57 protein-coding genes, 1 tRNA gene and 1 pseudogene (2 of these 59 cut by a window edge) are annotated in these 57671 nt (G+C 52.5%); 23 read left to right on the top strand and 36 right to left on the bottom strand.

The window, feature by feature from the left end; genetic code table 11:
* From cgtA to rplU, 3 genes are all read right to left on the bottom strand, one after another.
* Positions 1-1061: the 5' portion of an Obg family GTPase CgtA gene (gene cgtA / locus M0220_RS08425; RefSeq protein ID WP_264019131.1), read on the bottom strand. Its footprint begins 133 nt before the window's first position; the window shows 1061 of its 1194 coding nt (coding positions 1-1061); it begins with the start codon at positions 1059-1061; the stop codon falls past the left edge of the window.
* Between the two features lie 141 nt (positions 1062-1202).
* The gene (rpmA, locus tag M0220_RS08420; protein WP_030071394.1) at positions 1203-1460 is read right to left on the bottom strand and encodes a 50S ribosomal protein L27; all 258 of its coding nucleotides are present in this window, start codon (positions 1458-1460) and stop codon (positions 1203-1205) included.
* A 30-nt stretch (positions 1461-1490) separates the two neighbouring features.
* Positions 1491-1802 carry a 50S ribosomal protein L21 gene (gene rplU / locus M0220_RS08415; RefSeq protein WP_030071396.1) on the bottom strand — a complete coding sequence of 104 codons (312 nt, stop codon included), beginning with the start codon at positions 1800-1802 and terminating at the stop codon, positions 1491-1493.
* Between the two features lie 285 nt (positions 1803-2087).
* Between rplU and ispB the strand changes: the two genes are divergently transcribed.
* From ispB to M0220_RS08395, 4 genes are all read left to right on the top strand, one after another.
* Positions 2088-3092 (top strand): octaprenyl diphosphate synthase, encoded by a 1005-nt coding sequence (gene ispB, locus M0220_RS08410; protein ID WP_030071398.1) that lies wholly within the window; start codon positions 2088-2090, stop codon positions 3090-3092.
* Positions 3093-3218: 126 nt separating this feature from the next.
* A tRNA-Pro gene (locus M0220_RS08405) sits at positions 3219-3295 on the top strand.
* 395 nt (positions 3296-3690) lie between these two features.
* Positions 3691-4278 (top strand): hypothetical protein, encoded by a 588-nt coding sequence (locus M0220_RS08400; protein WP_264019130.1) that lies wholly within the window; start codon positions 3691-3693, stop codon positions 4276-4278.
* Positions 4279-4646: 368 nt separating this feature from the next.
* Entirely contained in the window at positions 4647-4895 is a 249-nt protein-coding gene (locus tag M0220_RS08395) for a type II toxin-antitoxin system Phd/YefM family antitoxin (RefSeq protein WP_264019129.1), read from the top strand.
* A gap of 138 nt (positions 4896-5033) precedes the next feature.
* On the opposite strand, the gene M0220_RS08390 is transcribed toward M0220_RS08395, so the two are convergent.
* A complete protein-coding gene (locus M0220_RS08390) occupies positions 5034-6365 on the bottom strand; it encodes a tyrosine-type recombinase/integrase (RefSeq protein ID WP_264019128.1) in 1332 nt (443 codons plus the stop codon).
* 511 nt (positions 6366-6876) lie between these two features.
* Here M0220_RS08390 and M0220_RS08385 point away from each other — a divergent pair.
* Both M0220_RS08385 and M0220_RS08380 read left to right on the top strand, forming a co-directional pair.
* Positions 6877-7767, top strand: coding sequence for an ABC transporter substrate-binding protein (locus M0220_RS08385; protein ID WP_035536387.1), 891 nt, complete (start codon positions 6877-6879; stop codon positions 7765-7767).
* 86 nt (positions 7768-7853) lie between these two features.
* Positions 7854-9362, top strand: a complete 1509-nt coding sequence (locus M0220_RS08380) for a YifB family Mg chelatase-like AAA ATPase (protein ID WP_264019127.1) — start codon at positions 7854-7856, stop codon at positions 9360-9362.
* Here the strand turns inward: M0220_RS08380 and M0220_RS08375 are convergent.
* On the bottom strand, positions 9359-10327 hold the full coding sequence (locus tag M0220_RS08375; protein WP_030071404.1) for an alpha/beta hydrolase: 969 nt from the start codon (positions 10325-10327) through the stop codon (positions 9359-9361). The genes M0220_RS08380 and M0220_RS08375 overlap by 4 nt on opposite strands.
* A gap of 206 nt (positions 10328-10533) precedes the next feature.
* On the opposite strand from M0220_RS08375, the pseudogene M0220_RS08370 reads away from it, so the two are divergent.
* Positions 10534-12706: pseudogene (locus M0220_RS08370) on the top strand (malate synthase G).
* A gap of 67 nt (positions 12707-12773) precedes the next feature.
* Complete coding sequence (locus M0220_RS08365) at positions 12774-13208, top strand: PaaI family thioesterase (protein WP_264019126.1); 435 nt, start codon at positions 12774-12776, stop codon at positions 13206-13208.
* Here M0220_RS08365 and M0220_RS08360 read toward each other — a convergent pair.
* Positions 13205-13582, bottom strand: coding sequence for a DUF423 domain-containing protein (locus M0220_RS08360; protein ID WP_030071411.1), 378 nt, complete (start codon positions 13580-13582; stop codon positions 13205-13207). The genes M0220_RS08365 and M0220_RS08360 overlap by 4 nt on opposite strands.
* Before the next feature lie 217 nt (positions 13583-13799).
* Between M0220_RS08360 and thiS the strand changes: the two genes are divergently transcribed.
* The 3 genes from thiS to trmB are packed head-to-tail and all read left to right on the top strand — an operon-like array spanning position 13800 to position 15629.
* Complete coding sequence (thiS, locus tag M0220_RS08355; protein WP_030071417.1) at positions 13800-14021, top strand: sulfur carrier protein ThiS; 222 nt, start codon at positions 13800-13802, stop codon at positions 14019-14021.
* Between the two features lie 40 nt (positions 14022-14061).
* A complete protein-coding gene (locus M0220_RS08350) occupies positions 14062-14856 on the top strand; it encodes a thiazole synthase (RefSeq protein WP_030071418.1) in 795 nt (264 codons plus the stop codon).
* A gap of 14 nt (positions 14857-14870) precedes the next feature.
* Positions 14871-15629, top strand: coding sequence for a tRNA (guanosine(46)-N7)-methyltransferase TrmB (gene trmB / locus M0220_RS08345; RefSeq protein WP_264019125.1), 759 nt, complete (start codon positions 14871-14873; stop codon positions 15627-15629).
* Between the two features lie 50 nt (positions 15630-15679).
* On the opposite strand, the gene M0220_RS08340 is transcribed toward trmB, so the two are convergent.
* Together M0220_RS08340 and M0220_RS08335 are read right to left on the bottom strand one after the other, a co-directional pair.
* Positions 15680-16675, bottom strand: coding sequence for a 2-hydroxyacid dehydrogenase (locus M0220_RS08340; protein ID WP_264019124.1), 996 nt, complete (start codon positions 16673-16675; stop codon positions 15680-15682).
* A gap of 397 nt (positions 16676-17072) precedes the next feature.
* The gene (locus M0220_RS08335) at positions 17073-17987 is read right to left on the bottom strand and encodes an AEC family transporter (RefSeq protein ID WP_030071425.1); all 915 of its coding nucleotides are present in this window, start codon (positions 17985-17987) and stop codon (positions 17073-17075) included.
* A gap of 106 nt (positions 17988-18093) precedes the next feature.
* Here M0220_RS08335 and M0220_RS08330 point away from each other — a divergent pair, with 106 nt between their 5' ends.
* Positions 18094-18597: a hypothetical protein gene (locus M0220_RS08330; RefSeq protein ID WP_030071427.1), complete on the top strand. Its 504-nt coding sequence runs from the start codon at positions 18094-18096 to the stop codon at positions 18595-18597.
* A gap of 5 nt (positions 18598-18602) precedes the next feature.
* Positions 18603-19211 (top strand): SCO family protein, encoded by a 609-nt coding sequence (locus tag M0220_RS08325; protein WP_030071429.1) that lies wholly within the window; start codon positions 18603-18605, stop codon positions 19209-19211.
* A gap of 41 nt (positions 19212-19252) precedes the next feature.
* On the opposite strand, the gene M0220_RS08320 is transcribed toward M0220_RS08325, so the two are convergent.
* The 7 genes from M0220_RS08320 to M0220_RS08290 all read right to left on the bottom strand — a co-directional run bounded on the left by M0220_RS08320 (position 19253) and on the right by M0220_RS08290 (position 25659).
* Positions 19253-20302: a PHB depolymerase family esterase gene (locus M0220_RS08320; protein WP_264019123.1), complete on the bottom strand. Its 1050-nt coding sequence runs from the start codon at positions 20300-20302 to the stop codon at positions 19253-19255.
* Entirely contained in the window at positions 20303-20983 is a 681-nt protein-coding gene (locus tag M0220_RS08315; protein ID WP_264019122.1) for an FKBP-type peptidyl-prolyl cis-trans isomerase, read from the bottom strand. It abuts the gene before it with no gap.
* Between the two features lie 136 nt (positions 20984-21119).
* The gene (locus tag M0220_RS08310) at positions 21120-21563 is read right to left on the bottom strand and encodes a universal stress protein (RefSeq protein WP_030071435.1); all 444 of its coding nucleotides are present in this window, start codon (positions 21561-21563) and stop codon (positions 21120-21122) included.
* 21 nt (positions 21564-21584) lie between these two features.
* Positions 21585-22868, bottom strand: coding sequence for a TRAP transporter large permease (locus tag M0220_RS08305; RefSeq protein ID WP_030071438.1), 1284 nt, complete (start codon positions 22866-22868; stop codon positions 21585-21587).
* Between the two features lie 28 nt (positions 22869-22896).
* Positions 22897-23475, bottom strand: coding sequence for a TRAP transporter small permease (locus M0220_RS08300; RefSeq protein ID WP_030071441.1), 579 nt, complete (start codon positions 23473-23475; stop codon positions 22897-22899).
* Between the two features lie 296 nt (positions 23476-23771).
* Positions 23772-24818 carry a TRAP transporter substrate-binding protein gene (locus tag M0220_RS08295; RefSeq protein ID WP_030071443.1) on the bottom strand — a complete coding sequence of 349 codons (1047 nt, stop codon included), beginning with the start codon at positions 24816-24818 and terminating at the stop codon, positions 23772-23774.
* 268 nt (positions 24819-25086) lie between these two features.
* Positions 25087-25659 (bottom strand): TIGR02444 family protein, encoded by a 573-nt coding sequence (locus M0220_RS08290; RefSeq protein ID WP_030071444.1) that lies wholly within the window; start codon positions 25657-25659, stop codon positions 25087-25089.
* 29 nt (positions 25660-25688) lie between these two features.
* On the opposite strand from M0220_RS08290, the gene M0220_RS08285 reads away from it, so the two are divergent.
* Positions 25689-27635: an ATP-binding cassette domain-containing protein gene (locus M0220_RS08285; RefSeq protein WP_264019121.1), complete on the top strand. Its 1947-nt coding sequence runs from the start codon at positions 25689-25691 to the stop codon at positions 27633-27635.
* 49 nt (positions 27636-27684) lie between these two features.
* Here M0220_RS08285 and dtd read toward each other — a convergent pair whose 3' ends face one another.
* From dtd to M0220_RS08235, 10 genes are all read right to left on the bottom strand, one after another.
* A complete protein-coding gene (gene dtd / locus M0220_RS08280) occupies positions 27685-28122 on the bottom strand; it encodes a D-aminoacyl-tRNA deacylase (RefSeq protein WP_264019120.1) in 438 nt (145 codons plus the stop codon).
* A gap of 79 nt (positions 28123-28201) precedes the next feature.
* Positions 28202-28783 (bottom strand): chalcone isomerase family protein, encoded by a 582-nt coding sequence (locus M0220_RS08275; protein WP_264019119.1) that lies wholly within the window; start codon positions 28781-28783, stop codon positions 28202-28204.
* Between the two features lie 71 nt (positions 28784-28854).
* Positions 28855-29700: a universal stress protein gene (locus tag M0220_RS08270; RefSeq protein ID WP_030071449.1), complete on the bottom strand. Its 846-nt coding sequence runs from the start codon at positions 29698-29700 to the stop codon at positions 28855-28857.
* Positions 29701-29857: 157 nt separating this feature from the next.
* Positions 29858-30688 (bottom strand): bifunctional hydroxymethylpyrimidine kinase/phosphomethylpyrimidine kinase, encoded by an 831-nt coding sequence (thiD, locus tag M0220_RS08265; protein ID WP_264019118.1) that lies wholly within the window; start codon positions 30686-30688, stop codon positions 29858-29860.
* A gap of 199 nt (positions 30689-30887) precedes the next feature.
* Positions 30888-31997: a TRAP transporter substrate-binding protein gene (locus M0220_RS08260; RefSeq protein ID WP_264019117.1), complete on the bottom strand. Its 1110-nt coding sequence runs from the start codon at positions 31995-31997 to the stop codon at positions 30888-30890.
* A 183-nt stretch (positions 31998-32180) separates the two neighbouring features.
* Positions 32181-33584, bottom strand: a complete 1404-nt coding sequence (locus M0220_RS08255; protein ID WP_030071455.1) for a TRAP transporter large permease — start codon at positions 33582-33584, stop codon at positions 32181-32183.
* Complete coding sequence (locus M0220_RS08250) at positions 33584-34144, bottom strand: TRAP transporter small permease subunit (RefSeq protein ID WP_264019116.1); 561 nt, start codon at positions 34142-34144, stop codon at positions 33584-33586. Before M0220_RS08250 ends, M0220_RS08255 begins: the two co-directional genes overlap by 1 nt.
* Positions 34145-34243: 99 nt before the next feature.
* The gene (locus M0220_RS08245; protein ID WP_232222354.1) at positions 34244-35038 is read right to left on the bottom strand and encodes an endonuclease/exonuclease/phosphatase family protein; all 795 of its coding nucleotides are present in this window, start codon (positions 35036-35038) and stop codon (positions 34244-34246) included.
* Between the two features lie 38 nt (positions 35039-35076).
* Positions 35077-35709 carry a thiol:disulfide interchange protein DsbA/DsbL gene (locus M0220_RS08240; RefSeq protein WP_030071461.1) on the bottom strand — a complete coding sequence of 211 codons (633 nt, stop codon included), beginning with the start codon at positions 35707-35709 and terminating at the stop codon, positions 35077-35079.
* Between the two features lie 105 nt (positions 35710-35814).
* Positions 35815-36444 (bottom strand): c-type cytochrome, encoded by a 630-nt coding sequence (locus M0220_RS08235; protein ID WP_264019115.1) that lies wholly within the window; start codon positions 36442-36444, stop codon positions 35815-35817.
* Positions 36445-36754: 310 nt separating this feature from the next.
* Between M0220_RS08235 and yihA the strand changes: the two genes are divergently transcribed.
* Positions 36755-37390 (top strand): ribosome biogenesis GTP-binding protein YihA/YsxC, encoded by a 636-nt coding sequence (gene yihA, locus M0220_RS08230; protein ID WP_030071466.1) that lies wholly within the window; start codon positions 36755-36757, stop codon positions 37388-37390.
* A 129-nt stretch (positions 37391-37519) separates the two neighbouring features.
* Here yihA and M0220_RS08225 read toward each other — a convergent pair whose 3' ends face one another.
* From M0220_RS08225 to M0220_RS08190, 8 genes are all read right to left on the bottom strand, one after another.
* Positions 37520-38257 carry an HAD family hydrolase gene (locus M0220_RS08225; protein ID WP_030071467.1) on the bottom strand — a complete coding sequence of 246 codons (738 nt, stop codon included), beginning with the start codon at positions 38255-38257 and terminating at the stop codon, positions 37520-37522.
* Positions 38258-38259: 2 nt separating this feature from the next.
* Complete coding sequence (locus tag M0220_RS08220; RefSeq protein WP_264019114.1) at positions 38260-39168, bottom strand: tyrosine recombinase XerC; 909 nt, start codon at positions 39166-39168, stop codon at positions 38260-38262.
* The gene (locus tag M0220_RS08215) at positions 39161-39871 is read right to left on the bottom strand and encodes a DUF484 family protein (protein ID WP_264019113.1); all 711 of its coding nucleotides are present in this window, start codon (positions 39869-39871) and stop codon (positions 39161-39163) included. The genes M0220_RS08220 and M0220_RS08215 overlap by 8 nt, the downstream gene beginning before the upstream one ends.
* Before the next feature lie 16 nt (positions 39872-39887).
* Entirely contained in the window at positions 39888-40721 is an 834-nt protein-coding gene (dapF, locus tag M0220_RS08210; RefSeq protein ID WP_030071474.1) for a diaminopimelate epimerase, read from the bottom strand.
* The gene (gene lysA / locus M0220_RS08205) at positions 40721-41992 is read right to left on the bottom strand and encodes a diaminopimelate decarboxylase (RefSeq protein ID WP_030071475.1); all 1272 of its coding nucleotides are present in this window, start codon (positions 41990-41992) and stop codon (positions 40721-40723) included. The genes dapF and lysA overlap by 1 nt, the downstream gene beginning before the upstream one ends.
* Complete coding sequence (lptM, locus tag M0220_RS08200) at positions 41992-42123, bottom strand: LPS translocon maturation chaperone LptM (RefSeq protein WP_084180399.1); 132 nt, start codon at positions 42121-42123, stop codon at positions 41992-41994. The genes lysA and lptM overlap by 1 nt, the downstream gene beginning before the upstream one ends.
* Positions 42120-43523 (bottom strand): argininosuccinate lyase, encoded by a 1404-nt coding sequence (gene argH / locus M0220_RS08195; RefSeq protein WP_030071476.1) that lies wholly within the window; start codon positions 43521-43523, stop codon positions 42120-42122. Before argH ends, lptM begins: the two co-directional genes overlap by 4 nt.
* A 95-nt stretch (positions 43524-43618) precedes the next feature.
* Entirely contained in the window at positions 43619-46069 is a 2451-nt protein-coding gene (locus tag M0220_RS08190) for a sensor domain-containing protein (protein ID WP_264019112.1), read from the bottom strand.
* 135 nt (positions 46070-46204) lie between these two features.
* Between M0220_RS08190 and hemC the strand changes: the two genes are divergently transcribed.
* Genes hemC through M0220_RS08170 form a run of 4 tightly spaced genes read left to right on the top strand, consistent with a single transcriptional unit; the run spans position 46205 to position 50664 of the window.
* Positions 46205-47149 (top strand): hydroxymethylbilane synthase, encoded by a 945-nt coding sequence (gene hemC / locus M0220_RS08185; RefSeq protein ID WP_030071478.1) that lies wholly within the window; start codon positions 46205-46207, stop codon positions 47147-47149.
* On the top strand, positions 47146-47925 hold the full coding sequence (locus M0220_RS08180) for a uroporphyrinogen-III synthase (protein ID WP_030071479.1): 780 nt from the start codon (positions 47146-47148) through the stop codon (positions 47923-47925). The genes hemC and M0220_RS08180 overlap by 4 nt, the downstream gene beginning before the upstream one ends.
* Positions 47926-47941: 16 nt before the next feature.
* Entirely contained in the window at positions 47942-49402 is a 1461-nt protein-coding gene (locus M0220_RS08175) for a uroporphyrinogen-III C-methyltransferase (RefSeq protein ID WP_264019111.1), read from the top strand.
* Positions 49399-50664, top strand: coding sequence for a heme biosynthesis HemY N-terminal domain-containing protein (locus M0220_RS08170; RefSeq protein ID WP_030071483.1), 1266 nt, complete (start codon positions 49399-49401; stop codon positions 50662-50664). The genes M0220_RS08175 and M0220_RS08170 overlap by 4 nt, the downstream gene beginning before the upstream one ends.
* A gap of 110 nt (positions 50665-50774) precedes the next feature.
* Here M0220_RS08170 and aroQ read toward each other — a convergent pair whose 3' ends face one another.
* Together aroQ and hglS are read right to left on the bottom strand one after the other, a co-directional pair.
* Positions 50775-51221, bottom strand: a complete 447-nt coding sequence (aroQ, locus tag M0220_RS08165) for a type II 3-dehydroquinate dehydratase (RefSeq protein WP_264019110.1) — start codon at positions 51219-51221, stop codon at positions 50775-50777.
* A gap of 68 nt (positions 51222-51289) precedes the next feature.
* Positions 51290-52657 carry a 2-oxoadipate dioxygenase/decarboxylase HglS gene (gene hglS / locus M0220_RS08160; protein ID WP_030071488.1) on the bottom strand — a complete coding sequence of 456 codons (1368 nt, stop codon included), beginning with the start codon at positions 52655-52657 and terminating at the stop codon, positions 51290-51292.
* Between the two features lie 242 nt (positions 52658-52899).
* Between hglS and M0220_RS08155 the strand changes: the two genes are divergently transcribed.
* Positions 52900-53754, top strand: coding sequence for a DUF72 domain-containing protein (locus M0220_RS08155; protein WP_264019206.1), 855 nt, complete (start codon positions 52900-52902; stop codon positions 53752-53754).
* A 153-nt stretch (positions 53755-53907) separates the two neighbouring features.
* Complete coding sequence (locus M0220_RS08150) at positions 53908-55251, top strand: sodium-dependent transporter (RefSeq protein WP_030071493.1); 1344 nt, start codon at positions 53908-53910, stop codon at positions 55249-55251.
* Positions 55252-55345: 94 nt separating this feature from the next.
* Here M0220_RS08150 and M0220_RS08145 read toward each other — a convergent pair whose 3' ends face one another.
* Positions 55346-55564: a PA3496 family putative envelope integrity protein gene (locus M0220_RS08145; protein ID WP_030071494.1), complete on the bottom strand. Its 219-nt coding sequence runs from the start codon at positions 55562-55564 to the stop codon at positions 55346-55348.
* Between the two features lie 279 nt (positions 55565-55843).
* Here M0220_RS08145 and hexR point away from each other — a divergent pair, with 279 nt between their 5' ends.
* Complete coding sequence (gene hexR / locus M0220_RS08140; RefSeq protein WP_009723260.1) at positions 55844-56698, top strand: transcriptional regulator HexR; 855 nt, start codon at positions 55844-55846, stop codon at positions 56696-56698.
* 79 nt (positions 56699-56777) lie between these two features.
* Positions 56778-57671, top strand: the 5' end (the start) of a protein-coding gene (gene uvrD / locus M0220_RS08135) for a DNA helicase II (RefSeq protein ID WP_264019109.1). 1305 nt of this gene lie beyond the right edge of the window; only the first 894 of its 2199 coding nucleotides appear in the window; the start codon lies at positions 56778-56780; its stop codon lies beyond the right edge, outside the window.

The following is a 57671-nucleotide window of genomic DNA, read 5'->3' as shown; positions in this document are numbered from 1 at the left end:
CGGCGCATTTCCTGCTCGCGGGCGTGGGCTTCTTCATCTTCATTTTCCAAGCGCTGCTGCTCGGTTAGCCAGCGGTACGCCGCCTGTACCAACTTGTCAGTGCCGTCGCTGCTGATGGCCGAAATACGGAACACCGGGCCATCCCAGTTCAGCGCGTCAATGATTGCCTGGGCGCGAGCTTCGCGATCCTCTTCCGGCAGCAAATCGAACTTGTTCAGTACCAGCCAGCGCGGCCGTTCAGAAAGCGCCGGAGAGAACTGACCTAGCTCGTGAATAATCGCCTGGGCCGCCTCCACCGGATCCGACTCGTCAAACGGCGCCACGTCCACCACATGGAACAGTAGCCGCGTACGGGTCAGGTGCTTCAAGAAACGTAGCCCCAGGCCAGCGCCATCAGAAGCACCTTTAATCAGCCCTGGCACATCGGCCATCACAAAGTGCTCATGCATACCCAGCTTCACAACACCCAGGTTAGGCACTAGGGTAGTGAACGGATAGTTCGCTACTTTGGGTTTGGCCGCAGATACCGAACGGATCAGCGTAGACTTACCTGCATTCGGCATGCCCAGCAGGCCGACATCAGCCATGACCTTCATTTCCAGGCGCAGGTTGCGGCGGTCGCCTTCGGTGCCCGGCGTGGTGCGCCGTGGTGCACGGTTGGTCGAAGATTTAAAGTGAATATTACCCAAACCACGACGACCACCTTCGGCCACTAATACCACCTGACCGATATCGGTGACATCGGCGATCACCTCAAGGGTATCTTCATCGATCACCGTGGTGCCCACCGGCACTTTCACATGCAGGTCTTCACCGGCTTTACCGCTCATCTGGCGGCCCATACCGCCCTGGCCATTTTCAGCTTTGTAAAAGCGTTGAAACTTGAAGTCAATCAAGGTGTTTAGGGAATCGTCACCAATCAGGTAGACGCTGCCACCATGGCCACCATCGCCACCATCGGGGCCACCTTTGGGCACATATTTTTCGCGGCGAAAGCTCAGACAGCCATTGCCGCCTTTACCTGCCTCAACAATAATTGAGGCTTCATCGACGAACTGCATTGGATTCTCCCGGCCGCTTCCGCCGCCCTAACTGCAATATCTCACCCGTTAGTAACGGGCAAAAGGGATCGAAAAGACAAAAAAGCCCCGCCATGGCGGGGCTTTTATTTCGTCATCTTCGTCCTGCGCAACAAGTGTTGCTTAGGCAGAAACGATGCTAACGAATTTACGGTTGTTCGGACCTTTGGTCTCGAACTTCACGAAGCCGTCGTTCAAAGCGAACAGCGTGTGATCACGGCCTAAGCCAACGCCAGTGCCAGCATGAAAACGTGTGCCACGCTGACGAACGATGATGTTACCCGCAGTTGCCGCTTGGCCACCAAAGAGTTTCACACCTAAGCGTTTGGACTCGGAATCGCGACCGTTACGCGTGGAGCCGGCTGCCTTTTTATGTGCCATTGCAAAATCCTCCTAAAGGAAATCAGCTGCTTACGCAGAAATTCCAGTAATTTTGACTTCAGTGAACCACTGACGGTGGCCCTGACGCTTCATATGGTGCTTCCGGCGACGGAACTTGATGATCGTTACTTTATCGCCACGGCCGTGGGAAACGATTTCAGCAGACACTTTAGCGCCGCTTACTAAAGGCGCGCCAACGTTGACGTCATCGCCGTCTGCAACCAGCAGCACTTCATCAAACTCAATCGTTTCGCCGGTAGCGACTTCGATTTTTTCGAGCTTGAGGGTTTGACCTTCTTGAACGCGGTACTGTTTGCCACCGCTTTTAATAACTGCGTACATGTCGCCTCTCCGGACTTGTCGTTAATGCCGGTTACGCCCCGCGTAACCAACGCTCATCGCCTTCCGCTCTTATCGACCTGCTGCGAGTGGCGCCCCTTTTGGCAGCCATCTGACAGGGAGCATGATGAGTGGGTCGCGAATTATAGCGACTATCACTGCTTACCACAAGACCATAGGGCATTGTCAATCATACACCGCGCCACGAACGCCTATCGCTACCTTGACGCCTCACAGGCAGCCCCATAGCATGGCCCCAACTACCCCACCCCGCGATGAACGGAACCCATGACAGCCAACGTCTCTCAAACCCCGCCTGCCAGCCCAACGCCTTCACCGCTGCACGCCGTGGTGGCCGATGACTTTGACGCCGTAAACCGCACCATTGTTGCGCAGTTGAATTCCAAGGTGCCGCTGGTAGAAACCATCGGCCAATATATTATTGAAAGCGGCGGCAAGCGCCTGCGTCCTTTGCTCGTGCTGCTAGCGGCCCGATCACTGGGCTATCAGGGCGACAAACACATCACCCTCGCCACGCTGATCGAATTTATGCACACCTCGACGTTGCTGCACGACGACGTGGTCGATGAGTCGCACATGCGGCGTGGCAAAAAAACCGCCAACGATGCCTGGGGTAACGCACCATCCGTACTGGTGGGTGACTTCCTCTATTCGCGCTCATTCCAAATGATGGTGGACGTAGGATCAATGCGCATTATGGCAATTCTGTCCGGCGCAACCTGCGTGATTGCCGAAGGCGAAGTACTGCAGCTCACCAATATCGGTAACCCGAGCATTTCTGAAGCGGATTACTTTGAAACCATTCAAGGTAAAACAGCGATGCTGTTTGAAGCCGCCTCCCACAGCGGTGCCGTGCTGGCCGATGCCACCCCTGAGCAAGAGCGCGCCCTGCAGTATTACGGCCGCTATTTAGGCCTCGCCTTCCAGCTCATCGATGACCTGCTGGACTACCAAGGCGATGCCGAGGCCATGGGCAAAAATGTCGGCGACGACCTGGCAGAAGGCAAACCGACATTACCACTGATACATGCCATGGAACGCGGCACGCCTGAACAAGCCAAGTTAATCCGCCAAGTGATTCGCAAAGGCGGGCTGGAACAGCTCGACGACGTGCTTGAGATCATCAACGCCACCGGCGCGCTGGAGTACACCCGCGCACGAGCCGTTGAGATGGCCGATAAAGCCCTGGCCGAACTAGATGCCCTACCGCCCAGCCCCTACCGCGATAGCATGGCGAATATCGCCCGGTTAGCGGTTGATCGCAAAGCATAAAGTCAGCACTACAAAGCAATGCAGCGCGTAAAAAGAGACTTGAAAAAAACCCTTCGCCTGCGTATGATTCGCTCCGTTGTTAAGCACTGCTCGGCACGTTTTTAACGGCACTGTTTCAACAACTTTCGGAATATAGCTCAGCTTGGTAGAGCGCTGCCTTCGGGAGGCAGAGGTCGTAGGTTCGAATCCTGCTATTCCGACCAAGAATTCAAAGACTTAGATGATAAGCAATTGTTTATTTTATAGTCCGAAATACAGACTACCAGTCCACAATCTGTCCAGATTGTCTAAGTCTTCTATAAAGAACCGACCTTATCAGGTCGGTTTTTTTGTTTCTTCGTCACTTTCCTCACGACAGCAGCAAAACAGAGCTTCAGAAAGCCAAAAATCCGGTCAAGACTTTGAACCCAAGTTGGCACCCCAGCTATCTGGCACAGCCAAATATAAATTTAGAACCTCCCACACCTCATCGCAAGTAAGCAGGGTTGCTGTCGAAAGCATCCACAGGATAATCTTTAAGAACTATTAGTCTTATTCGAGATTCTATTCCCTGATCACATGCAAATTGAAGTGGCTGTAGCCAACTTTAGGAACAAAAATGCCATTAATTTTCAAAGGATTTATAAGTCTATCTGCCTTGAGCCTAGCCGTTCTGACAATGACACTTCCGGCTCTATCTCAGGCATCAGAGATTGGCACGCTCCCCCACACTGATTTTGAAATAGATATTGATGAGCTTGCTATGCGAGATAAAGAACTCTCCGATAACATTGCAGAGATGTGCCACATCATGGGGGATAGTGACTGCAACATAATATTAACAAGCTGTTCAGAAACTCCTATTCCCAATTCCTGCTTCCTACGGACACTTCTTTTTCACGCTATGGACGAGGCAACATGTAGTGAAGGCAGCTTGCAAGAATGCAGTGCTGAAAGAAGCCGGTATGAATCAAGGGTATCTGATTTTTCTAGCGACTACGCTAATCAGCCAGGGATCGGACGCGCAGCCCTAAATAGCTGCTTTTCATTTTACAAAGTAGATATTGATTCCCCCACCTTAATCAACGTAAAAGAAGAGCTCGACAACGTCATGCCTGGATTAGGTGAATATATTGACTATAAAGGGCTCTACCATTGCATAAGAGATCAATATATGGAGATGACAAGAGGAATTATTTCTCAGTAAAAATGTTGAGCAAACTTAGGACTCATCAGCTAGTGGTTAGCAGATAATCTCCTATTCCCTACGTATGGCCTAGCCCTCGCTGCTTTTCCTGTAGATGTCTTGGCCATAAATGCGTAAGTATCCACGTAGTAGATATAGCTTAGGGTAGTTGAAGGCTCATTGCCGAAACCGAGCGCTTAGGCTACCTATTTTCACTTCATGCCAACGCTGCTTAATTCTATGAAGGTGGTAGGTCTAGAGTTAGACACACTACTTTTCACTGTATGCCATACTCTCAATCATGCGCAACGCTTCTAAAAACCGGCTCATTGCTACGTGACCCCCCAAGAAACAGATGCAGTTGCCTTGATTACACAGGGGCAGTCACTATGCACATTAATATCAACGAGGCTCAAAAGAAGCTCTCCCTACTCGCTCAAAAAGCAGTGGAGGGTGAAGAGATTATAATAACGGAGCATGGTAAGCCTGTTGCTCGGCTCGTTCCGTGCGAGAAGCCTCCGGCGCGCCTAAAGCAGCTACTAGGTGCTATGAAGGACGAGATTCAAGTCACTGAAGGTTGGGACGAACCTCTTGTGGGCCAAGAGCTGCTGGAATTTTATAAAGACAATCTCGGTTGAGTTGTTTCAACCTACGACTATAGGTTAGGAAGTGGCATTAGCTAAATCTCCGGCGATTGCCTATGCCTGAGTTTAGAGGATAGCGCAGGCGGCCCATTAAGGACCGCCGCTTATATCAGTTTGTGGAAAGACTAACCGTTAGCTTCTCTCAGATTCCAATGTCCGCAGCGCTTCTTGTAGATGATCCTGTCTCAAATGAGCATAGTGCTTAACTGTCGTCTCGATACTGGCGTGTCCCATCAGACTCTTCACTGTCGGCAAATCAACTCCGGCCATGACCAACTGAGATGCGAAATTATGGCGGAGCGAATAGATGTCTAGCTCTGTAGGTAACCCACCAAATTTCTTAATCTTCAACCACGGCTTTCGCATCGCACTGCTCGCAAGCATACGCTCCCCCTGGGCAAACCTCGGCGATGAAAATACATAACCTTTCCGTGGTAGCCCTTGATCCTCCCACCACAGTTTCAGCACTCTGGTTAAAGATTCCGAGAGGGGAAAATACTGAACCTTGTTGCCGTGGTGAGCCGTTTTATCAAGCACCTTGGTGATAAGTGTAAAGTCGTTTTCAACATGCTCCCAACGCAAACTAAACATATCTCCAGGTCGAAAGCCTCCGTAATAAATGCAAAGCATGAAGGGAACTACATGATCGGCATATGTCTTTTTATCAAGATCAGGTAAATATTGCTTACTGGCCTTAGTGCGTGAATGGCGTCTTTGTTGCTTTCGCTCTTCGGTGTAAAGCTGAAGGCCTCGGAACAGACCATCCACTTCCTTCTGGTGAAGCACTCTTCGACGAACCGGAACAGGGCTCCCATCACTCTCAACGGCTCCTGGTCGTTGCAATCTTGCCCCTTGAAGCGGGTTGCGATCAATCACTTCCATTTCCACCGCATAGTTAAGCATTGCTCGCAGCACATTCCATGAGCGCTTGATTGATGAATGCGCCAAACCTCTTTTCTCACAAGCTATCTGCCAAGTAACCAGATCAAGTTTCTTCAGCTCTCTCAGAGAGCGATCACGCCAAATACTGAAGTCTCGCTTCAGCCGATCCAAATCACCGCTTCCGCTTTTGTTACGAAGCAAGTGCTCTCGATAGTGGCCATCCCAAAACTCCGCTAACGTCATGCAAGATACTTGATGTTTTTGACGCTCTTTTATCTCTTGGCGTTGCTTCTCACGCTCAATATGTGGCTCTTTCCCTTTAGCAATATCAGCCACCCAGCCAGTTACAACTTCTCTAGCAATATCGGCTGAAACACTGGGCCACCTACCCACCTTCACTACAGGACGCTTTTGTTCGAGCTTAGAACGATAGCGATAGAAGAAGGAAATCACCGCCTGATCACGACTGAGCATGCAAGAGAACCCCATGATCAGTGTGTCTCTAATTTCTGACACTTCTTTCTTTCGCGCATCCTGTATAGCAGATTCAGTAATACGTCGAGAAATGACTTTCCGAGTCATTGATAAGCCCTCAGCAGGCGGGACGTCTAAACGACACGATGCACTTGCTTCGGGTCGATTTAGCCGTCCACTAACTGTCCCAGCAGGCTCAATATGCATACTGAGACGTTGGACGGATGGTATGTCCAATAGCCTATGCCAAAGATAATTAGGCGTTCAATTTTTTGTTCAATCCTCGATTTTAGGCGCTTCTTTGTGAAAAATATGCCTATTTTCGGGAACAAACTCGCTTGCAGTTGCGCTTTTTCGGGAGGCAGAGGTCGTAGGTTCGAATCCTGCTATTCCGACCAAAGAACACTATCAAAAACGGCCACTTAGCTAATACAGCGAGTGGCCGTTTTTGGTTGTGCTTTTTCTAGTTGACACGCCTAAGTGACAAATAGGCTCCAAACGGCCAAACACGCGTGATTTTCTTGACCGCCACCAGCTTAGCCTCGTTTTTAAGTATTGCTATTTGCAATTGATAAAGAGACTCGTTTAAATAGCGCACTTACTGCCAGGTTTGGATCCTATGTGCCGTTTTCCCCTACGACATACCCTACACAGCGCTGTACTTGTTGTGGGCTTACTGTTATCGGCTGTTAGCCATGCTCAGTGGGCAACCGTTGACTGGACCATTGCAGAAACATTACTGGCAATAGATGCCCCTGTCAGCAGCGTTGCCCAGCACAGCGATTACCACACCTGGGTCAGCGAGCCTCGGATACCCAGTAGCGCCACTGACATGGGGTTACGTTCCCAGCCTAACCTGGAACTACTAGCACAAGCGCCTCCGAAACAGATACTGATATCTCCTATGTTTGCCGGATTAAGACCCCGACTAGAGCGAATTGCGCCTGTCAGCACCTTTTCGCTCTATTCGCCGGAGACCGATACGTGGCAGGAGATGCAAACACTGACGCGCCAGCTGGGTGAACTAACCGACCGTGACGCCCAGGCAGAAAGGCTGATCAACAACACTCGGGCTCTAATGACTGAATTGCGAGGCCAGCTTCCCGAGAGCGCACCATTACTCCTAGTGCAGTTTATGGATGCCCGCCATGTCCGAGTGTTTGGGGAAAGCAGCCTCTACAACGCCGTCCTAGAGCAACTAGCACTGCCTAACGCCTGGGATCAGCCGACCAACGCCTGGGGCTTTTCGTTAGTCGGGATTGAAGCCCTAGCCCGCTACCCAGAGGCAACGCTTGCCATCATCGAACCGCTTCCTGAAGGCGTTGCGTCACAGCTCGAAAGCAGCGGTTTATGGCAGCATTTACCCAGTGTAAAGAACGCCCAGCTATTGCACCTACCGCCGGTCTGGAGCTTTGGAGCACTCCCTTCTGCCCAGCGCTTTGCTCGGGAACTGTCCGCTGCCCTTGTGACACGTGACACAACTCAAATAACTGATTTAATTGTTAACTAAGGTTGTCTTTCAGGGTGCACGCTATTTTTAAACGTTCCAGTTAACGTAGGGTTACGTCAGGAATTTAAAACTAGCGAGGGAGCGCCATGACACTAGCCATTGTGGCCACACGCGCCGGCGTGGGGCTGGAAGCACCCGCCGTGCATGTTGAGGTCCATTTAGCTAATGGGTTGCCTGGGCTAACACTGGTGGGTCTGCCAGAAACCGCCGTCAAAGAGAGCCGCGAGCGGGTGCGCAGCGCGCTCATCAATGCTGGGTTTGATTTCCCCAACACCAAACGTATTACCCTCAACCTTGCACCCGCCGATCTGCCCAAAGAGGGCGGTCGTTTTGATTTACCGATAGCGCTCGGCATTCTGGCCGCCTCCGGCCAAATCCCAGTGGATGCGCTAGAAGGCATGGAGTGCGCTGGTGAACTGGCGCTGGATGGCAAACTACGCGCCGTGCCTGGCGTACTGCCTTTTGCACTTGCCACACGGCGCGCCAATAAAGTACTGATTATTCCCCGCGCTTGCGCTGATGAAGCTGCTCTAGCGGGTGATTTGCCCGTTCTACCAGCCGACACCCTTTGGCAGGTCGTTGCTCATTTGCTAGGGCAAGAGAAAATCCCGCCCCACCAACTGTCTGCCTCGGTGAGATCCACGGCTCCCATGGCCGACTTAGCCGACGTGCGCGGCCAGCACCAAGCGCGCCGCGCGTTGGAAGTAGCGGCCGCTGGTGGCCATAATTTGCTGTTAGCAGGGCCACCGGGCACCGGTAAGACCATGCTCGCTAGTCGCTTACCGGGCATTCTGCCACCGCTTTCCGAAGACGATGCGCTGCAGGTGGCTGCCGTGCGTTCGGTATGTGGTCTGCCCCTGGAAGCAGACTGGGGCCAGCGGCCATTTCGCCAACCCCACCACAGCGCCAGCGCCGCCGCGTTAGTGGGAGGAGGCTCAAAGCCCAAACCTGGGGAAATCTCCCTTGCTCACCACGGCGTGCTGTTTTTAGACGAGCTGCCGGAATTTTCCCGCAACGTATTAGAAGTTTTACGGCAGCCACTGGAAACGGGGGAAATACATTTATCTCGCGCCAGTCACGAGCGCCGTTACCCAGCACGGTTTCAGCTTGTAGCCGCCATGAACCCCTGCCCCTGCGGCCATTTGGGTGACCCACGCCAGCGCTGTCAGTGCAGCGCCAGCCAGATTCAACGCTACCAGGCACGGCTTTCTGGCCCGCTATTAGACCGCATTGACCTGCAAGTAGAAGTGCCCGCTCTACCACCCGAACAGCTTACTGCCCAAACTCAGGGTGAACCTTCCAGTGCGGTGCGCGATCGGGTGATGGCCGCCCGTGAGCGGCAGATGGCGCGAGGCGCACTCAACAGCCAACTAAGTGGCAAAGCCCTAGAAGCCGCCTGCGCGCTAAGCGATGAAGAGCGCATGTGGTTAGCGGAGGTACTGGAAAAACTTAAGCTCTCTGCCCGAGCTTACCATCGCGTGCTGCGGGTCGCGCTCACCCTGGCTGACCTACAAGGCGAACCCAAGCCCAGCCAGCCGCACTTTATCGAAGCCATCGGCTATCGGCAGCTAGACAGGCTGTTAAGGGGAGCCTAGTGAACATTCTCGACAAAGTTATCCAAAGCATCGAACAAGACTTGTCGAATTGGCTCGGCTTCATTGACTAAGTGGTGTCGGGCTTCTGGGTGGCGGTGGATTTCGGCATTAGGAAATTTCTCTTCCAATACCGCTAGGTTCCACTCCCAGTCTACGGTTAGGTCTTGCTCACCCTGCAAAATCAGTGTGGGCAACGGATTAGGTTCCAACGCTAGCAAACGCGGCATCCAGCGTCGCATTGCGGTGATCCACATAACACTCAACCGCTCGGGTTGCAGTGGGTCTTGATCACGCAGAAACGCGGTGAACTGTTCATCCGTTGAATTAGGCCGATACTTACGCGGCAGCTCTTTTAGAAAGGGGCTGGCAATTAGATGAAGCCAGCTTGCCTGGCTCCAACGCCAAGGGCGCACTAAGGGTGCTAGCAGCACAATACCTGCCCAGCCTGCTGCCTCTCGGCGAGTAAGCGCGTCAGTCGCTAATATCGCCGCCCCGGTACTCTGCCCCACTCCTAACCACGGCATAGGTGCCATTCCCAGGGTTCGCAAGGTCGACTGTAAATGCACAAGACAGTGCTGATAGTCGTCAAAATCTTCAATTTCAGCCCGTGGGCCGCTGGAAAGACCATGACCGGGAAGATCCCACAATACTACCCGCCAACCTTTGGCTAGCAGACAACCTAGCAAATGGCGATAAAGGCCTAAGTGATCAAAGTAGCCGTGAATGACAAACGCGGTGCCAGTGGGAACAGGTGGGCTCCAGACTTGGCACCAAAGAGCAAATCGTCCAGTATCAATAAAACCTGCGTGCACTTCGCTGGTGTCGTTTAAGAGCGTTTCTAAGCCGTAGTGGCGAAAATAGTCGTGCACAGCGTCTGTTAGCGCGTCACCCGGTCTAAGCCGAGAGAGCGATGATTCGCCTGCCGCTTGCCGAAACAAGCCTTCCAGGTGTTGGAAATTATGCATCAACGTCTCTCCATGAACGCCACCTATCCATTGGCTAAATGACAGCGGAGACCATTGCCGCTCTCATCATTTGGTCGAGCATTTTGCTGCTTTAGGGTATAGGCTGTTTACATGCCCACGCAGTTGTGGAAGTATTTTCCACAAATATACCTTTACCCTGACCGTGGCACGATAATATCCCACGGGCACCTTCACAGGAGAACCCCATGAGCGAGCGTATCACGCGTCACCGTTTACAGGTGTCAGCAGACCTGGACCGTTTCATCAATGAACAGGCATTACCGGGCACTGGCGTCGACGAAAACGCTTTCTGGGCCGGCGTTGACGCGCTGTTCCATGAGCTGACACCGAAAAACCGCCAACTGCTTGAAGAGCGCGACGCACTTCAAGAGAAGCTGGATGTTTGGCACCGTGAAAACCCTGGCCCGGTGAGCGATATGCAGGCTTACCGCAGCTTCTTAAAAGAAGCCGGTTACCTAGTGGATGCGCCGAACAGCGTTAAAACCACTACTGCCAACGTAGACCGCGAAGTGGCTGTCCAAGCAGGCCCACAGCTGGTGGTACCTGTCAGCAATGCCCGTTATGCACTGAACGCCGCTAACGCTCGCTGGGGCAGCTTGTACGATGCCCTGTACGGCACTGATGCGATTTCAGAAGAAGATGGCGCTGAAAAAGGCACCAGCTTCAACCCAAAACGTGGTCAAAAAGTTATCGCCTATGCCCGTGGCGTACTTGATCGTGCTGCCCCACTGGCTACAGGCTCTCACCGTGATGCGGTGAAATACACTATTCGTGACGGCCACTTGGTGGTTAGCCTGGAAGGCGGTCGTGAAACCGGCCTAAAAGACTCCGGCAAGCTGATCGGCTTTAACGGCGACGCTTCCGCGCCGGAAGCAATCCTACTGGCCAACAACGGCCTGCACCTTGAAATCCAGATCGACGACAGCCACCCAATCGGTAAAACCGATCCCGCTCACGTGAAAGACGTGGTAGTGGAAGCAGCACTGACTGCCATTATGGATTGCGAAGACTCCGTTGCTGCCGTCGACTCTGAAGATAAAGTCGGTGTTTATAGCAACTGGCTTGGCCTGATGAAGGGCGACCTGGAAGAGAACATCGACAAAGGTGGCAAAACCTTCAAGCGGACGCTACACGCTGATCGTACTTGGCAAACCACTGATGGCAGCACCGTTAAACTGCCGGGTCGTTCGCTGATGTTCGTGCGCAACGTGGGTCACCTAATGACCACACCCCATTCTAGACGAAAACGGCAACGAACTGCCGGAAGGCATTTTAGACGCGGTAGTGACCTCGCTGCTGGCGCTACACGACCTGAAGAAAGACGCCGATCAGCCGCGTAACTCCCGCGCAGGCTCAGTGTATATCGTTAAACCGAAAATGCACGGGCCAAAAGAAGTAGCGTTCGCCAACGAGTTGTTTGGTCGCGTTGAAGACATTCTGGGCATGAGCCGCGACACCCTGAAAATGGGCATTATGGATGAAGAGCGTCGCACTACCGTCAACTTGAAGGCGTGTATTGCTGAAGCGGCTTCTCGGGTTGTGTTCATCAACACCGGCTTCCTTGACCGCACCGGTGATGAAATGCATACCGCCATGGAAGCTGGTCCGATGGTTCGCAAAGGCGATATGAAGAGCGCTGCGTGGATCACCGCCTATGAGAAGAACAACGTGCAGGTAGGCTTAGCCTGTGGCCTGCGTGGCCGTGCTCAAATTGGTAAAGGCATGTGGGCGATGCCGGATCTGATGCACAATATGCTAGAGCAGAAGATTGGCCATCCCAAGGCGGGTGCCAACACGGCATGGGTACCTTCACCAACGGCGGCGACGCTGCATGCGCTTCACTACCACCAAGTCAACGTCACGGACGTTCAGCGCGAGCTGGAAGCCCAGGGCGAGCCTGACTTCTTAGATGACCTGCTCACCGTGCCAGTCGCCGAAAATGCCAACTGGTCGGATGAAGAGATTCAGCAAGAGCTGGATAACAACTGCCAGGGCATCCTTGGTTACGTAGTTCGCTGGGTAGAACACGGCGTAGGCTGCTCGAAAGTACCGGACATTCATAACGTCGGCCTAATGGAAGACCGCGCTACTCTGCGCATTTCCAGCCAGCATATCGCCAACTGGCTGCACCACGGCATTGTCGATGCACCACGAGTAGAAGAAACGCTTAAGCGGATGGCTAAAGTGGTTGATAAGCAGAACGCTGACGACCCCACCTACACAGCCATGAGCGCCGACTTCGAAGGCTCGACTGCCTTTAAAGCAGCCTCTGACCTGATCTTCAAGGGCCGCGTACAACCTTCTGGCTACACCGAACCGCTACTCCACGCATGGCGCCAGGTGCATAAAGCGAAGTAAACCCGTTTTACGGTATCATCAGCCTCGAGGCGCACGCCTCGGGGCTTTTTTATAAAGGACAATAATAATGACCGTAATGACTGCCGAGCAGATTGAACACTTTTTAGATGAGGTGTTTCCCCAACGGATGGGTAAAATTGAAAGCGTTGGAGAAATGTGTGCCACGATGCGTTTAACCGTCGGTTATGAGCATTTGCGCCCTGGCCCACGCGTGTCTGGCCCGACCATGATGGGCTTTGCTGATGTAGCGCTGTATGTGGCCATTTTGGCGCAAATTGGCCCGGAAGCCATGGCAGTCACCAGCGACTTAAACTGCCACTTCTTGCGTGCCGCCTCAGGCGAGCACGATATTATCGCCCATGCTCGCTTGATCAAACTAGGCCGCCGCTTAGCGGTAGGCGAAGTGCAGATCTTCTCTGCCAGCGATGACACTAAGCCGGTTGCGCATATTACCGCGAGCTATGCGCTGCCAGACAGTCCAACGGGCCAACCACCGCGCTAACGACTGAGCAATGCGGTGACGGCTAAGCCTAACCAGCCTGCCATCAGCAGCAAACCACCGATGGGCGTTACAATACCAACGCTAAGCCCTACGAGGGCCATTAGGTAAAGCGAGCCTGAAAATGCTGTGATACCCACTGCCCATAGCCCCAGCACTATTTGTTGCCCTGGCTGAGGACCCTGGCTGCGCCAAACCAGCACCGCAAGCATGGCCAACGTATGCCACGCTTGGTAACGCACGCCGGTTTCAACGATGTCGACCATAGCAGCACTGGTACGCGATGCTAAGCCGTGAGCCGCATAAGCCCCTAATATCACCATTAATGCGCCTGAGAGTGCCACTAAACACCACCAGGGCTTGTCTGCTCGCTGCATGCATTACTCCTGTTTATAACTACTGTTTATAACTACCTTTTATAACTATTGGCTATAAGTACTTACTATAAGTATTTGCTATGAATACGCATCACAAGTACCCAAAATACGCGATCGATACGCCACTAAGCTGATTAACACGGTCACGTACCTTGAGCGGTACGAAACCGCTACAATAGACAATAATTTGCTTCACCGACTGGGAATACTTACCGTTATGTCCACTCCTCATGAGTCGATACAACTGACACTCAATGGCGAACCACATACGCTGGCAGCCGGCCTTAGCGCCGCCGATCTGATCGAGCAATTAGGCCTGACTGGGCGCCGCATTGCGGTGGAAATTAACGAACAAATCGTACCCAAAAGCCAGCTTGCCCAAACGCATTTAGCCAATGGCGACCAGATTGAAGTCGTTCACGCCATCGGCGGCGGCTAGCGCAGCCCGTCACCCGTTTTTGCTTTCACAAGGAACCGCTATGACGCCACTAACTGATACACCATTTACCGTTGCTGGACGCGAGTTCAGCTCCCGCCTGCTGGTGGGTACTGGCAAGTACAAAGACTTTACCGAGACCGGCGCAGCCATTGCCCAAAGTGGCGCGGAAATTGTCACCTTTGCCGTGCGGCGCACCAACTTAGGCCAGGATGCTGACGCGCCTAATCTACTCGATGTCGTTTCCCCTCAGCGCTACACGCTGCTGCCAAACACCGCAGGCTGCTACAACGCCAAAGACGCTGTACGCACCTGCCGCTTAGCGCGTGAACTACTCGACGGTCATAACCTGGTCAAACTGGAAGTACTCGGCGACGATCACACGCTCTACCCTAATGTGGTCGAGACATTAAAAGCCGCTGAGACACTACTGGCTGACGGCTTTGATGTCATGGTGTACACCAGCGACGACCCCATTGTGGCACGTGAATTAGAAGCCATGGGCTGCTGCGCCATCATGCCGCTGGGCTCGCTGATTGGCTCAGGGCACGGCATTCAAAACCCGCATAATGTACGCCTGATTGTTGAGCAAAGCAGTGTGCCTGTGCTGGTCGATGCGGGCATTGGCACCGCATCTGACGCCGCCATGGCAATGGAGCTAGGTTGTGACGGTGTGCTGCTCAACACGGCGATTGCTCACGCCCGTGACCCGCTGCGTATGGCCCGCGCGATGAAACTGGCTGTAGAAGCTGGCCGCGATGCCTTCTTAGCGGGCCGCATGCAACGCCGCCAGAGCGCCGACCCCTCTTCGCCTTTTGCAGGCCGGATTAACGGCTGATACACAGAGATACCATGACCGATACCAACGACACCGTGCCCAACAGCGCTAACACCGCCACCACCGGCCCTGAAAACGCTGATGCCCCATTACACCGGCGGGGAATTAAGAGCTACGTGATTCGCGCGGGACGCATGACGCCAGCGCAAAGCCGTGGCTTGGAAGACGTTTGGCCACGCTTAGGACTGACGATTGCCGATGGGCGCCAGGACTTGGACGCCCTGTTTGGCCGCCAAACACCACGGGTGGTCGAAATCGGCTTTGGTATGGGCAACTCACTTATTGAGCAAGCCGAGCGCCACCCGGATACTGACTTTATTGGCATTGAGGTTCACGCACCAGGGGTGGGCAAGCTGCTAGATGAGGTAGATAAACGCGGCCTAACCAACCTGCGCGTTTATCGCGAAGATGCCCTAGCAGTACTTGAGCAGTGCTTACCGGAAGGTTCATTGACCACCCTGCAGCTGTTTTTCCCTGACCCGTGGCCAAAAAAGAAGCACCACAAGCGGCGTATTGTGCAGCCTGCGTTTGTTGAGCTGATTCGCACGCGCTTAAAGCCCGGCGGTACTTTCCATATGGCAACCGACTGGGAAGCCTACGCCGAGTGGATGGCCGAGGTGATGGACGCTGCACCCGGCTATGCCAATACTGCTAGCTCAGAAACAGCGCCCTACGTGCCACGGCCTGAGTTCCGCCCACTCACCAAATTTGAAGCTCGCGGCGAAAAGCTTGGCCACGGCGTATGGGACTTAATCTACCGCCGTGAGGTTTAAAAGTAGCCATTAAAGGCAGCGATTAACGGCAAGCTAAGCGTCGTTTATGTTCACTTATCGTAAACGACGCGATGCAGCGTACCGCTACCGCGTTCAAAGGCATCAATATTTGCCAGTGTGATCTCGGCAATGTTGGTCAACGCTTCACCGGTAAAAAATGCCTGATGCCCTGTAATCAGCACGTTATGGAAGGTTGTTAGGCGCATAAACTGATCGTCATCAATCATCTTGTCCGAGAGATCTTCGAAAAACAGTTGCTCTTCTTCTTCGTAGACATCCAACCCCAGACGACCAATATGGCCGCTTTTTAAGCCAGCAATGACCGCTTGTGTGTCCACCACTCGCCCACGCCCGGTATTAATCAGCATCACGCCTTGCTTCATCTGAGCGATGGCATCAGCATTAATCAGGTGATCAGTTTCAGGCGTCAACGGGCAGTGCAGCGAGATAATATCCGCCTGGGCATAGAGCGACGCCAACGGCATATACTCTACAAACGACTTGGCATTTGGGTTTGGAAAGGGATCGTTGGCAACCACTCGGCAGCCAAAGCCATGCATGATATCAGCGAAGATCAACCCAATCTGTCCGGTACCAATGATGCCCACGGTTTTACCGTGCAAATCGAACCCCAGCAGACCATCCAGAGCGAAATTACCCTCGCGCACACGGTTGTAGGCACGGAACGTCATGCGATTAAGACTCATCACCAGCGCTACCGCGTGCTCAGCCACCGCGTGAGGAGAATAAGCGGGCACCCGCACCACGGTAATACCCAACCGTTCGGCTGCGGCTAAGTCAACATGGTTAAACCCTGCTGAACGCAGGGCCACTAAGCGTGTACCGCCGTTGTGTAATTGCTCTAACACATCGGCATGTAAGTGGTCATTTACAAAGGCGCAGACGCCCTCAAACCCTTTCGCAAGCGGCGCCGTATCGACGACCAAGCGCGCATCAAAAAAGCTGAGTTCATGACAATTCGCAGCATTGGCACGGGTAAGGAAGGTTTGGTCATAAGGTTTAGCACTAAAAACAGCAACGCGCATAGCAGTAGTCCTGGCTCTTGAAGGAAGTTCAGCATAGGCAATTTGGCTATTATCTACTGAAACAGAGCAGGAGATAGACATCGAGGTCAAAGAAGATAGACATCGGGGTCAAAGAAAGCAGCCACTAAAAACAAGAAAGGTACTGCTAGAAAAAGGTACTGCTAGGAAAAAGTATTGCTAGAAAAAAGAAAGCCGCTCCAAAGGGAGCGGCAAAAGACCGTGACTAGCAATGAGAGGGAGAAACCATGACAGAAAACTGGCGCTAATTTTTGCCAAGTAGCTGTCTTGGTTGCCAGCGTCTCATCAAACGCTGACCATCACAATATAATCATTCTCATTTACCCCGTCAACCCAAATGCGAATACTTTTTATTTATTTTTAAACTCGTGTTTTTACACTACCCCACCAGCTGCAACCATAACGGTAGTGTTAGCATTGCAAGCAGTGTTTGACCGGTAATAATGGCCGCCATCAGCTCTGCATCACCACCTAGTTGGCGAGCAAGAATATAAGCTGATGTGGCGGTAGGCAGCGCTGCAAAAAGTAGCGCCACGTCACGGCTGATAGGCTCCAGGCCCACCAAGTTAGCCAATAGCAGTACTAACGCAGGCATCAGCAGCAGCTTGATGCTATTCGTCGCTATCACGCCACGGTCAAGGCGCAACAATGCCGCAGGGCGCAGCGCCACACCCACGGCAATTAGCCCTAGCGGCAGCGCTGCAGCACCCAGCAGCCCTACCGTATCCTGGCTCCAACCAGGCAAGCCAACCCCTGAAAGATTAAGCCCTACTCCCGCCAGGCAGGCTAAAATCAGCGGGTTTTTAGCCAACGCAAGAGCACTTTGTCCAAGGCTTGCACTACCCAGCGTACCTGCTGCCACAAAGCTTGCGACACACATCACGTTCACTACCGGTACCATAAGCGCTACCGCTACAGCCGCGACAGTAGCTCCTGTACTGCCATGCAGTGCCGCGGCCCCTGCGACGCCTACATAGGTATTAAAACGCACAGCACCTTGAAACACCGAGGTGAAAGCCGCAGGCGTTAGTCCCAAATAGCCACGGAAGCGCCATAGTACTAGGCCAAAAATCCCCATTGTGCCGAGCAGTACCAGTGCTAAGCGAGCAACCGGCACTTGGCTGACATCGGCAGTCGCCAGCGTACTTATCAGCATCGCAGGAAACAGCACAAAGTAGATCAGACGTTCCATCTGCGGCCAAAAACCAGCACTTGGCCAACGGCAGTAGCCAATAGCGGCACCGAGTAAAATCAATAAAAACAGTGGCCCAAGTGCGCCAGTAATGCTCTCCATTATGATTCCTTATTAACTGCGACATCCCAGCACAGCGACATCCGTCCGATTACTGTTACCATGAAACCAACTTCCACCTTACGGCCTGCGTAGTGACCATTTTGCCATGAAGAATTTGCCTAAACCTGCCTACTTTACGGGGTTTCCTGCGCTTAAAGTGCTTATCCTCATTACTGGCATCGCACTGGCTGCCTGTACGTGGTACGTGTTCGCCAATTGGCTACGCGATGATGGTGATATCACCTGGTTTACACCAAACGCCAACTGCAATCTACACACCAGCACCTGCTCAGCGATTCTAGGAGATAAAGGCCGCTTAACCCTGACCGTTGATGCCGATGGCCGAATCGACGCACTGGATATCCTGCCCCTGGATGTCGAAGTTGAGGGCCTCAACCCCAGCCATGTAACAGTCGACTTTATTGGTCGCGATATGGATATGGGCTTACACCGCTTTGCGTTAACCGCCACAGCGCCAGGACACTTTCATGGCCAAGGGCAGGTCGGTATTTGTACGCAAGACGTGATGCCGTGGCGGGCGCGGGTTATCCTGGAGACGCCAGAAGGCAAGCTGGGCAGTTGGTTCGACTTCGACGTGATTAGGAGCTAATGCGCATGGCAGCTAAACCCATTAACCGTAAATCACTATGGCTAGGGCTACTACTTATATTTGCCCTGCTAACCGTTTCCGCTATCGGCCTTTACCAGTTTGCCTTCCAGCCTGACGAGGGAGATGTGTCGGGAGGGCCCATAGAAATGCCGTCTACTCAGGGGGATTTTTCACTGTCTCAGCTAGAGGAAGGTGATATTGCGATTGTTTCCTTTGGCTACACTTACTGCCCTGACGTTTGCCCGATGAATCAGGCTGTTAAGCGCCAAGCGCTAGCCCAACTAAGCGATACTCAGCGTGAGCGCGTCGTGCCAATCATGGTAACGGTAGATCCTGAACGCGATACGCTGCCACGCATGGAAGAGTATATGCAGTTCTTTGGCGAGCAATTTATCGGCTTAGTAGGTAGTCAAGAGCAGCTTAACGACGTCGCGGCGCGCTATGGCGTTATTTGGCGGCGTGTGGAAGCACCCGATTCCGCCATGGCCTACACCATTGACCACAGCGCATCGCTTTTTTTGGTTAACAGAGACGGCGATATTTTACAGAGAGTACTTTACTCTCCAGCGCCACACGGATTAGTGTCAGCGCTAGAGAATGAGCTAGCCCGCTAGTAAGCAATATAACAAACGCCATACCAACAACGCGCCTGAGTTTAAGGCGCGCTTTGTAGCTGCTCAAGCATTGCCATTAATGCGCTAGCCTGAGTGCCACTCCGTGTGTCATGCAGCGGATTGAGTTGCCAAGTGCTCTCGGCAAAGCCCCACCAGTCCCAGCACCCCTGCGGGTTGGCCATACTGCTTTCAGCCTGCGGGTAGAGCACTACTTGACCATGGTCTGCTGCCCAGCGATTTAAGCCGCTATGGCGTATAAACGTATTGCCTATCGCGTCCGTGCTCATCTGACAGCCATGCAGCGCTATAGTGACAGGGCAGCCGCCCGCCTCACATGCTTCAGGAATAAACAGATAACCCACGTCAGCCAAGCCTTTAACAGCAAACTCTGACTGATCAAAGGCGATCACTTCGCCCTCGCTAGCAGCAGCATCACGCTCAGGATATAGCCATGAAAGCATGTCTCCGGCAACGTCTTCATCACAGGCAAGCACATGGCTTCCCCCACCCTGTCGACAACCGCCAAGCGCCTGGGGGCTAGCACCAGCCTGCTTTGGCAGTTTTATGGGCCAACCGTGGCCCGTGTTTTCACTGCTTACGAAACGCAGCTGTTCTGGCGATGCCAGCCAGCGCTGCCATTGCTCTGCCAACAAACGTCCCAACTCTGGGGAGACCGTGTCATCTTCATCACCATGCCATACATAGGCACGCAGCTGGCTTAGCGCATCACGCTCACCCACCTGCTCGAGGGACTCATATCGCTCGCGACGTCGATCTAGTTCATCCAGGGAAGGCAGCCCACGGCGAGTGTTCATGCACTGGTTAAGAGCTAAGCTAAGTGCGCCTTGGGCGCAGCTCCACGGACCCGCCGCTAATACGCCTACGCCACTAAAGCGTTCCGGCCAAGCAACCGCCAACTGCGCAGCCATGTAACCACCTGATGAGACACCGACCACGCTAGCATGGTCACTCGCTGCGCTCAGTGCCGGCAAATCCTGCGGCATGTCTTCTGCTTCAGCATGAACAGCCGTGCTGGCTAACAGTAAGAGCGCGCTAAACAGGCAAGAGGTAGAAGCGGCGGAACGTATCATTTACTCGACGCCTAACAGTTCAACGCGGAACGTCAGCATTTCATTCGGGCCAATAGGGCCTTGACCAGCTTCACCGTAAGCCAACTCGGCGGGAATATATAACATCCAGCTATCGCCAACGCTCATCAGCTGTAGGGCTTCTTGCCAACCTTCAATAACTTGATTGACTTGGAAGCTCACCGGCTGACCACGCTCGAAGGAGCTATCAAATACGGTGCCATCCAGCAGCATACCTTCATAGTTCACTTCAACGGTGTCTTCAGCACCAGGCGTTGCGCCATCGCCAGACTCAAGCACTTCATACTGCAAACCAGATTCCGTTACTTCAACTTCTTCACGCTCAGCGTTTTCAGCCAGATAAGCTTGGCCTTCCTCTAAATTAAGCTGAGCAATTTCTGCAGCTTCTTGCTCACGCTCTTCCATAGAGCGCTCTTGGAAAGCGACCAGCGCTTCCATCATCTCTTCCTCACTTAACGCTAATTCATTGCCATCAAAAACATCACGCATACCGTCAGTAAACGCATCAAGGTCGAGGTCTTCAATATCTGCCTGCATGCTCTCGCCAAGGGTGACGCCTAAGCTATAAGCAAGGCGCTGTTCGTCAGTTTCCGGGGCTGCGGCTGCAAAGGGAGCGACCAGTAACAAACTTGCCAGGGCGGTTGAAGAAAACAATGCTTTCATGAAAAAGAACCTTATCCAACGGCGCAACGCGCCAAATGTTTGAGTGCCTCAAAGACTAACACCCGCCACCTCAGGCTGCATTACCTGAGAAGGCGGGTGTTACTCAGACCACTATTACATGCCGTAGTTTAGTCGCTTAAACGACCAGCGTGGGACAGTGTGCCGCACCTGCCACACGCTGGGATACACTACCCAGCAGCAGATTTTTCTCGCCGTTGGTTCCCTGAGCGCCAATCACAATTAAGTCGCACTCCCGCTTACGGGCAAAACGCACAATAGTGCGAGAGGGACGTCCACCTTTCACAAATGCTCTGACTCGTGCGCTATCTGCTCCCATTTCTATAGCGTAGGCTTTAGCGTGTACCGCTATTTCAGTAGCGTACTCTTTAAGGGCATCATCAGGCAGGTCCAGTTTGTTCGGCCGCACCATAGAAAGAGATGCCTCTAATAAACTGTGATGTTTGAACACGCACAGCAGGTAAAGCTCTGCACCAGTAAGCATATGCAGGCCAACTGCTTTTTCCAGTGCCTTAATCGCCCCTTTTGAACCATCTACGGGAATTAATATGCGATTAAACATCCGCGATCTCCTTGTGACTGCTTAGCGGAAGGCAACATCACGCAGGAACAGCGCAATTTGCGGGAACATGATCAGCAGCGCTGCCGCTAAAATCAGCATAAAGATGAAGGGCGGTGTACCTTTGATGACTTCCCAGTAAGGCCGCTTAAAAATCGCAATCGCGGTAAATATATCGCAGCCAAAGGGCGGTGTCGCCGAACCTATTGCTACCTGTAACGTGATCAATATACCTACCAGAACAGGGTCAAGGCCGGTGGCTGCAATCGCAGGAGCAAAAATGGGCGTAAGCACCAGAATGACCACAATTGGGTCAACAAACATGCAAGCAACAAAGAAAGAGATACAGATCGCAATCAGCACGCCTGTAGGCCCAGCCTCATTAACGCCGACCGCTTCCAGAATCATTTGTGGAATCTGCGCGAATGAAATTATCCAGGAAAATCCATTACCCACAGCGACCAAAATAAAGACCACCGCAGTGATTAAGCCCGTGGATTTAGCAATCGCATAAATATCTTTCATCTTCAGCGAACGGAACACCACAAACTCAAGCAGCACAGCATAGAGCACGCATGCTGCCGCCGCTTCCGTCGGGCTAAAAATACCACCGTAGATACCACCCACAATAATGACAGGAAAACCCAGCGGCCAAAGCGCTTTTTGTACGGCGACTGCGCGCTCTTTCCAGCTAGCTCGCGGCTCAGTAGGTACATCTTTTACTACAGCATAAATAACGCAATAAATTGAGAACATCAGCAGAATTAATAACCCTGGCCCAATGCCTGCAATAAACAGCTCGCCAATCGAGGTGCCCGAAATAACCCCGTAGATAATCATGCCAATGCTAGGAGGAATCAGGAAGGCAATGTCACTAGCATTAATAATCAGAGCCAGTGTGAAGGGGTCAGAGTAGCCCGCTTTCAGCATTTTAGGCCGCAGTGGTGACCCAACTGCCACTACGGTTGCCTGAGTAGACCCCGAAACCGCACCAAACAGCGTACAAGACGTTGCTGTACTGACCGCAAGCCCCCCTTTAATATGGCCTATAAAGGACATCACCATATCGATCAGCCGATTAGCCGACTGGCCGCGCGTCATAATATCGGCCGCCAGAATAAACATTGGTACTGCAATCAGCGAGGCTGGCCTGATACCCGCCATCATCTGCTGAATCAGCGTATCCATTTGGCCAAAGCCATTAAACATCATATAAAAGCCGATTACCGCTGCCGTAATCAGCGGAATCATCATAGGAAAGCCCAGCAGCAGCAGGGCAATCATGGTGACTACCATTATCGTCGTCATAGCGTTCCCCTAGAGTATAAGCCCTGCTTTACACTTCAGTTTCGGTATCTTTGTAACCGTCGACTACCCCAGTAGAGAGATATACATCTCGAGAGGTCAGGTTTTTAATCGCCGTCAACAGGTATTGAATGCCTGTAATCAGAAAGCCCATAGGTACCCAGATATAAATAATCCAAATGGGAATCCCAAGAGACGGCAATACGCGACCCTTGCTTTGCAGGTCGAGTATGTACACCACGGAGTAATAAAGCAGAAAGAACATAACGAGAGAGGTAAATAACGAAATAACTATCATCAATACCTTTCGTCCACCAACCGGTAACGCATCGTAGATTGCCGACATGCGAATGTGACGGCCGTGGCGAGCAGCGTAACCGATACCCGCAAAGGTAATCATAATGATTAAAATACGGTTTAATTCACCTGAAAACATAATGCTATTACCAAATACAAAGCGGGCAATAACATTGGTGACCGTATTCAACGCCATTAGCAAAACCCCCATCGCCAGTATCACTGACTCGATTTTGCTAATTACGGTGTCGATCACACCTAGTATGCCGGGCAAACCCGAACGGTAATTTATTTCAGACTCTTCTTCGGTCATCGCCGATCTCCTCTTATGCAGCGTGGCGGCTAACTATCCGGGGCTGCGTAGCGCCTCTTCCTTCACTGACCACCGAACGGAGCGTGTCCGGCCTTGCTCATTTTGTAGCGTAACGGTTAATAACTCTTTCCGCTTCAACGCTGGATGGACGTAAATTTTTCTGTCTTTTACGTATGGTTACGCGCTTTTTTTGTTACGTAGTCGTCAGATCCGGCTAAGCATCTAAGAACAAAAAAGGGGCAGCGCTGGCTGCCCCTAGGTGATTTTTCGTTGAAGCGAGGGTGCTAAACGCTAAATCACTCGTTAGTTACGGCTTCGAGATCAGCTTTAAACTGCTCAAGTAGCTCAGCACCACGCTCGCCCGTCATGCCCAAGAAGGCTTCTTCAACCTGCGGTGCACGCTCACGGAAGGCTTGAATCTGTTCTTCGTTCAGGCGCGTTACTGTCACTTCGTCGGAAGCTTCCTGAATTTTAGCTAACGCTTCGTCAGCTAGCCCTTTAATGTGCTCGATTGTGTGATCATAGGCAGCATCAGACGCTTCCCGTACTAGCTCCTTATCTTCATCAGACAAGCCATCATAGAAGTCCTGATTCGCCATCATAGCGGTAGTGAACCAACCATGGCCTGTAAAGGTAAGGTGCGGTGACACTTCATATAAACCGCCAGACTCGATCCAGAAGATCGGATTTTCTTGACCATCGATAATACCGGTTTGCAGGCCACCATATACTTCGCCCCACGGCAGCGGAGTCGGTGTTGCACCAAAGGCATCATAAGTTTCTGAAAGCAAAGGGTTCGTCATGGTACGAATTTTTTTGTTATTCATATCATCCGGCGAGCTAATCGGCTCATCGGTAGTGACGACCATTTCACCTTCAGGGTACATCTTCAGCAGCTCAAGACCTTGCTCGGCATAAAGCTCCGGGAACATCTCGTTAATAGCCTTACTCTCATCAAAGAAAGTGAGGACAGTTTCTTCATCGGTAGGTAATAAGTAAGGAATGAAGAAAATTTGCGCTTCTGGAATAAGCGAACCAGTAAACCCAGGTGACTGGTTAACGAACTGAAGAATACCGTTTTGTGTCTGCTCCATGATGTCGTCAGACTCACCTAGCTCACCAAAACGATAAACCTGAACGCTGTGATCAGAATTCTCTTCAATATATTCTTTGAAGGCGTAAGCGAACACATCCTGAACGTCGCCTTCGTACTCTTCGTGGGCATAACGCCAGTTGTCTGCTTGAGCGGCAGCGCTGAGGCCAAATAAAAGTGCACCGATGCTCGCAGTCGTCATTAACTTGGTCGTTACTGAACGAGTCGAAATTAACTTGCTTGCCTTCATGCGAAGTTCCCCTAGCAGTGGTAAGCGCGCTGTACGAGTGCGCCAGTATTCAATTTTTGTATAATGCGTGCTGCTCTAAAACACTCTACTCATTGCTACGTTCGTTGCCACAGGTCTCTTGAAACAACTGTCTTTATCAGCATTATTCATAAAAGCATGTCTTTTTTGATTCGTTTAGAACAGCCTTCAAAAATAGCTTTTAAAACAGTTAAAAAGAGCCATGACACTCTTATAAACACGCGTTATTCAAAAATAGCTTAATTTCAGGCTAGCGCGGTCGCTCGTAGCGGTCAAGCTGTGTCGCAAGCCTATTAAGTGCCTCCCTAACCTTCTCGCGTTCAGGTTGCACAACCACTTGCTCAAGTGCAAGCGCATCAAAAAACAGCCTATCTTGCAGCCATTGTGCAACATCATGCTGGCTTATAGCGCAGTTTGTTAAACGCTGTTTATGGGTAGACGCTTGCAATATCCATTGCTGCCAGCGTTGAAGATTCTCACGCTCAGCCTGCAACTCAGCCTGTTGAAGCGTCTTTCGCAACTGCGCAACGGCCCCATTGTTTACTGCTTGTGGCTTAAGTTCACGACGTAGCTGGCGTAAAACGGCCGTCACTGACTGCTGCCAGTGATTGCTCGCTTTGCGCTCCACCGCCAACGCATCTGGCATTATCTGAAGGCCGTATTGGTAGAGCCAGCCATGGACTAGAAGCTCACACACATCAACCCCGGCCCTGTCCTGTAGCACAAGGCATGCTTGCTCAACCCCTGGCTGAGCATAAAATGCCAGTGCAAAATCCCATAGCGAAGCCTGCTGTAAGCGCTGTAATCGGTTAGAATCGAACATTGATTTACCCACTTTTCTCGGGAGAATGCATGATCGCACTGCGCCAAGTCGCCCTGCAACGGGGCACACAAACACTACTCGATAACGCTGATCTTACGCTCCACAGCGGCGTAAAAGCTGGCATTATCGGGGCAAACGGCGCCGGTAAGTCGAGCTTATTCAAACTTCTGCTAGGCGAGCTTGGCCCTGACCAAGGCGACGTTGAGATGAGCGGTGGCCAGCGGATAGCCCACATGGCCCAGGAAGTGGAAGCACTGGATCGACCCATTGTGGAGTACGTACTTGATGGGGATCACGCGCTGCGTCAAGCTGAGACTGATCTGCTGGCTGCACGCAAAGCAGACGATGCGCATCGCGAGGCCGAGTTGCATGGCTTAATAGAAACGCTGGATGGCTACACGGCAGAGTCGCGAGCATCGCAGCTATTGGTGGGGCTCGGTTTTGTGCAAGCGGATCTGCAGCGGCCCTTGTCGGACTTTTCCGGTGGCTGGCGTATGCGGGTGAATCTAGCCCGCACGCTATTTATGCCATCTGATTTATTGCTACTTGATGAGCCGACCAACCACCTTGATCTCGACGCCCTGCTTTGGCTTGAACAATGGCTAACCCGCTATCCAGGCACGTTGCTGCTCATTTCGCACGATCGTGACTTCCTAGATGCCGTATGTGATCACATCGTGCACATGCACCACCAGACGCTAGAGCTCTACCGCGGCAACTATTCCCGCTTTGAGCGCACCCGAGCTGAAAAGCTTGCTTTGCAGCAGGCTGAAGCGGCCAAACAGCAGGCTCGCCGTGAAGAGATTGAGCGCTTTATTGCACGCTTTCGCGCCCAGGCAACAAAAGCAAAGCAGGCACAAAGCCGTGTGAAGATGCTGGAACGCATGGGCGATATCGCCGTTGCTCATACAGATTCACCTTTTCACTTCACCCTACCTGCAGCAGATAAGACCTCACACCCGCTGCTAGTGCTGGATCAAGCCACCTTGGGCTATCGCGGCGATACGGGGGATGTCGCCCAATTAAAGAAAGTCAACATTACGCTATTACCCGGCAGCCGCATTGGCCTGTTAGGCCCCAACGGCGCGGGCAAATCAACGCTGATTAAGTCACTGACCGGCGAGCTAGCGCTGCTAGAGGGTAAGCGGGTGCCTGGCGAGCATTTGGCCATTGGCTACTTTGCCCAGCACCAGCTGGAGAGCCTGGACGTGACCACGACACCGTTTGTCCATGTGCAGCGGCTCTCTCCTACCGCGAGCGACCAGGAAATTCGCAACTTCCTAGGTGGCTTTGGCTTTAAGGGCGATGACGCCTTTGGCGAAGTTGGCACCTACTCAGGCGGTGAAAAAGCGCGCTTGGCACTCGCGCTGGTTGCTTGGCAAAAACCTAACCTCCTGCTACTCGATGAGCCAACCAACCATCTAGATCTGGAAATGCGCGAGGCGTTGACCGAGGCGCTGGCAAGCTTTGAAGGCACCGTCATTCTGGTATCCCACGATCGCCACCTATTGCGTGCCACAGTCGATGAGTTCTGGCGGGTGGCAGACCACCGGGTAGAACCCTTTGATGGCGACCTCGACGACTACCGGGTATGGTTGAAGGCACGATTGGAAGAGAGCCGCCGGGATTCGCGCAGTGAGAAAAGCGACCGCCAAAGCCAACAGCCCAGCGGTGACCGCAAAGCGGCCCGTAAGGCAGCGGCGGAACTGCGCGAGAAACTACGGCCGCTGAAAAAAGAGCGCGATCAAGCTGAAAAAACCATGGAGAAAGCTCAGCGCGAGCTTGAAGAAGTAGAAGCTATTCTGGCTGACCCAATACTTTATACCGACAGTGCTCGTAAAGTAGAGCTTACCGATGCACTTGCCCAACAGGCGAAAATCAAAAGCCGCCTGGACAACGCTGAACAGCAGTGGCTGGCAGCAGAGGAGGCGTTAGAAACCATGGAAGCGGAGCTGTTGGCCAGCGAAGACACCTAAGACCGCACCACTACAAAATTGCGCCACTCTCGCTCCAGCGCTAAAAAAGTTAGCTTTCAAGCAAGAACGTTACCGGCCCATCGTTAACCAGCGCCACTTGCATATTCGCACCGAACTGGCCGGTAGCCACAGTGGGCCAAGCAGAGCGGGCGCTGGACACCAAGTAATCAAACAACCGATGCCCTTCCTCAGGCAAAGCTGCGCTAGAGAAGCTGGGACGCAGTCCTTTATGCGTATCAGCGGCCAGGGTGAACTGAGACACTAGCAATAGGCCTCCGTTTGCCTGCTGTACGTTAAGATTCATCTTATCGTCATGGTCGCTGAAGACACGATAGTGCAGCAGCTTATGCAATAGTTTTTCAGCATCAGCCTCGCTATCGCCTTTTTCAACACCCACTAATGCCAGCAAACCATGGTCAATGGCTCCCACTGTTTCACCCTCGACCGTCACACTGGCATTTTTCACCCGCTGAATCAGTGCCTTCACACTTTCCCCTTACGATATTATCCCAAGAAGAGATAGTGTAATCGCTTGCCTAGGCGTCAGCCAAAAGCCTTTTACCGTCTTAACGCTGGCCTAACAGTGCATTACGAAAGTCATCGCTTAGTGGGCGCTCGCCCAACCAAATACCAAACAGAGCACTGGCGAACTCTACGCTCTCGTCTTCAAACACCACATCACCATTAAGGGCGAGCTGCAGCGCCTCCCCATCCCAACTGAGCAGATAGCGATCACCAGGTGTGACATCACGATAGCCTTGGTTCAGCCGCTCTAGGCCCTCTTCGATCTGATTAAACTCGTAGAGTGTCAGCGACGCTTTTAGCGTTTTCTCAGTCGCTTCAGCAAAGTCGGCTGCCTCAATATCATGAAAATAAGCTAGCTCAAGACGCCGAGGCACATTACTCAACGGCTGTGGTTCAGTCTCCCCTTCAAGCTGATAGTAGGCCCCTGCATACGCCGTCCAAATCATGTAGCGAAACACCCCACTCCCTATTAGCGCATAACGTTGCCCATCACTGTCCACGATGCGCTCAAAGCGCTCCCCTCGCTCGGTGACGCTATCGGCCAATACATTAGGTGCCAATAGGCAAATACCTACTGTTAACAGCGCGCCTAGCGCTAAAGGATATTTGTGTACAGATAGCATAGCGAAAACCTCTTTCACTCGGAACATTAGCTATACATACACAAAATAAAAATAAAGGTTCCGTACAACAATTACCAAGAGCGACACAACATGAGATCACAATGAGGTTCGCCCAGCAGCATTTCGGTCACTTGGCTAGTGTGCTGGGGCTGGCCACGGCTACCAATAATCACTAAATCGGGTGAGTGGCGCTTCATATAATCGTGGAGCACATCGCAGGGCTGCCCTGGCTCAAGCACTAGCTCAACATCAGGCACGCCATCAAGATCACGCATTAAACTCTCAATTTCGTTATCCAACGTCCTACGTAAGCGCTCTACTTCATGATCTCGCCACTGGGCAAAATTAGCCTGAGAGCCCAGCTCGCGCTCTCCAGGCAAGCTCCAGGCATGCAGGAGTGTCAGCTTCGCTTCAGGGAAGCGAATGAGTGCCTCCCTGAGTGTTTGACGAGCGGTAAGCGAAAAATCGATTGGCACCAGGATATGTTGCCAGGGCTGGGTTGGTAGATAAGAGGCGACCACCACTGGGCAGGGCGCACTTCTCAACACACGCATAACGGTAGTGCCTAAAAGAAGGTCTTTTTGCCCGCGTTTACGGTGCATACCCATAATAATTAACGAGGCATTACGTTCGTGAGCTTCTCGAACGATTTCAACATGCGGTGCACCCACAACGGTCTGAATGAGTAACGAAGGCGCTTCCAGCGCGTAATCTTCGCGCAGATCGGTCAGGGTGGCGCTGATGTCTTCATTCACCGCGCTTTCAACGTCGTGAAGAACACGACGGGGCAGATAGGGGTCAAGGACATGAAGAATGTCGAGCTGCGCTCCTTGGGCATAGGCTAGCCGTAAAGCTCGAGCAAAGGCAGCTCGGTTATCCTGAGAAAGATCCGTAGCAAATAGCAGCGTGCGAGACATGGCACAACTCCTTGGCCGATCAAGTCGGCACCGTCAGTAGGCACGTTAGATAGCCATACAGGCACTGTTCAGCATGGTGTTCGTTTGTACATACCGCAAGGTGTCTCTTACCTTTTCCACCGCTGCTCTACATGCTTATTGCGCTAGATCATTTCTCTTACCACCACGCGTGAAAATGATGTACAGGTCCTCGCCCACGACCGACATTGAGGCGAGCGCTCGCTTCTAATGCAGCATGCAACCACTGTTTTGCTTCACCAATTGCCTGCTTAGGCGCGCTGGCCTCTGCATCAGCAGGCAGTTTCGCCAAGCACGCCGCAATTGCAGAGGAGAGTGCGCAGCCTGTGCCGTGCAGGTTGTCAGTGGCAATACGCGAGGCAGGAAGCCATGTGTGTCCATTTGGGGTTGCCAGTAAATCTGGACAAGTATCCCCACGCAGATGACCTCCTTTCAGCACCACGTAAGGCGCTCCCAACTCCACCAGCGCTGGCAGCATCGCTTCCATATCGTCTAGTGAAGTAGGCGGTTCGGTATTTAAGAGCACCGCCGCTTCGGGCAAATTAGGCGTAATGACGTCCGCTAAAGGTACCAGTATGTCGCGCACTGCGCGTATGCCAGCATCGCCAACCAAAATATCACCACTTTTTGCCACCATAACCGGGTCCAAGACGACCCAGCGGGGACGGTTTTGGCGCAACACATCAGCAATGACTTCAGCAACTTCACGGCTAGCGACCATGCCAATTTTAACCGCCTCTAATTCGACGTCATTTAACAGGTGCGCTAACTGCTCACGAATGACCTGGGCCGACACAGGGTACACCGCTGCCACGCTACACGTGTTTTGCACCGTCAGTGCTGTCACCACACTGGTGCCATAAGTACCTAAAGCGGAAAACGTCTTGAGGTCTGCTTGAATACCTGCGCCACCAGAAGGGTCAGAACCCGCGATGGTGAGTACATTGCGAAGGCGGGAGTCGATAGACATGGGGTTCCTTACTTAACGGTTCAGTAGTTCTCTAGCATACCCAAATGCGCAGCTAAACAAGAACTGCTTAAGCAAGGACTTTTTAGACAGGGCTGCTTAAATAAAACAATGACCGCCCTTAGGCGGCCATTGCATGTTCAACAAGCGTAAAATGCCAGTAGCATATTTATGTCACTATTAGGCCTTTACTGCTAGGCCTTTACTGCGTCGCGTCCCCCTCGGGATTACGCGCGTTGTAATACGCCTGTTCAGAAATCGCATGGTAGTCTTCTACCTTATTCTGAAACGCTTGGTACGACTCATAGATACGCGTTGCCAGCTCGCTAGACTCCGCCAGCTCTGCCACGACATCGGCAGAGTGCTCACGGGCTTGAGCAAGAACATCATCAGGGATACGGCGCAACTCAACGTCATGCTCGTTGACCAACGTCACTAGCGCATCGTTATTACGCGCGGTGTATTCGTCTAGCACATTAGCATTAACATCGCGCACGGCCGTGGTAAGAATGGCCTGTAAATCTGCCGGTAGTTCAGCCATCGCTTCTTCGTTCACAATAGCTTCAAACATTACGGTCGGCTCGTGCCATCCTGGGTAATAGTAATAATCAGCGGCTTGGTGCAGGCCAAAGGCTAAGTCGTTATATGGGCCAATCCATTCGGTTGCATCAATGGCTCCAGACTGTAGCGAGGTGAAAATTTCACCGCCCGGCATGTTAACTATCGCTACGCCCATACGGCTCATTACTTCACCACCAAGCCCTGGCATACGCATTTTCAAACCATCAAGGTCATCAACCGAGTTGATTTCCTTGTTGTACCAACCGCCCATTTGTACACCAGAAGCACCGGCCACCAGCACATCGACACCGAAGTCATCATACAGCTCGTTCCAAAGCTCCATACCGCCGCCAAAATGCAGCCAAGCATTCATTTCCTGTGCGTTCATGCCAAACGGTACGGCAGCAAAGAACTGCGCAGCGGGCGCTTTGCCTTTCCAGTAATAAGAAGCCGAGTGGCCAAGTTCAGCGGTACCATCGGATACAGCATCAAATACTTCAAACCCCGGCACCAACTGACCAGCGCCAAAGACTTCAATGGTCAGGCGACCATCGGACATCTCTTCCACCAACTGCGAGAGCCGCTCAGGCCCCTGCCCTACACCTGGGAAGTTTTTCGGCCAGGAGGTGACCATTTTCCAGCGAAAGTTTTCTTGCGCCTGGGCCTGATTATCAAAACTTGAAACCACCAGCAAGCTAGCGGATAGCGCAGTTGTCATCGCAATAGCGACAGGTAGAGCTTTGGCTTTCATACGAACCCTCTTATTTCTATTTTTACTGTTATGGGTAGAGAGATTACTGCCTAGCACTATTGGCCAGGCGGTCTGTTACAAGCCGTGACTATTTATAGCTTTGCGGCTTTACTTAAGATTGCCACTCTGTGCCGTTGATAGTAACGATATTTTTCAACTCGGCACTCATCAAAACAGCGTATGTCAGAGTAGCCCTGGCAGCCATGTGGCGAGCTGCGGGAAAAACGTTAGCATCAGTAACATGGCAAGCTGCATCAAAATAAACGGGATTACCCCACGGTAAATCGCCGAAGTAGGCACCGAGGGTGGTGCCACACCACGTAAATAGAACAGCGCAAAACCAAATGGCGGGGTTAAGAACGATGTTTGCAGATTAATAGCGATCATGATGCCCAACCAAATCGGATCAAGACCCATGGCCAGAAGAATCGGCCCAACGATAGGCACCACCACAAAGGTGATTTCGATAAAGTCGAGAATAAAGCCAAGTAGGAAGATGACTAGCATGACAATAATGGTCGCGCCCACTACCCCACCGGGCATACCTTCAAACAGTTCAGTGACCATATGCTCGCCACCATAAGCCCGGAAGACCAACGAAAACAGGGCAGCACCGATCAAAATCATGAACACCATGGTCGTCACATGGGTAGTTGAACGCAGCACGTCTTTCAGCGTTGCCCAATCCAACTGACGATAAGCAAGGGCTAACACCAAAGCACCAAAGGCGCCAACGGCCGATGCTTCAGTAGGCGTTGCAAAACCACTTAAAATCGAGCCAAGTACCGCCACAATAAGTACTACGGGAGGTACTAAGCCTTTCAACAGTAGCATTCCCAGGCCTGAGGTATGCCCAAGCTCTGCCATCAGCTCTTCACGATTAGCGGCTGGTGCCATATGCGGCCGAAATAGCGCCACCAGGGCAACGTAAATCATATACATCACCACCAGGATCAGCCCTGGCACCAGGGCACCCATAAATAAGTCGCCTACAGAGACTGTTTTAGGACTAAAAATGCCCATAGAGAGCTGCGCCTGCTGATAAGCCGAGGACAGCACATCACCCAAAAGGACTAGCGCAATAGAAGGCGGAATAATCTGGCCTAACGTGCCAGTTGCACAAATAGTACCGGTTGCCAGTGAGGTGCTATAACCACGCTTTAACATAGTGGGTAGCGACATAAGCCCCATGGTAACCACCGTCGCACCTACAATACCGGTGGAGGCCGCCATCAGCATTCCTACCAACGTCACCGAAATACCCAAGCCGCCACGCATAGCACCAAACAGCAGCGCCATGGCATCAAGTAGTGTTTCAGCTACTTTAGACTTTTCAAGCAAAACGCCCATTAAAACAAACAGTGGCACTGCCAGCAGCGTTTGGTTGGTCATAATGCCGTAAAGCCGATTGGGCAACGCAGCGAGATAACCACTATCAAAGTTAGCGTCGATACCTATGGCTTCTAAACCTAATCCCATGCCTGCAAATAGCAGCGCGGTACCTGCTAACGAAAGCGCCACCGGAAAGCCAAACATCAACACAATGCAGATGGAGGCAAATAAAATAATTGGCATAAATTCCAGCATCAAACGCGCTCCTCAAGATGGTTGTCATCACCAATAGACGGGGATATCCGGCCAGTAAATACGTAGCCATTGCGCACCACTTCAATGACACCTTGCAGGATCATCAGCGCAGCAAAGAGCGGTATTAACGTTTTCAGTGCAAAGACAGCTGGAATGCCACCGTAGTCTGAGGAGGTCTCCATAATACGCCAAGAGTTAGCAACGTAACCAAAGCTGGAAGCGATGATAAAAATCATCACGGGCATTAACAAAGTGATAATGCCCACAATATTAACTACCGCCTGGCGGCGGGGCGTCATTCCACGATAAAAAATATCAACCCGTACATGACCATCGTGGCGAAAGGTATAGGCCGCAGCGAGCATAAAGACACTGGCATGCATATACATCACCAGTTCTTGCATAAAAATGCTGTTAACGCTGAAAACATAACGAAGCAGTACAATCGCGAACTGAATCAACATCATAATGATGATCAGCCACGCAATGCTACGTCCAAACCACTCCGAAATGCGGTCCAGCGCAGCGATAAACGCAGGTAGTTGTGTTGTGTCCGACATGGAAGTGTCTCGCGTAAAACGGCTAGTGGAGTCAGGGGGCAGACAATAGCGCATATACGCAGACAATGCAGCGCCTGTACACCACCAAGTAAACTAACGTTAAACGCTTTGACGAATTGCCGCCAGGCAAGCTGCAGGTAGCGGTAAATCCACAGCAATCGGCAGATGGTCTGAAAACAAATGATCCAATACGCGCACATCGGCGGCTTCGAGGGTTTGAGACAGCAGAATATGATCTAGAGCACGACGAGGTTGCCAGGAGGGGTAGCTAAGCAGTGGCTTAACCGGGTGAAGCGGCAACGACGTACTAAAACGTTCATGGGCATGAAGCTGCTCAGGCGTACAATTAAGATCCCCCATCACCACCACATGACGCAACGGCTCGATAATGTTACTCAGATAATTAAGCTGACGAACCCGTCCGCGGTGACTCAGCGCCAAATGAGCTACAAAGATATGCAGTGCATCTGGCCCTTCTCCATAGCGCGCATGAATAGCACCACGACCTGGCAACATCCCAGGCAAGCGATGCTCTTCGATATGGCTAGGCACAATGCGCGACAATAGCCCATTACTATGCTGGGCAAACTGCCCCAAATTACGATTTAATTGTTGAAAGTAGTGGGGAAATCGCGCCTGGGAAGCAAGGTATTCAACTTGGTTAACACGGCCAGAACGGAAGCTGCCACCATCGACCTCTTGTAATCCAACCACATCAAATGGCGCTAACACATTTCCCATTTGCGCTAAGCGCTTAAGACGTTGTGGGTGGGGCAGTACATGCTGCCAGCTACGGGTAAGATAATGGTGATACGCTGACGTTTGAATACCCACCTGTAAATTAAACGTCAGCAGACGAAGGTGACCACGTTCAGCCAGAGATGACGCAGGCAAGCCTATTTGCCCCCCTGCGTGCCCCTGCTCTAACACGGTTATTGTGTGCGCTCATTACGCACACGCTCAACGAGCGCATCCGCAATTTGCGGCATATTCTCCAAGCTACCGGCGGTGCTGGGAGACACAAGGTAGCGGCCATCAATAACTAAGGCAGGCACGCCCATCAGGCGCATTTCACGCATGCGGCCATTTGCTTTATTGACCTCACTGCGAACGTCGAATGCCGTCAATGCTTGCTTGGCTTCTTTTTCACTTACACCGTAATTAGAGAAAAATTCAGCGATTTCATCTGGGTCAGTCAGCGAGCGACCATCTTCATGAATCGCTTCAAAGAAATCAGCGTGCAGTTGCTCTTCAATGCCCAGTGATTCCGCCGCATAAAACGCTGTCGCGTGGGTATTCCAATCACCACCCATCGTTGCAGGCATATGAACAACGCTAACGTCATCTTCAAGGGTTGCGTACCACTCGCTTACTGGTTCTTGCAGCCGATAACAATGCGGGCAGCCAAACCAAAACGCTTCGGTCACTTCAATCTGCCCCTCATCTACCTGGGTTGCCACCGGCGACTCAAGCAGCGTGTAGTGCTGTCCTTCCACCAGCTCCTGGGCACTCACTGAGGCAGAAAGGCCTAAACCAGCTACCGCGACCATTAACGTTTTCAACATAGCAAAAATTCTCCAAGAATAAGCGAGACTATGACCGCTAAGCATATACAGAGGTTCCCCATCTCTTTAATTACCAGTGAGATAGGGCACCTTGATTAGCAGCGACTAGTTCAAGCCTAATAGATAATTCGCTACAGCCTCCATGTCGTTATCGCTCATTTTGGAAGCGATATCGCCCATGATGTTATTCGGGCTGTTGGCACGCTCACCGGAAGCAAAGTCTTGCAACGTAGACACCGTGTACTCTGCGTGCTGGCCTGAAAGTGCCGGATATACCGCACTACCGATGCCAGCCCCCGTGGGGGTATGACAAGCGCTGCACGCAGGAATACCTTTGGTCATATCACCTGCCCGGTACAACTCTTCACCTCGGGCTAAAAGCTCAGCATCTTCGTCATTGGTCTGGCCAAGGTTTGCATCTTGTCTTGCGAAATGCGCCGCGACATCCCAAGCGTCTTGATCAGAGTAGTTGTCAACCAGCCCTGCCATTTGAGCGACAACGCGGTTACCGTCACGAATGTCCATAATTTGCTTAGCAAGATAAGACATTTGCTGCCCTGCTAGGTTGGGAAAACTACCCACTGCGCTGATCCCTTGTTGACCATGACAGGCCGCGCAGGTTTGAGCGAGTTCACGACCAGCCGCCGCATCCGCGTCCGCTTGGTGGTCGGTTTGAGCATGTACGGTGCCAACGGCACCCATGGTAATTGCCAGGCTTGCCAGTAACTTTCTCATTGCTATTCCACTATGCCGTTTGATTATTGACTGGTACGCACCCTGGGCGCTGCCCAGGTTCAGCACTTTACCAGGGTCAGCTCCGCCAAAACGAACAACATGTCGTGTTGGTCGCTGCTGGCTAGAGCGCGATGGTACACTAGCGCCCCAGGTCGCAGTTATAAACCGCTTGCATTATAACGAATCACCCTAGCGGCGGGAATGCAAGTCCAGGTCTGCTTTTGGGGTAATTCGTCGCGGTACCGTCATTTACTCACGTTAACGTGGTGAAACGGGCCGTCTTATACGTCTGTTTTTCAGGATTAACACCATGTCTACTGCTAATGATAACCCAATCGCCCGGCTGAACTACCCCACTGCCCGCTTTATGATCAGTGCACCAACACTTGCCCTGTGCCCAGATGATACTGGCGCAGAAGTAGCGTTTGCCGGGCGCTCCAATGCGGGTAAATCAAGTGCGATTAATGCACTTACCCAACAAAATGCCTTAGCCCGTACCTCACGTACACCGGGCCGTACTCAGCTAATCAACTTTTTCAGCATCATGAACGACGAGTCACGCCGCTTAGTCGACTTACCCGGCTACGGCTACGCCAAAGTACCGGAAGCCGTGAAGCTTGAGTGGCAGCAGCACCTGTCTGATTATCTACGCGGTCGCTTCAGCCTACGCGGTCTTGTACTGCTAATGGACGTGCGCCATCCGCTAACCGAATTTGATCAAATGATGCTCAACTATGCCGACAAGCGCGAAATGCCCGTGCATATTCTGCTCACCAAGTCCGATAAATTAAAAAAAGGTCCTGCTAGTGCCACGCTGCAAAAAGTCCGCTCTCGCCTTAAAGAGTGGGAAGACCTAGTCTCAGTTCAGCTTTTCTCGTCGCTCAAACGCGATGGTGTGGATACACTTTCACAAAAACTTGACCAGTGGCTGCATACCCCTGAGTAAACCAAGGTTTGCCGAACAAGCTAGGTTTTCCCAAACAAGCCAGGTTTTCCCAAACAAGCTGAACCTTGCTAACGATACCTTATTTTACCAACCAAGCCTGGCTGCTTAAAATCCGCCGCAACCGCTATATTAGGGGCGTCGTTCTAACCACTCGATTAGTTCGGGCAGCTCTTTCACGTGGGCAATGCGGTGAATACGTGCGGGCAGGGCTTGATCGCCTTGCGCGGCAATCCATGCGGCATGCATGCCCAGCTGCTGGGCAGGCACTACGTCTTCTTGCCAGGAGTCACCTACATGCATCGCGCGATGGGGCGCTACGTTAAGACGCTCCAGGGCAGTGAGAAACGGCTTAGGATCTGGTTTTGGTGCCAATAACTCCCCGGCTGCAATAGCGACTGGGAAGTACGCTGCTAACGGCTGACGTTTAAGATGAATATTGCCATTGGTAATAGCCGCTAGTTGGTATCGCTCGCTCAACGCGGATAACAGCCCAGCGGCTTCAGCGTGCGGCGTTACTTGAACCCGCAGGCGATGAAACTCATTCATAGCAGCGGCAGCCCACAGCAATGCACTACTGCGTGTTAAGCCTTGGGCTTCCAACTGTGCTTCTAACGCCCGCAATCGCAGCCAGGTAAAATCACCGCGCCGTTCTGGCACTCGCTTGGCCCACTCTTGGCGGCGCTCTAGGTAATCGGCCAGCCCCTGCTGGTAACTCAGCGCTAATGGCGCTTCATGGCGAGTTTTGCGCCACACCGCCAGCGCTTCAATTAGCCAACGATAGTGGCCCTCTTCCGTTTTTAACATCACGCCTTGGTTGTCCCACAGCGTATCATCAAGATCAAACGTAATCGCTTGTAGCGAAGCCATGGTTAACTCCGTGTAGGGCGGCGTTTAGCGCGGGGGTGAGCTGCATCATAACTTTCGGCTAAATGCTGCCAATCGAGGCGGGTGTAGACTTGAGTCGTCGATAAATTAGCATGCCCCAGCAACTCCTGAACCGCCCGCAGGTCTTGGCTGGACTCCAATAAATGACTTGCGAACGAGTGCCGCAATCGATGGGGATGAAGGTGTTCGGGCAAACCCCGCACAATAGAAAGTTGCGCCAACCGTTTTTGAATACCACGATGCCCTAAGCGCTGCCCACGCTGGCCGACAAATAGCGCCATTTCACCCGTTGCCGCCATTTCAGAGCGACACAGCAACCACGCCGTAATCGCTTGATCTGCTCGCTTACCAACGGGCACTTGCCGAGGCTTACTGCCCTTACCCACCACTCTCACATGATGGGCATTTAAGTGACTCACATCCAGCGCAGCAAGTTCCGCTAACCGTAGGCCGCTAGAGTAAAACAACTCAAGCATTGCTTGGTCACGTATTGCCAGCGGCGTGCCATCGTGTGGCGTATCTAAAAAACGTGATAGCGCATCAACATCAAGCGGCCTTGGTAAATGGCTTGGCTGCTTTGGCGTACGCAGTAATCCCACAGGGTTGTCGGCAAGTACGTGCTGCTGCACAAGATAGTCAGCAAAACGTGATAGCGCAGCGCGGCGGCGGGCCAAACTTCTCGGCGCAAGACCGCGGCTTCGCTCGGCCCCTAAAAAGGCGCGCAGAAATGCAGTGTCTAACGTCTCTGCATCGGTTACACCGCGTTGCTCAGAAAAACGCAGCAGAGCGTTTAAATCCTGACGATACGCCGCCACCGTGGCAGGGCTTGCATGGGCAGCAAGTTTACGTAAATACACGTCGACCTGCGTCGTTAAGGAGCCTGGGCTACCCATGATGATCTAGGCGAAGCAGTAGCCGTGCCACGATATCGCTCAAGTACTCGGTAAATAACGTATCCATACTGGCGCGGTAACAGTCCGGGTCGGGGCTTGCGAGAAGTAAATAGCCCAGCTGCTCGCCTGCGGAAAGCCGCGAAATGGCGCAGGAGCCCGCCCGCCGGGGTGTTTTAGTATGCGGCAACAGGCATTTCCAATCGCTAACGCTGAGCTTGACACAACGACTGGTGCGCCCATCAAGCAGCGCGGCGAGACGTGCGCTGGCATGCTGATCTAACACATGCCGCGGTGGTTGGGGCGGTGTGGGTTCATCGTCACTTAATGAAGATGGGCACCATAGCGACATAGCGGGGGTTTGAAAGTGCTCGCTTAATTGGATGGCCAGCGCTTGGGCCAACGTATCGCGATCTTCAGCTTCAACCAAGCTGAGCAGCGTCTCACGCAGACGACGGTACTGGGCTTCATTATGCCGCGCGGTTTCCAGAAGATGCTCAAGCCGCCCCTCTGCTGTTTCAGCACGTTGACGTAAGTCAATCACCAGACGCTCTAGCAGCGATACCGCCCCATCGATGTGGGGATGCGGCACCTTGAGCTGCTGCAGCAAGCCTTCACGGCCAACAAAAAAATCGGGATGGCGAGCCAGCCAAAACGCCACTTGATCAGGGTCGAGCGTTTTGCGCGGCTCAAGAGCTTGAGACATCGCCGTACTCCTCGAATTAGTTGAGCGTGACACGCCCGTCAAAAACACGTGTGGCAGGGCCCACCATTACCAGCGATGATTCAGGGTCTGGCCACTCAATACTGAGCTGCCCTCCTGGCAAATGAACATTCACCGGACTTTTCAACAGCCCCTGCCGAATACCGCTAGCCACCGCAGCACAGGCACCGGTACCGCAGGCAAGCGTCTCACCACTGCCGCGCTCATATACTCGCAAACGAATTTCGCTGGGTGACACCACCTGCATAAAGCCCACGTTAACCCGCTTAGGAAAGCGAGGGTGGGACTCAAGCAGCGGCCCAAGATGCTCAACGGGCGCACTATCAACACTTTCCACCTGTAACACGGCATGGGGATTGCCCATTGAGACAACCCCTAGTTCCAGCGTGTCACCATCGACATCGACAGCGTGTAGCGGCTGATCACCCGGTGCCTCAAACGGCAGTGTGGCGGGGTTAAAGCGCGGCCGGCCCATGTCAACACGCACCATACCGTCGTGCTGAACATTAAGTACCAAGGGCCCACCGGCAGTTTCCACATGAATTTCATGCTTATGGGTCAGGCGCTGATCACGGACAAAACGAGCAAAACAGCGTGCCCCATTGCCGCAATTTTCAACTTCACTGCCATCGGCATTAAAAATGCGGTAGCGAAAATCCATTTCCGGATCTCGGGGTGGCTCAACCACCAGTAATTGGTCAAAACCAATACCAAAGCGCCGATCTGCCAGCTGGCGAATCTGTTCATCACGCAGGCGAGCCCGCTGAGTAACTAGGTCCACCACCATAAAATCATTACCCAGACCATGCATTTTGGTGAAGTGCAACAGCATCAGCGCCCCCCTTCCGGCAGAAGTGTTTCGCCGGCCCACAGGCTTTCCAGGCTTTCCCGTGCGCGCACCACATGGTAGCTGCTGCCATCGACCATCACTTCAGGAGGGCGCGGACGGCTATTGTAATTCGACGCCATCACAAAGCCGTAAGCGCCTGCTGATCGAACGGCCAGTAAATCGCCCTCAGCAATTGCTAGATCGCGCTCTTTACCGAGAAAATCACCAGTTTCACAGACAGGACCAACAACATCATAGACCGCACGTTCACGCTGCTGGCGGGTATCCACCGGCACAATAGCTTGCCATGCCTGATACAACGCGGGACGGATCAGGTCATTCATAGCGGCATCAACAATCGCGAAATTTTTGGTTTCACCGGGCTTTAAAAACTCTACACGGGTCAACATTAAGCCCGCGTTAGCCGCAATAGAGCGACCTGGCTCAAAAAGCAACGTAAGCGCTTCACCACCCTCCCAGCGAGACAGGCGCGCCAGCAGCTGGCTTGCATAATCAAACGGTTGGGGTGGCTTTTCATCACGATAGGGAACACCTAGCCCACCACCCAGATCCAAGTGATCAATTTCAATACCACGCTCACGCAGCCGCTCCATTAACATCAAGAGCCGCTCTAGCGCATCTAGAAATGGTGCAGTTTCGGTAAGTTGAGAACCGATATGGCAGTCTAGCCCGGTGACGCGCAAATTAGGCAAACTGGCGGCGAGGCTGTAAACATCTAGCGCCTCATCCACTGGAATACCAAACTTGTTATCTTTCAGCCCAGTAGAAATGTACGGGTGGGTGCCAGCGTCCACATCCGGGTTTACCCGCAGTGATACCGGCGCCACCTTGCCAAGCTCTGCTGCGACAGCATTTAGCCGCTCAAGCTCGGGACGGGATTCAACGTTAAAGCATTTAATGCCAACCTCAAGCGCGCGGGCCATTTCATGCGGCTGCTTGGCCACGCCTGAAAACACCACTTTTGATGGGTTGCCGCCCGCTTTCAGTACGCGCTCAAGCTCGCCGATCGAAACAATATCAAACCCAGCCCCTAACCGTGCGAGCAAACCCAGCACCGCCAAGTTGGAATTGGCTTTCACTGCATAACAAATCAGATGAGGATGGCCACCCAGGGCTTCGGTATAGGCTCGAAAATGGCGCTCTAACGTTGCTTTTGAGTAGACATAACAGGGCGTACCAAGATCAGCAGCGACCTGAGTAAGCGGGACATCTTCGGCATAAAGCACGCCATCACGATAGTTAAAGTGATCCATTACCCCTCCTGCTCGGCAGCCGAACCCTGAGTGTCTTCGTCAGGCATATAAAGCGGCCCTTTCTGGCCGCAGCCCACTAATAACAGCGTGACCAGCAGCACCGTACTAAAGATGGTAGTCACACGCTTCATGCATCACCTTTCAGCGCAGCTAACGCCTCGCTAGCACGGCTGGCAGCGGCGCGAACCTGGTCAGGCGCGGTGCCACCGATATGGTTACGGGCGGCAACAGAACCCTCTAATGTGAGCACCTCAAACACATCCTGCCCAATCGTGGCAGAGAACTGCTGCAACTCTTCAAGGGTCATTTCAGACAGATCTTTCTTAGTCTTCAAGCCGTAAGCCACCGATTGACCGACAATTTCATGGGCATCGCGGAAGGCGACGCCTTTGCGAACCAAGTAATCAGCAAGGTCCGTGGCGGTAGAGAATCCGCGACGCGCTGCTTCATACATGCTGTCTTTTTTCGGTTCAATAGCAGGCACCATGTCGGCAAAGGCTTTTAAGCAGTCGCGCACGGTATCAACGGCGTCAAACAGCGGCTCTTTATCTTCCTGATTGTCTTTGTTGTAGGCCAGGGGCTGAGACTTCATTAGCGTAAGCAGCGCCATTAGGTGGCCATAGACTCGACCGGTTTTGCCACGCACCAGTTCGGGCACATCCGGGTTTTTCTTCTGCGGCATAATAGAAGAGCCAGTACAGAAGCGGTCAGGCAGGTCGATAAAGTCAAACTGGGCGCTGGTCCACAGCACCAGCTCTTCACTCATCCGCGACAGGTGCATTAACAAAATGCTGGCGAAGCTGGTGAATTCGATCGCAAAGTCTCGGTCGGACACGGCGTCCAGCGAGTTTTCTGCGGGGCGATCAAAGCCTAGCAATTCGGCGGTGACATGGCGGTCAATGGGATACGTGGTGCCGGCCAGCGCCGCTGCGCCCAAGGGCATAACATTGACGCGCTTGCGGCAGTCCAACAGGCGCTCGTGGTCACGGGTTAACATCTCTTGCCATGCCAATAGGTGGTGGCCAAAGGTCACCGGCTGCGCCGTTTGTAAGTGGGTGAAACCGGGCATGATGGTATCGGCTTCACGATCGGCAAGCTCAATCATGCCTTCGCGCAGGCGAACCAACTCCGCTTCGATCACATCGATCTCATCGCGCATAAACAGGCGAATATCCGTCGCCACCTGGTCGTTACGTGAACGGCCTGTGTGTAGCTTTTTACCGGTAATACCAATTTTATCCGTCAACCGTGCTTCAATATTCATGTGCACGTCTTCAAGCGGGATTGACCAGTTAAACTCGCCACGCTCAATTTCGCCCTGAATCTCGGTGAGCCCATTGATAATGGTGTCGCGCTCATCATCGGTTAGTACACCGACTCGCGCTAGCATAGTGGCGTGGGCAATCGAGCCCTGAATATCCTGACGCGCTAGGCGCTGATCGAAAGTCACAGACGCAGTGAAGCGTGCAACAAAGGCATCGGTGGGCTCGCTAAAGCGACCGCCCCAAGACTGGTTCGTAGCTTGGCTCATCGGAGGCATATCCTGCTGACAAAACTAAAGGAGTCGTTATAAGAAAGTGTACCAGAGTCGCCGCACTCAGCGGCATGCCGTTTTTTAGTCGTTTTTCACATGGGGTGCGGCTCAGCATCATTGCGGGGGTGGTGAGATTCATTTAAGTAGCTACTGATCGCTAACATGGGCATCGGGCGGGCAAAGTAGAAGCCTTGAAAATGCGCACAATAACGGGCATTGAGATACGCATATTGTGCAGCTGTCTCCACACCTTCAATTAAAACTTCTAGGCCCAGCTTAACAGCCATGGTCACCACACCATCAACAATGGCAGCGTCCCGAGTGTCGTTAACGACATCACGAATAAAGGAACGATCGATTTTAAGCTTGTTGATCGGTAAACGTTTTAGGTAGCTAAGGCTTGAAAAACCGGTTCCGAAATCATCCAGTGCAATATGCACACCTAATGCGCGCAGATCCTGCAATGTTTGTATGGCGTGCTCAGTACTGTCCATTAGCACGCCTTCGGTAAGCTCTAACTCTAATAAATCAGGCGCTAGGCCTGTCTGCTCAAGCACACGCTGAATAGATAGCAAAAAGCCAGCACGCTGAAACTGCATCGGCGAAATATTAACCGCCATTGTAACGGGCATCGTTGTGCGCGCATTCAGCTCGACCGCATCACGGCATGCCCTCTCCAGCACCCACTCACTAATCGGCATGATCTGCCCAGTGTCTTCTGCCAGACTAATAAACTGGGCGGGGGAAATATAACCACGCTCGGGATGATACCAGCGAATCAGTGCCTCTACCCCCGTCACCCGCCCAGTAGCACCCTGTATTTGCGGCTGATAATGCAGCTCAAACTGCGACTGTTCGATGGCCTGTTGTAACGCGTGTCGTAAATTAACCCGATTAGTCACTTTTCGATTTAACTCATCGGTGTACCACTGATAAGTATTGCGCCCTTGCCGTTTGGCTTTATACATCGCTAAATCAGCCTGCTGTATTAGCTGGCGCGGCTCGCTAATCGTTCCATCATCAGTGGCAATGCCCATACTCGCCGTAATACGCAACTCGCTGTCACGATACCAGTAGGGAGCAGAAAGACGCGCAAGCAGTCGTTCCACTACCTGCAACACATCTTGTTCGTGAGCCAAATCAGGTAGCAAAACGATAAATTCATCACCACCAAAACGCGCCACGGTATCCCAGGGACGCAGCTCTTCTTCCAGGCGCTTGGCGACCTCAATTAAAATGTGATCGCCTACATCGTGCCCTAGCGTATCGTTGATCGGCTTGAAATCATCCAGGTCGACAAATAGCACGGCAATGTATCGGCGATAACGCTTGGCTAACAGGCAACCTTGTGACAGCCGCTGATCAAGCATTAATCGGTTAGGTAGGCCGGTTAATGCATCATGATTGGCGTTATGGCGAAGCTGAGCTTGATATTCACGCTGCGCGGTAATGTCATTTTGTACGCCTACAAAGTGCGTCACAAGGCCAGCGGCATCTCGTACAGGAGACACATATAGGTCATTCCAAAACGGCACTCCATTACATCGGTAGTTACGTATAACGACATGTACGTCTTGCTGGGCATAAATACCTTTGCGCAGCTTAGCCAAGGTAGCTGGATCCGTTTCTTCACCCTGAAGAAACCGGCAATTTTGCCCTAACGCCTTAGTGCGGGAGTAGCCCGTAATCCGCTCGAAGGCTGCGTTCACATAAACCATCGGTAAATCTTGACGCTGGGCATCAACGATAATTACGCCGTTTGTGCTTGCTTCAACGCTACGCTCCAGCAGTGTGAGCTGTCGTTCAGTCGCCTTGCGCTCAGTAATGTTTTGGGTTGATCCCTGAACCTGAATAATCTGCCCCAACTCATCACGTACGGCTTTGCCAATCACTCTCACCCACAGCCTCACCGCTTGCCGAGTAACGATTTCTAGCTCCTCATCAAAGCTGGTTCCGCTCTCGCAACAGGCACTAAACACTTCACGGATACGTGGCCGAGAGCTAGGCGCGTAAAAGGTCATCGCTTCTTCAATGGTCGGCTTAAAACCATCGGGGACGCCATGTAGACGGCACACTTCATTCGACCAAATGGGCAACCCTTCGGCCATATCTACGTACCAACCCCCTATCAGCGCCGTTTCGCCAGCAATTTGAAACAGCCGTTGATTACGAATGAGCTGTTTCTCAACGGCTTTTCGGCGGGAAATATCGCGGGCGATCACGTAGATAACACGATCACCCGCTGCGGCGGTCACTTCTAACCACACCACTTTTCCTTCTGCCGTCAGTGCTCGAACGTCAAACGGAGCTACTTTCTTGTGGGACTGGAGACGCGACAACGCCTCTTCAATAACCGGGATATCTCGATGGTCTACTAGCTTGCCACATGGCTTACCAACCCATTCGCTAGTGGAATAACCCAGCAAGTTTTCAAACATCGGGTTGATGTTGAGTAAGATACCTGCGAAATCAATACAGATGAATAAGTCTTGTGACAACAGGAAGAATTGGTCTAGCTTGCCTTGAGGATTAACAAAGGGCATGGCGCCACCTAACGGGTGAATGGCCAAACAGTGCCGTCATAAATTTGACCGGTTATTTTTACTGTGTGGCTGGGTGCTTTATGATGAGACTTATCATAGTTCGTCGCGCAGTGTCAGCGGCAAAGGGAGAATAACGTGTCATCCATTACTAAATTGCGCATCGCTACGCGTAAAAGTCAGTTAGCCATGTGGCAGGCCGAACACGTCCGCGACCGTTTAATGGCGGCACACAGCGGCTTGGAAGTCGAGCTCATCGCACTTTCCACAAAAGGCGATAAGATTCTCGATACACCGCTTTCAAAAATTGGCGGTAAAGGTCTTTTTGTCAAAGAGCTGGAAGATGCCATGCTCGATGGACGCGCCGATATTGCCGTACATTCAATGAAAGATGTGCCTATGCATTTTCCTGAAGGGCTAGGACTTTCCGTTATTTTGGAAGGTGCCGACCCAACCGATGCATTTGTATCCAATCATTATAACAGCATTGACGAGCTACCTGAGGGTGCTCGAATCGGTACTGCTAGTTTGCGCCGTGGTTTGCAGATGCGAGAAGCACGTCCTGATCTGCAAATCCTCAACCTACGCGGTAACGTACAGACCCGTTTGGCAAAATTAGATGCGGGTGACTTCGATGCCATTATTCTCGCCACCTCTGGCTTAAAGCGCCTGGGACTTGATGCGCGCATTGCTCAGGCACTTCCACCTGAAATCTGCCTTCCCGCCTGTGGTCAAGGGGCGCTAGGCATCGAGTGCCGTCTGCATGACCCAGAGTTAATTGGCTTATTAGCCCCACTGGATGACCCCGATACAGCGACTCGTGTGCGTGCCGAACGTGCAATGAACACCCGCCTGGAAGGCGGCTGCCAAGTACCTATCGCAGGACATGCCATACTTGATAAGACAAACGACACTATTTGGCTACGTGGCCTAGTCGGCAACCCTGAAGGCACCGAGGTACTACGCGCTGAGGGCAGTGGCTCTATCCATGAACCTGAAGCCTTGGGCATCCGTATCGCCGAAGAGCTGCTGGATCAAGGGGCCGGCGATATTTTAGCCGAGGTGTATGGCCGCAACGTATGAGTCTACCGGTACTGATCTGTCGCCCTGGTGACCGCGGAGAGGCGTTAGCAGCCACGCTGCATGCTCAAGGTGCTCTTGTGGAGCACCTTGATGTCATGCGTTTGGAAACACTGCCTGAAGATCCCGCCCTGCGAAGCACATGGTTAAACATTGATCAGTACCACAAAATAGTGGTGGTCAGTCCTTTCGCCGCTTACTGTTTAAGCGAAGCGTTTGATCGCTATTGGCCACAGCTTCCTGTGGGCATCGACTACTACAGCGTAGGCCGAGCTACGGCAAATGTATTATTTGAACAGCTAGGCGTACGTGTTCATATGCCTTCGCCTAGCCATGGAGAAGACACGAGTGAGGCACTGCTGTCTCTTGCCTCACTCCAAACACTCACGCATCAGCGTGTACTTCTGGTAGCTGGAGAAGGTGGCCGCACATTATTAGCCGAGACGCTGAGTGCGCGGGGGGCCAACGTTACCCGTGTTGCTGTGTACCGGCGCGTATATCAAGCGCCCCTACCAGCCATGCAACAACGTCTATTAACCGGCGATTATCGAGCGTTAATCGTGACGAGCAGCGAACTGCTTGAACATCTGGCAAAATGGTGTGAACACGCAGCGTTGAACCAACCGCTAATCGTTTCCAGTCACCGTTTAGCTAAACTGGCCGGTAAACTGGGTTTTCGTGACCTCAAGGTGGCGTCGGGAGCAACGCCCGCTGCATTGGCAGCGGCGTTAAGTCGGTTCTGCAACCCAAAGGGTGCCGATGTCGATCAAGGAACTTAATAAGGGCTAGCGACAGATGAGCAAACAACCAAACGATCAGGAAGGCGTACAGAACACGTCTGCCGAGGCATCTCAAAGCGACGCTAAACCGAGCGACACTTCCGCGTCAGCTTCGCCAAGCAATGAGACGTCAACGCCAGGCAATGCGGCAGCATCTTCTTACGCTGCTAAAAACAGCCGCTCGCGTCGCCGTAACAAGGGAGGCAACAGCACTCCCCACGCCAGCACCGTGTCAACGAATGTCAGCCATGGTGAAGCTTCGACCCAATCAAGTGCTGATACCAAACAAGCGGCCGACACAAAGCCAGCAGCAGACGATAAACCGTCAGCAGGCGCCAAAACGGCAGGCGCTAAGCCAACAAACAGTGGCAGTCATGCGTCTGGAAATGCTGCGCACGTCCCACCTACTGCCAACAACGCTAGCAACAACAGTGGTGGTGGTAACAAAGGCAGTGGTATCGCCATTGTGCTGGTGATTATCCTGGCTCTGGCCATTGGTTTTGTCGCTTGGCAAGGATGGCAGCGCTTGGATAACCAGCAGCAGCGTATTGACGAGCTCGCCCAGCAAACGCAAAACAATGCCTCACAGCAGGAAGTGAACGATCTAACATCGCGTATTGAAAGCAGTGAAGCTGAACGCAACCAGGCGCTAGAAAACACGATGAGCGAACTACGTAGCGAGCTGGATAGTTATCGTGGTGAGGTCAACAGCACACTAGACAACGTGCTGGCGCAGCTTTCTCAAGAGCAGGAGACCGACGAGCGCGACTGGTTACACGCCGAAGCCGCTTATCTGCTGCGTCTAGCTAACCAGCGCTTGCAGCTGGAAGGTGATGTTGAAGGCGCTGCTGCATTGCTGCGCACTGCTGATGCGCGCTTAGTCGATGCCGACAATCCAGCGTTAACACCAGTACGCCGTGAAATTGCTAATGAACTGGCTGCTCTTGACGCCGTGCCGCAAGTTGACCGCACTGGCATCTATCTTGCGCTGAACGCTCAACAAGAGCGTATCGCTGGCCTACGCCTATCGCAAGAAATTGAGGAGCGTGCCGTTACCTCTGGTATTGAGCAGCCACCCACGGGCACCTTCCAACGTCAGTTGGCCCGCTTTGGTGAAGAGTTAAAAGATCTTGTAGTGATCCGTCAGCATGACGAGGCATTAGAAACATTGATTACTCCAGAGCAAGAGTCCTACCTGCGTCAAAGCCTACGCTTGATCCTTGAACAGTCCCAGCTGGCGCTGCTCAAAGAAGAGCAAGAACTGTACGAAGCAAGTATTGATAAGGCGCTGGAACTGCTCAACGGCTACTACGACACCGAACGCGAAGAGACGCAAAGCGTTATTGCTCGCCTGCAAGAATTGAAGCAAACCCAGGTACAACCTGAGCTACCGGATATCAGCGCTTCTCAACAGGCGCTAGCAAGCTTCATTGAGAACCGTTTTGAGTCGCGTCGCCAAGGTGGAGGTGATGCATGAGAAAATTAATTCTCTTAATTGTTGCCGGTCTCGCGGTCGGCGCACTGTTTGGGCACCTGATGATGTCAGTGCCTGGTTATTGGCTAATACGCGTTGGTGACACCTCGCTACAAACGTCATTCTGGTTTGGCTTGGTGCTGCTGCTAGGCGCGTTTATTGTTTTGCATTTTGCGCTACGTTTGCTCTCCGGCATTATTCGCCCAGTCGGACGCTTTCGCACTTGGAACAGCCGAGCCCGCAACCGTCGTGCGATGAAACGCACCGTGCGTGGTTTGGTTGCTTTAACTGAAGGCCGCTGGAAAAAAGCTGAGAAAACGTTGGTACGCGCGGCTGACGATTCCAGCACACCTCTTGTGAATTATCTTTCTGCGGCACTGGCAGCGCATTACCAAGGCCATCATGAAAAATCCCAGGAGCATTTGAATCAAGCACAGCTCACCACCGACGGAGCCGACACGGCCATCGGCCTAATGCAGGCTCAACTGATGATTGACCGTCAGCAGCCTGAAGAGGCACTGGCCATTCTGAACCGGCTGGATAAGAAACTGCCCAACCACCCTCAAGTGCTCAAGCTTCTTAAGCAAGTCCACCTAAGCGTTAACGACTGGGAAGGCCTACGCCGTTTAATACCGCGTCTAGCTGCACAAAAACTGATCACCCAGCAAGAGCGTGAACAACTGGAGTTTAAAGCGTACCGCGAGCTGATTGTTTTTGAGGCTAAAAACCCCACTAATATTGAGCGCGTGCGAGGCCTCTGGGCCGATATGCCGGACTATCTACGGGGCAATACCGAACTCATCGTGCTTTACACCGAAGCGCTTTTACAAGCCAACGAAGAGCCGATTGCCGAGCGCTTGCTCAACCATTCGTTGGATAACCACTGGGATGCGCGCTTGGTTAAACGTTATGGCTTAATCAACGTTGATGCCGCCCGCCAATTAGCAAAAGCGGAAAAGTGGTTGCAAGAGCGTCCTAACGACCCCGAACTCCTGCTGGCCTGTGGTCGGCTGTCGCTGAGGACTGGCAAATGGGAGAAAGCGCTGGAGTACTTTGAAGCTAGCCAGCGCCAACGTCCTAGTGGTGAAGTTTGTGCAGAACTTGCACGCCTCTATGCAAGTCTTGGCGAGCACAACAAAAGTCAGCTCTATTACCGCCACAGCGTCGATATGCTCGCTAAGTCACTGCCTTCGCTCCCACAGCCAAGCGATGCTAATGACAGCAAGCAAAGCGAACCCCAAACGTCCGTTAAGAAAAGCGCGTAACAATCTAAACAGCAACAATCAAAAAGGGTGCTCATTGAGCACCCTTTTGTATATTTACGCGTTGATACCTGTCCATTCATATGCATAGCATTGTACGCCAGCATTCCTGGCTATTTAGCCAACGATAACAGTACTGCCTCCAGTGCTGCGCAATACCCTTGAACCCCTAAGCCTGCAATCACACCATCAGCCCGTAAAGAGACATAGGAGTGATGCCGAAACGCTTCACGTTTATGTACATTGGATAAATGGACTTCAATTACTTTGCCATCAAACGCATTCAGCGCGTCAAGAATTGCGACAGAGGTATGGGTATAAGCCGCCGGATTAATAATAATCGCCTGGGTACTATCAAGACGCGCGGCATGGATAGCATCGATCAGCTCGCCTTCGTGGTTGCTTTGCAGGCATGTAATATCACAACCTGCCATCACTGCTTTTTCACGCAGAAGATTATTTACGTCTTCTAAGGTGTCGTAGCCATAGATCTCTGGCTGGCGACTCCCCAGCAAATTGAGATTCGGTCCATGAAGCACCAAGACTTTTCCCTGACGCATGACGTTCTCCTGAACGGTGTATTGGGCCTAACATTCATCGGCAAAAATAACGCTAAAGCCCCGTTCTATCACCTTCCTCGTAACACTGCCAGCGCCTGCTCAAGAGATGCCTGCTGGCGCTGAGCATAGAGCGCAATCTCATCAATTACCGCAGCCCCCAGGTGTTGCTCAAACTGAGCCTGATTCGCATGGCTTGAGTACTCATCACGCTGATGTTCGCCCAGGTTCGATTGGAAGATACCTGCAGCACTCACAGGCAAAAAATCTTCATAGATCATCGGCTGACAAACCAGTGCGCCCTGCTCAATTAACACCTCAACCCCAGCGGCATCCACGTTATCTGGCAAAGCCACCTGCTTACCTGGCACTGCGTAGTAATGAAAGAACGCTAATGCCTCCCGCCGCAGCGTGGCGTCGTCATCGGGAAATGCCTGAAACACCTCCGCCAGCTGCGCTTGATGAGTCGCGTTGTCCGGTGCCACGGGTAATGACCGTGATTCTGCCAGTAAATGGTCGTAAAGCTCGCGGCCTTTATGGGTCAAGGCAACGCCACGCTGTTCAATTTCACCAAAGCGGGCAGTGTGGTGGCCTTGGGCATTATCAGCAAAGGTGATGGTTTCTTCGAGCGCTTTAAAACTGGTTTGGCGTAGCAAAATAGGACACACCCGACGCGGTGGGCCTTCAATCACCGCTTTTGGATTAATTCCAACGTCCGGCATGCGACGTTGCACCTCATCAATATCCAGGGTCCGTGGCGTTAAATGATTGATATGCGGCCCATGAAAGCACACCACATCAGCGATCAGGCGGTGTTCTTTGTGCAATCGGTGGTAGGTCTCGACATCCACCGTTGCATCGTGATGCCAGCGAAAAGTCGTAAGGGCGGCCTCTACAAAGGCGTCAGCATCATTCGTGCTCAAACCGCCCTGCTGTTCACAGCGCTCTATTAGCGCGACTGCTTGGGGCGTAACGATCTCACGGCGCTGCAAAATTTCCCGTGCCTGCTCTCGTAGCGCCGCGTTTTCAATTAATTCAAGGCGCAGTAACGATGTAAATACCCTAAATGGGTTACGCTTCAGTGCTTCATCATCGACGGGCCGAAAGGCCGTAGAGTGAACCGGCACCCCCGCAGCGGCTAAATCGTAGTAGCCTACTGGCACCATGCCCATAACCGCAAACATCCGTCGCAACAACGAAAGTTCTTCCGGTAGCCCCACACGAATCGCCCCATGACGTTCAACGTTAATACGTGAAAGCTCCCCTGTGGCCGCTAACGCATCCGCTAGCGCAGGATCCTGACTGAGCGCGTCATCATTCACCACTTCAACCAGCGAAAGCAGCGTGCCGTATTGGGGTACTTCCTGTTGATACATCGCTGACATCGCTTTCGAAAACTGGTCACGAATATCATCAGAGCTAACGTAATCGGAACACATGGGCAGTCCTATTGATTGGCAACACATTTAGACATGGCGAACATGACTGTCGAGGAGCTAGTTGGCATAGTAGCGCTGCCAGCATCAGAAAAATTTCATAATTTTCGCGTTTACCTTCATTTAAACGCCTTTCATGACGCGCTATGCCACCCTCGTTCCGTCAGGTAGTTGCCAAATAGAGTTACACTAACGATCAAAATGAAGATAAAAAAGAAGCTTAAACGCCCATGAAAAACCCCGCCATGACGCCACCGCTATACCTTGGTCTCCCCATGTGGGCCAATCAAGACTGGTTGGGCAGCCTGTACCCACGCCACGCTAAAACGGATCTGCTGAGTGACTATGCGGCGGTTTTTTCAAGCGTTGAGGGCAACACAACGTTTTATAGCGGCGCACCAAAGCCAGAAACAGTGGCCGCGTGGGCGCGGCAAACTCCACCCCATTTTCGTTTCTGCTTTAAACTGCCTGCCACGATCACCCATGACCAGCGTTTAACCCAACCCGAAAATGCCTGGGCGTTTATAGAGGCACTCGCGCCACTGCATGATCGTCTTGGCCCCACCATGATTCAGCTACCGCGCGATTTCGGCCCTTCGGAGCTGCCCAAGCTAGAAACACTCCTTGCACAATGGCCAGCCCACTTACCGTGTGCAGTGGAGGTACGCCACCCCGCTTTTTTCCTCAAAGGCGATGCTGAAAAAGCCCTTAACCGCTTGTTAATAACTTATTCAGCTAACCGCGTGATGCTTGATGTTCGTCCGGTGTTTTCAACCCCTGCTAATGGCAATCCTGGCTTAGCGCATGCTCAGCAAGAAAAGCCGAAACTCCCGCTACACGTGCTTTCCACAGCAAATTATCCAGTCATTCGCTTCATTGGGCATATTGACAAAACAATTAATACAGACTATTTCACGCCGTGGATTGATCGGCTTGCCCTGTGGATAAGTCAGGGGAAAACCCCTTTCTTATTTGTGCATACTGCCGATAACCACGCGTCACCAGAACTAGCACGCTGTTTGTACCATGAAGTGCAACACCGCGTTACTTTGCCCGCCCTTTCGTCATTCGCTGGTGAGAAGCAGAGCCAACTGTTTTGATCAGTCTTTTTAGGCTAACTGACTGGCAACCCCCACCATGATCGGATAAATTGCGCGTACTTTCGGAAAATAACGCTGGAACCTTTCTATTTTCCGAAAATCGGCACATTAGGCTAATAACGCCTTATTACAATTAACTAAACAGGTGATTTCATGGCAAAACTTGCACATGCACAGTGGTCATCGCGCATGGGGTTTGTGCTGGCGGCCGCTGGTTCGGCCGTTGGCCTTGGCAACATTTGGCGCTTTTCTTATATGGTGGGCGACAGCGGTGGTGCAGCTTTCGTGCTTGTCTACCTTGCTTGCGTGGCGTTAGTAGGCCTGCCCATTTTGGTCGCTGAGTGGATGATTGGCCGTCGTGGCCAGAAAAACCCAATTAATACCATGGCTGACCTAGCTGCTGATCACGGTAAATCAAAAGCATGGGCATTAGTTGGCGTGAGCGGCGTGTTGGCAGCCTTTTTGATTTTGTCTTTTTACAGTGTCATTGGGGGCTGGTCACTGAACTACACCCTAGGTTCAGTCATTGGTACGTTTAACGGCCAAGATGCTGACGCAATTAGCGGTCTTTTTGGCGGCATGCTGGCTAGTCCGGTTACCCTACTTCTTTGGCATACCGCCTTTATGGTGCTTGTCATCGGGATTGTGGCGCGAGGCGTTACTAAAGGCCTGGAAAGCGCAGCACGGCTGCTAATGCCTGCCCTGGTGGTATTAATGTTGATACTGGTGGGCTATGGCGTAGCCAGCGGCTATTTTGGTGAAGCGCTAGCGTTTATGTTCCGCCCTGACTGGAGTGCGCTGAATGGTGGTGTCGTACTTGCTGCCATGGGCCAAGCCTTCTTCACCCTATCGCTGGGTATGGGCATCATGATGGCTTACGGCTCTTACCTTGGCGAAGACGTTAACCTTATTAGCACGGCACGCACGGTGATCATTCTTGACACGGTGATTGCACTGCTGGCGGGACTAGCAATCTTCCCCATTGTGTTTGCGAATGGCCTTAGTGCTGGAGAAGGTCCAGGCTTGATTTTTGTCACGTTGCCATTGGCGTTCGGTAATATGGCAGGCGGTACAATTTTGGGCTTGATGTTCTTCTTGCTGCTGACCTTTGCGGCCTTAACATCAGCGATTTCATTGCTAGAGCCAACGGTAGAAATGCTCGAAGAACGTACGCCAATGTCTCGTGTCACCGCCACATTAGCGAGCGGGATTGGCGTATGGCTGCTTGGCGTTGCCGCATTGTTGTCGTTTAACGTATGGTCAGAGGTACTGTTCTTCGGCCTCAATATTTTCGATCTACTCGATACGTTTACTAGCAAGATCCTACTACCACTAACCGGCTTAGGGGCCATTGTGTTTGTTGCGTGGTGTTTGAAGCGCGACAGCGTAGAAGCCGAGCTTGGGCTTTCATCCACTGGCGTTAGCGTATGGAATGTCATCGCACGCTTCGTAGCGCCCGCGGGGGTTATTGTTGTGTTTGTCACCGGGCTACTTTAAGCCTTCGCTGACGACCGTAACGCAGGATACCGCCCTAAGCGTGAACGGGGCGGATCTGATGCACCGCCCGCTTATCCCTAAGTGCGCTTTTTAATTAATGCAATTCGCTCTCTTGCTGTTCTTCATCATCTGGCAAGGGAGCGATATCCCGCGATAACTTCTGAAACTCCCGATGCAGTTCAATTCCCCGACGCGCCCGCAGGCTGCGCTGGGCTGCACTGCGCCGACGTTGAACATGTTCATCGACTTCTATACTCATAAAGATGTCGAGCAGTTCGCTTTTTACCGAGGTAATTCGTTCGATATTTCTCATAATCGACGTTCCTCCAGGTGAATATGCCTACGTCCACCTGCATCCGTGACGACTGTTTTTCAAATGATGCAGTGCGGCACTTCACTTCTTACTATAACCTACTTGACAAAATGATGACGAATCCTGCTGAAATGTCTTAACGACGTTTAAACGCATGAGTAAATCGCATTTATACTGTTTCTGCATCGTGCCCTCTGCAACGTACGCTGCAGAGAACACTCAGGCATACTGTTATCAGTATGCCTGCATAAGCACTAAAGAGAATTTAAGGAGCTGAACGTGAGCCGCGCCCTGTTCGATGAAATGAGACGCCGCATGGAGCATTTTCGTCGCTCCGAACAAAAGGTTGCGCGGTTTGTGCTGCGCAATCCAGACGAGGTCATCCACATGCGGATTGTCGACCTCGCAACAGAGGCTAAAGTCAGCGAGCCCACCGTCGTGCGCTTCTGTCGCGCGCTTGGCTGCAACGGGTTCCAAGACTTTAAGCTCCAGCTTGCCCAAATGCTGGCCAGTGGCAGTCAGTTTGCCCAGTTCTCGATGAACGATAGCGATTCGGTTGCTGAGTTTTCCCACAGTATTTTTGACTCCACGGTGGGCACGCTTTTATCGGTACGCGACCGTCTTGATAATGATGCCCTTGGGCGGGCCGTCAATGCGCTTGCCATGGCAAACCGCGTCGAGTTCTATGGCTTTGGGGCGTCCGGTGCCGTGGCTTTTGATGCCCAACACAAGTTCTTCCGCCTGCAAATATCGACCTCAGCTTATGCCGACCCTCATATGCAAAACATGTCGGCGGTCACGCTCAAAGAGGGTGATGTGGTGGTCGCCATCTCACAAACAGGCCGAACCAAAGCGCTGGTCGCTAGCGTTCGCTTAGCGCGTGAGGCAGGAGCCACCGTTATTGGCCTGTGCCCGAGTGACTCGCCGCTGGCCAGCGAAGTGAGCCTGCCGCTGTACATCGACGTGCATGAAGATACCGAAATCTACACACCGCTTAGCTCACGAATCGCCCATTTGGTACTGATTGACGTCCTTGCCGTTGGCGTTGCCAAAACGCGTGGCCCAAAGCTTGCTGAACAACTGAAAGCCGTCAAGAAGAGCCTGAATACGCTGCGTTACCCCGAAGAGTCGTAGTGCCTATCGACTGTATGCACAGCCAGTTCGCTGGCTGTGCTAAACTGGCCGCCCATTTTTCGAACCGGCAGCGGCTTATATGGACGACGTCACGGCGATACTTGATCAGCTTAACCCTGCCCAGCGCGAAGCGGTAAGCGCGCCCCAAGGCAACTTACTGGTACTGGCGGGAGCCGGGTCCGGTAAAACCCGCGTGCTGGTTCATCGCATTGCTTGGCTAATGCAGGCTGAAGGGCTTTCACCGTATGCCTTGTTGGCGGTTACGTTTACCAACAAAGCCGCGCGGGAAATGCGCACTCGTCTGGAAGCGCTGCTGAGCATCTCCATGCGCCATGTATGGGTCGGCACCTTTCACTCTATCGCTCACCGCTTGCTGCGCACTCACTGGCAGGATGCTCGGCTACCACAGCACTTTCAAATCATCGACTCCGATGACCAGTTACGGCTGGTAAAGCGAATGCTCAAAGATTACGCCATCGATGATGAGCGCTTCCCGCCCCGTCAGGTGCAGGGCTTCATCTCTGGCTGCAAAGAGGAAGGGCTGCGCCCACATCAAGTAAACGTGGACGGCGATGGTTATCTTGGCCAGATGGTCGAGCTATATGAGCGCTATCAATTTACCTGCGAACGCGGCGGCCTAGTGGACTTCGGCGAACTATTACTGCGCAGTCTTGAGCTGTTGCGCGACAACCCGCCACTTCTCAATCATTACCGCGAACGCTTTGGTCATGTATTGGTAGACGAGTTTCAGGACACTAATACGCTGCAATATGCATGGTTAAAGCTTCTCACCGGGCAGCAAACACCGATGACCGCTGTCGGTGACGATGACCAGTCAATTTACGGTTGGCGCGGTGCTAAAGTGGAAAATATTCGCCGCTTTGAGGAGGAGTTTCCTGATACGCACACTGTACGCCTAGAGCAGAACTACCGCTCCACTAGCGCGATTCTGGAGGCCGCTAACACGCTGATT

This window comes from Halomonas qinghailakensis (assembly GCF_025820815.1).
GTDB classification, from domain to species: Bacteria; Pseudomonadota; Gammaproteobacteria; order Pseudomonadales; family Halomonadaceae; genus Vreelandella; species Vreelandella qaidamensis.
This window is presented reverse-complemented; position numbering and strand designations above follow the sequence as displayed.

Excerpts from the sequence above, each read along its gene's own strand:
- M0220_RS08275 (WP_264019119.1), bottom strand. The coding sequence starts at position 28,783 with ATGCTATCTGTACACAAATATCCTTTAGCGCTAGGCGCGCTGTTAACA.
- dapF (WP_030071474.1), bottom strand. The coding sequence starts at position 40,721 with ATGCTGTTGCACTTCACCAAAATGCATGGTCTGGGTAATGATTTTATG.
- M0220_RS08385 (WP_035536387.1), top strand. The coding sequence starts at position 6,877 with ATGTGCCGTTTTCCCCTACGACATACCCTACACAGCGCTGTACTTGTT.
- M0220_RS08395 (WP_264019129.1), top strand. The coding sequence starts at position 4,647 with ATGCACATTAATATCAACGAGGCTCAAAAGAAGCTCTCCCTACTCGCT.
- M0220_RS08320 (WP_264019123.1), bottom strand. The coding sequence starts at position 20,302 with ATGATACGTTCCGCCGCTTCTACCTCTTGCCTGTTTAGCGCGCTCTTA.
- M0220_RS08170 (WP_030071483.1), top strand. The coding sequence starts at position 49,399 with ATGAGAAAATTAATTCTCTTAATTGTTGCCGGTCTCGCGGTCGGCGCA.
- M0220_RS08400 (WP_264019130.1), top strand. The coding sequence starts at position 3,691 with ATGCCATTAATTTTCAAAGGATTTATAAGTCTATCTGCCTTGAGCCTA.
- M0220_RS08290 (WP_030071444.1), bottom strand. The coding sequence starts at position 25,659 with ATGTTCGATTCTAACCGATTACAGCGCTTACAGCAGGCTTCGCTATGG.
- M0220_RS08220 (WP_264019114.1), bottom strand. The coding sequence starts at position 39,168 with ATGGGTAGCCCAGGCTCCTTAACGACGCAGGTCGACGTGTATTTACGT.
- M0220_RS08225 (WP_030071467.1), bottom strand. The coding sequence starts at position 38,257 with ATGGCTTCGCTACAAGCGATTACGTTTGATCTTGATGATACGCTGTGG.
- M0220_RS08350 (WP_030071418.1), top strand. The coding sequence starts at position 14,062 with ATGACGCCACTAACTGATACACCATTTACCGTTGCTGGACGCGAGTTC.
- M0220_RS08255 (WP_030071455.1), bottom strand. The coding sequence starts at position 33,584 with ATGCTGGAATTTATGCCAATTATTTTATTTGCCTCCATCTGCATTGTG.
- lptM (WP_084180399.1), bottom strand. The coding sequence starts at position 42,123 with ATGAAGCGTGTGACTACCATCTTTAGTACGGTGCTGCTGGTCACGCTG.
- rplU (WP_030071396.1), bottom strand. The coding sequence starts at position 1,802 with ATGTACGCAGTTATTAAAAGCGGTGGCAAACAGTACCGCGTTCAAGAA.
- rpmA (WP_030071394.1), bottom strand. The coding sequence starts at position 1,460 with ATGGCACATAAAAAGGCAGCCGGCTCCACGCGTAACGGTCGCGATTCC.
- M0220_RS08295 (WP_030071443.1), bottom strand. The coding sequence starts at position 24,818 with ATGAAGGCAAGCAAGTTAATTTCGACTCGTTCAGTAACGACCAAGTTA.
- trmB (WP_264019125.1), top strand. The coding sequence starts at position 14,871 with ATGACCGATACCAACGACACCGTGCCCAACAGCGCTAACACCGCCACC.
- M0220_RS08365 (WP_264019126.1), top strand. The coding sequence starts at position 12,774 with ATGACCGTAATGACTGCCGAGCAGATTGAACACTTTTTAGATGAGGTG.
- M0220_RS08260 (WP_264019117.1), bottom strand. The coding sequence starts at position 31,997 with ATGAAAGCCAAAGCTCTACCTGTCGCTATTGCGATGACAACTGCGCTA.
- aroQ (WP_264019110.1), bottom strand. The coding sequence starts at position 51,221 with ATGCGTCAGGGAAAAGTCTTGGTGCTTCATGGACCGAATCTCAATTTG.
- M0220_RS08250 (WP_264019116.1), bottom strand. The coding sequence starts at position 34,144 with ATGTCGGACACAACACAACTACCTGCGTTTATCGCTGCGCTGGACCGC.
- M0220_RS08335 (WP_030071425.1), bottom strand. The coding sequence starts at position 17,987 with ATGGAGAGCATTACTGGCGCACTTGGGCCACTGTTTTTATTGATTTTA.
- M0220_RS08375 (WP_030071404.1), bottom strand. The coding sequence starts at position 10,327 with ATGCATAATTTCCAACACCTGGAAGGCTTGTTTCGGCAAGCGGCAGGC.
- M0220_RS08270 (WP_030071449.1), bottom strand. The coding sequence starts at position 29,700 with ATGTCTCGCACGCTGCTATTTGCTACGGATCTTTCTCAGGATAACCGA.
- M0220_RS08175 (WP_264019111.1), top strand. The coding sequence starts at position 47,942 with ATGAGCAAACAACCAAACGATCAGGAAGGCGTACAGAACACGTCTGCC.
- M0220_RS08155 (WP_264019206.1), top strand. The coding sequence starts at position 52,900 with ATGACGCCACCGCTATACCTTGGTCTCCCCATGTGGGCCAATCAAGAC.
- thiS (WP_030071417.1), top strand. The coding sequence starts at position 13,800 with ATGTCCACTCCTCATGAGTCGATACAACTGACACTCAATGGCGAACCA.
- thiD (WP_264019118.1), bottom strand. The coding sequence starts at position 30,688 with ATGTCTATCGACTCCCGCCTTCGCAATGTACTCACCATCGCGGGTTCT.
- M0220_RS08340 (WP_264019124.1), bottom strand. The coding sequence starts at position 16,675 with ATGCGCGTTGCTGTTTTTAGTGCTAAACCTTATGACCAAACCTTCCTT.
- M0220_RS08360 (WP_030071411.1), bottom strand. The coding sequence starts at position 13,582 with ATGCAGCGAGCAGACAAGCCCTGGTGGTGTTTAGTGGCACTCTCAGGC.
- yihA (WP_030071466.1), top strand. The coding sequence starts at position 36,755 with ATGTCTACTGCTAATGATAACCCAATCGCCCGGCTGAACTACCCCACT.
- M0220_RS08305 (WP_030071438.1), bottom strand. The coding sequence starts at position 22,868 with ATGACGACGATAATGGTAGTCACCATGATTGCCCTGCTGCTGCTGGGC.
- M0220_RS08190 (WP_264019112.1), bottom strand. The coding sequence starts at position 46,069 with ATGCCCTTTGTTAATCCTCAAGGCAAGCTAGACCAATTCTTCCTGTTG.
- ispB (WP_030071398.1), top strand. The coding sequence starts at position 2,088 with ATGACAGCCAACGTCTCTCAAACCCCGCCTGCCAGCCCAACGCCTTCA.
- M0220_RS08325 (WP_030071429.1), top strand. The coding sequence starts at position 18,603 with ATGGCAGCTAAACCCATTAACCGTAAATCACTATGGCTAGGGCTACTA.
- M0220_RS08180 (WP_030071479.1), top strand. The coding sequence starts at position 47,146 with ATGAGTCTACCGGTACTGATCTGTCGCCCTGGTGACCGCGGAGAGGCG.
- M0220_RS08235 (WP_264019115.1), bottom strand. The coding sequence starts at position 36,444 with ATGAGAAAGTTACTGGCAAGCCTGGCAATTACCATGGGTGCCGTTGGC.
- lysA (WP_030071475.1), bottom strand. The coding sequence starts at position 41,992 with ATGGATCACTTTAACTATCGTGATGGCGTGCTTTATGCCGAAGATGTC.
- M0220_RS08215 (WP_264019113.1), bottom strand. The coding sequence starts at position 39,871 with ATGTCTCAAGCTCTTGAGCCGCGCAAAACGCTCGACCCTGATCAAGTG.
- M0220_RS08330 (WP_030071427.1), top strand. The coding sequence starts at position 18,094 with ATGAAGAATTTGCCTAAACCTGCCTACTTTACGGGGTTTCCTGCGCTT.
- M0220_RS08390 (WP_264019128.1), bottom strand. The coding sequence starts at position 6,365 with ATGACTCGGAAAGTCATTTCTCGACGTATTACTGAATCTGCTATACAG.
- M0220_RS08300 (WP_030071441.1), bottom strand. The coding sequence starts at position 23,475 with ATGACCGAAGAAGAGTCTGAAATAAATTACCGTTCGGGTTTGCCCGGC.
- M0220_RS08380 (WP_264019127.1), top strand. The coding sequence starts at position 7,854 with ATGACACTAGCCATTGTGGCCACACGCGCCGGCGTGGGGCTGGAAGCA.
- M0220_RS08240 (WP_030071461.1), bottom strand. The coding sequence starts at position 35,709 with ATGTTGAAAACGTTAATGGTCGCGGTAGCTGGTTTAGGCCTTTCTGCC.
- hglS (WP_030071488.1), bottom strand. The coding sequence starts at position 52,657 with ATGTGTTCCGATTACGTTAGCTCTGATGATATTCGTGACCAGTTTTCG.
- argH (WP_030071476.1), bottom strand. The coding sequence starts at position 43,523 with ATGAGCCAAGCTACGAACCAGTCTTGGGGCGGTCGCTTTAGCGAGCCC.
- M0220_RS08285 (WP_264019121.1), top strand. The coding sequence starts at position 25,689 with ATGATCGCACTGCGCCAAGTCGCCCTGCAACGGGGCACACAAACACTA.
- M0220_RS08145 (WP_030071494.1), bottom strand. The coding sequence starts at position 55,564 with ATGAGAAATATCGAACGAATTACCTCGGTAAAAAGCGAACTGCTCGAC.
- M0220_RS08150 (WP_030071493.1), top strand. The coding sequence starts at position 53,908 with ATGGCAAAACTTGCACATGCACAGTGGTCATCGCGCATGGGGTTTGTG.
- M0220_RS08315 (WP_264019122.1), bottom strand. The coding sequence starts at position 20,983 with ATGAAAGCATTGTTTTCTTCAACCGCCCTGGCAAGTTTGTTACTGGTC.
- M0220_RS08310 (WP_030071435.1), bottom strand. The coding sequence starts at position 21,563 with ATGTTTAATCGCATATTAATTCCCGTAGATGGTTCAAAAGGGGCGATT.